Here is a 55,793-nt window from a genome sequence, read left to right on the forward strand (position 1 = left end):
AACAGGGTCCTGGAGTCGATGCGGACCCCGGTCGAACTCCGGGCTCCCGGCAGTTCGGCGGCGGCCTTGGTGAAGAACTCCGGCAGGGTGGCGTAGTCCGGGACGGTGATGGCGATGTCGCCGCCGGTCGCGGCCCGCGCGGCCCGCATCCGGCTGTGCTCCACGGTGTCGAGCACGGTGGCGCCGAAACCGGTCGTGGTGACGGCGATCAGCAGCGCGAGCACCGGCAACAGGGACCGCCGACGACGCCCCGAGCCGTCGCGGGCGGCACGGGCCAGGCCCAGGAACCCGATCAGGCCGCGGCCGCGCCTGGCGAGTGCGGCCAGCCGCCCGAGCACCACCGGCACGATCCGGGCCAGCAGCAGTCCGCCGGTCACGGCGAGCAGCAGCGGGGCGGCCGCCAGCAGCGGGTCCACGCTGGCCCCGGCGTGGCCGACGCCGCGTCGGCGGACCTCGGCCACGGCCGCGACGGTGACGGCCACGACGGTGAGTTCGAAGGTCACCCGGCGCAGGGTGCCGATCACCCGGCCCCGGCCGCGGGCCGCCCGCTGACGCGGCCACAGCAGGGCGACACGGGCCGGGAAGGCCAGCAGGGCGAGCAGCGTCGCGGCGAGGGCCGCCAGCACCGCGTACCCCCACCGGGGGGTGGGCAGCAGCAGCACGGCGAGCAGCGTCCCGAGCGCGGCGGCGGGCAGGACGGTCACCGCGCCCTCGCCGAGCAGGCGCAGCACCACCGCGCGGCGTGAACCACCGCGGGCGTACAGCAGCCGGATCTCGGTGGCGCGCCGGTCGGTGCCGAGGACCGCGGCCAGGAGCAGCACCACGGTGGCGACGCCCGCGACACCTGCCGGTCCGATCGCGCTCAGCGCCATCGCCGCGTGGTAGCGGGCGGCCGCCTGGGTGAGGACGTCGGGCAGGAAGGAGCTGATGTGCAGGTCCGCGCGCTTGGTCGCGGTGACCAGCGCCGTCGCGTCCCGTCCGGTCAGGAAGGGCTGGACGGCGGCGCGGATCCGGTCGAGCCGGTCGGCGCGCAGGGAGCCGGGGTCGACGGGCAGTCGCCAGAAGTCCTCGACGGTCTGGCCCCAACCGGTCAGCGCGGACAGGCTCGCGCCGTCGACGAAGCCGGTGGTCCGCCAGCGGTTGTCGCCGTGGGTGCCGAGGTCCAGGCAGGCCCGGTCCGGGCAGCCGAGGCCGTCCCAGAACGGGTCGAGCGGATCGTTGACGCGGTAGAAGCCGGTCACCACGGCGGTCCGCCGCCCGGTGGGTCCGCCGGTGCCGCTGTCGACGACATCGCCGAGCTTGATGCCGACGGTGTCGGCGGCCGTCCGACTCAGCACGATCGGCAGCGGGCCGGCGGCGGGCGCCTTGCCCGGCCACGTGCCGTCGGTGAGGGTCACGCGGTCGGCAAGGCCGTGCAGGTAGGCCAGGGAGAGCCCCGGGGCGGTCTCCTCGGAGAGCCGTGCGTACCCCGGGTTGTACATGTCGTTGAACGCGGTGCTGGTGCCGTGGGCCAGGCCCGCTGGGGAGAGCGGGAGCTCCCTGCCGACCCGCGTGACGAGCTCCCGTTGCACGGCGTCGAGGCTGTCGGCGGTGTCGGTCGGTCGGGCCCGGGAGACGGCGTGCAGGCTGGTCGGATAGATGCCCCGGTGGCTCACGTAGTTCCCGAGCGCCGCGTCCGCGTTCCGGTCCGCGATCCGGGGGAAGGCCGCCGCCAGGAAGACGGTGACGAGCACGAGGGCCGCCGTCAACAGGGCCGTCAGCGGGCTCGTGCGCAGCCTGGCGCGGACCCAGCGCGCGGGGCGGTGGGCGGGCCCCGGGGTGCCGGCTTCGGTGGTCACATCTCCTCCACGTGATGCGGCGGGGCGACCGCCTTTCTTCTTCCTACGGTGGAGTCCACCGGACACGTTCATCGCTTCGATCCGTGCGCAGTTCAGCTGCGGACGGACGAAGCCGAGGGGCACGTCGGCGTACGGATCACCGCCGACTGATCGCCGGACGACCGACGATGCTGTCAGATTCGACCGGGAGGCGGAAGGGATCTTCGCGAATCAATTCCGGTCCCGCCGGGATCCGTTGGACTTCTCTCCTCGGCCTACAGGTCGAGCGGACAGGCAGCGGTCTCGTCGGCCGCCCGGGTCAGGGGAGAAGCGGCCGGACGGCCAGCCATTCCTGGAGCTGGTCGCGACTGCGGCCAGGCCGTAGGTGTCCGATGATCAGGTCGAGGTGGCCGGTCAGATTCCTGAGGCGGCGCAGCTCACCGATCTGCTCGGCAGGCAGGGCCCGCCAGCGGGCGCCCAGGGCGCCGGCCTCCGCAGGACTCAGGGCGAGTTCGGCGAGGGTGTCGGCGGCAAGAGCGTCAGGGTCCCAGTCGGGGTCCTGGGCGTCGGGACCGAGGTGGTCGATGATCCACGCCCGGAGCATGAAGGCGTTCTGGGCCATGCGCGCCCGTTCCCGAGGGCCGTCTCCGTGCAGGCGCGCGTTGACCCGCAGGGACAGTTTCGCCCATTGCCTGCGCTCCGCCGGTCCGGCACCATCCTCGGAGCGGTACGCGCGCAGGGCGCTGATCTCCCGGACGCCCTCCAGCTCGCCACGATGCCGACCAGGACGCTCGGCGAACGCGGTGAGCTGGTCGAACGTCAACGTGCTGAGGTCTCCGGTCGGTTCACTTGCTGAGGCGCTGTCCACGGACACCAGCCTGCACCATGAACGACGGACCGCTCGGCCGGGCTCCCCGCCGGGCCCGGTACGCGCAGCTACCAGTCAGACAAGGGGCCCAAGAACCTGGCCGGCAGGACCGACGTGCCCTGATGAAGCAGCGGCAAATCCGGTGGACAGCGTCGGGATACTGCCGACATGGCCATCACCCAGCAACTCGCCCGAGTCCCGGCGGAGTACCTCGACGCCTGCCGTCGGTCCGCTGCCGAGTCGCCGGACGGGGACCATCAGTGGGATCCACCGTCCGTGGACTGTCTGGATCTGGACTGGGCACCTTCCATGCTGGAGCGTGCCTGCGAACTGACGCGGCTAGACGCCGTCCACCTGGAGGCGCTCAGGAGCGCGACCGACGGCGACAGCGGCATCGATCTGGGCTTCCTCAACGCGAACCAGCACGCGATTGCCTTCTTCAGCAACTCCACTCCGACGGCCCTCCACCCGGCCGACGTCGCCCGGGTGTCGACGCTGCTCGGGGAGATCGACATGCGAGCGATCCTCCGTTCGGTCGTGGACAGCGGTGCGGGCTCCACGCTCGGCGACGGGTTCATCGGTGATCCGACGGAGTACCTGCTGGCCCACTTCGGTGCGCTACGCGGGTTCTACGAGGAAGCGGCCCGGAGGCGCCTCCTTGTCGTGCTGTGGTGGGACTGAGGCCAGAAGGCTTCTTCGAGTCAACCGACAACAGGGAGCGAACTGGTCTGTGGCCTCATCTGCCTCCGTCGCGTGCGCACCTCACGATGAAGCAAGCGGTCAGGTCAGGATGATCGGATTGGTGAGTGCGGCGACGTTCCCGTCGGGATGGCGGACCTCGACCCGGACTGACGCCGAATCCTCCGCCGTCGTGTCCCACTGCACCACGCCCACCCCGTCAGCGGGGAGAGGTGCCCGGTGGACCTTTCCTCGATCGGTGTGGAAGCTGACGGTCCCCGCCGGAACACCTTGTACTGATGCCCGCACTTCCACCTGCCCGCCACGAGTCGCGAGTCGCTCTCCCACCCCGGCAACGCGACCACCGGCACGGGCGGTGAACGACACGTCCACGTCCGCCGATTCGGCGATCCAGCTGCGGCCGGCGCGGATTCCGGCCAGGATCGCCTCGGTGCTCAGCTCCTCGGCGAAGACCACCGTGTGGGGGATGCCGATCTGCCCTTCCAGGTGGGTGTCGCTGTTGCCCATCGCCGGCCGCCACGAACCCGAGTGGATGTCCGCCGCGAGGCTCCGCCCCCACTCTGCCAGGGCCGCCTCGTTGTCGGCGTTCCAGGGCCGGTCCGAGGTCCACAGCCCGTTCCACACCTCCACCACGTCGAAGCCCCGGAAGGCGAACATGAAGTCGCCGGACGGGTAGGGCGCATGCGGGTGTGCGGCCACGCACAGCCCTCCTGCTCGATGGACCTGGTCCAGGCACCTGTCGACCAGTCCGTCCCTGACCTGGTGGTTCCAGTCGACGACCTCGCCGGGATCGATGCCGAGCGCGAGCCAGTGCCCGGTCTTCGTGGTCACTTCCTCACCGAGGAGGATCAAGAAGTCGTCGGCGGCCAGCTGCCCCCATACACCAGGGGGCGCGGCCGAGTTGTGCTCCGTCGTCGCGATGAAGTCGAGCCCGGCGGCGCGGGCCCGGACGACCAACTCATCAGGGGTGAGTTCCCCGTCCGAGTGGACGGAGTGGACATGGCAGTCCCCGCGGTACCAGGCCGCCCCGCGTCCGACCGCCCGCGCCGGCGGGAAGCTCAAGCTCGACAAGGTTCCCCCCCCCAAAGTCCTGTCGAGCCAACGTGCAGACAGGGCAAGCGGTTCCGTCGCACCGCTGGGCACCATCTCAGCCGAAAGGTCAGACCAGGATCTGATTCTGAATCGATCAGTTGGTACTCCAGTTGTAGGTCGTGATCTTCATGGCTGTTGGGCGGCTTGTTGCTGGTAGTGGCTGGTGCGGGCGCATGCTCGGTGGCGGCGGCGCCATGTGGACCGTCGCAGGTGGTGGGAGAGGTCGCGGGCGGGCCGGGGCAGCAAGGTGGTGAACAGGCGCCGGATTTCGCTGCCGGTCAGCGGGGCGAGGCCGGTCATTGATCTCTGCGGGGCGCGAACCTGGAGACCGGCATGCGTTGTGCATCCGGCAAGATCAATAGAGGATGCATGCTGGACGGCAGATGGAGGGAACCGCCTTGCTCGCCGCCCGGGTGGGGAAGTCGTAGGCAGCGCAGTCCTGGGTCCCTGGCCGTGCCGGCGCGAGGCGGCTGACTGGAGTGGGAGAGTCCGGCGTGGTGATTGCGGAGGAAACGGAGTTCGACCCGGAGGAGATGTTCGGGCTCTACGTCTCGGTCGGGTGGGAGGGGTACACCTGCGACGTCGACAAGCTCTGTCGCGGCCTGGCCAACTCGCACCTGGTCATCACTGCCCGCGATGAGTCAGGCGTGCTCCTTGGCCTGGCCAGGACGGTCTCCGACGATGAAAGCATCTGCTACGTCCAGGACCTGCTGGTCAACCCGAGGTTCCACCGGCAGGGGATCGGCCGGGCGTTGCTCGAACACCTGATGGAGCGGTACGCGCACTGTCGCCTCTTCCTGTTGTCCACCGACCACGAGTCGACACCGGAGGGGAAGAAGAACCACGCTTTCTATCGGCAGATGGGCTTCCTCTCCTACGAGGAGAAGCAGATGGCGGGCTTCGGCCTGCCGAGGATCCGGGCGCCCCGAGGCCAAACCGAGACGTGACGCGCCAAGCCTCGCCCCTGCGCGGCTGAAGGTTGAGTGGGCCGAACCCGTCCACGCAGACCACCCGTCCGTCGGTGGGCGGCGCGTCGTAGAGCTCCAGGACCCGGTGCATCTTGGCGATGAAGGCCGAGTCCGTGGATGCCTTCCATGTGGTCGTCGTCTGCCAGGAGACCCTGCCCTCGCGCAGGCTCCGGCGCAGGGTCTCGAGTTCCCGGTCGACCAATCGAGCCGAGCCACTGGCCCCGTACTTCGAGGGTCACCGTTCCAGGTCTGTGGCCGGCGGGCCTACGGTTTCGGCCGAAGCGCCCGGTGTCGTGATCATCATGAGCTTCTGAGGTTCGGGCACGGCCGAGAAGCCGGCTCGCGCGTAGACGTCGTGGGCGTCCAGCGTGGATAGCATCAGCCGCTTCAGTCGGAGAGGCGCCAGCGTCGTGACGACCGACTCCGCCAGCCAGGTGCCGATGCCCCGCCCGCGCGCCTCGCGGGCAACGTAGACATCGCAGAGCCAGCCGAAGGTGGCGTAGTCGGTGACCACCCGGGCGAAGGCGAGTTGCTCAGCCGTGTCCGGGGTGTAGACGCCGAAGACGAGCGAGTGCTCGATCGAGCGTGCCACGGCATCTCGGCTCCGGCCCAGTGCCCAGAAGGCGTCGGTGGAGAGCCAGTGGTGCACACGGTCGAGGTCGATGCGCGCGGGGTCGGTATCGAGGGTGAGGCCGTCGGCCCTGGTCGTGATCACGGAATCCGATCGTAGGGCCCGGGCCCGAGGCGGGGCCTGGTTCTGCTCACGAGTTCTGACGGCAGATGTACACCACTTCGGGAGGCACCGCGCCCGAGCCGTGGTCGATGTTCACGAGAACGGGAGGCACTTCGTGGACCCTCCCGGCAGACGGCCAGAACCGGGCGTCGAATTGGCCGTGCGCCGACGTCAGCGGGCCCCATAGGGTGGTCTGATGTTCGATCGTTTGGAGATCGTGGTGCTGCCGCCGGGACCCCGGTTCGCCACCCAGGTGCGGTTCCGGGTCAACGGCGAGGACATGGTCGCAGAGGCGGTTCGCGAAGGCGGCCGCGGACCCTACGCAGCTGATGTGCTGCCAGCCGGCCGCCCCAGCCCTCTTCGGGCGACCGGCGAGGCGCGCCGCCTGGAACTGGGGGAACCGGAGTGCACCGGTGGCTGCTGCGGCTTCCTGACCGTGGTCGTGCAGCGGCTCGGGGAGATCGTGCAGTGGTCGGACTGGGAGATGCCGCGGGAGTCTCCGCTCGACCCTGATCCCTACCCTCTGCCGGAGCTCCATTTTGACGCGGGTCAGTACGACGCCGAATTGGCTCGCGCTGAGGCGGACCGTTCGTGGCAGGTGCGACCGTAGCCAGCACTGCGCGACCCCGCCCGGCGGCGGGCTCTTACCGGCCCCGTGTCCGGGTCGGCGGGGACCCTCCAGCAAGCCCAGGTGCTGTCGAAACTCGTGAACACCCCGGCCGGGCTGCGATCGCCTACCGCCTCCCGAACCAACGTCGAAGTGCTGCCCGTTCTCGTGAACAGAGCCAGGGGCCCGTATCGCCACGCTTCACCGCTTTTCAGGTCTGTGGCCAGCCGGTTGGGTAGAGGATCATCCGGCCGGTGGGGCGGACCTGGCGGTTGTCCTGATAGAGGCTGACCATGGTCTGCTCGGGGCTGCGCGGAGTCCGCCTTGTCGGCGGGCAGGCCGGCCAACAATGCGTACCAGCCGTCGACGGCGTCCTCGGCGTCCAGCACTTGGTGATCGAAGCGCCAGTGAAGGCCCGGGACACCGGTGGCGCTCTCCGTGATGTGCCGGCGCAGGCCCGGGACCACACGGCGGCGGGCGGCGATAAGGGCGGAAGCCCACTGGTCATCGAGGCCAAGGGCTGCTTCGTCCGCTGCCTGCAGCACCCGACCGACCACCTCGAAGGGCAGCTCTACCTGGACCGGCTGTCCAAACGCGACCGCAAGGACGCGCTCCGCCGGACCGCCGAACGCCGCGAGGCCGTCCTCGCCCGCCGAGCCGCCCGGCCGCCGCGCCGCCGGGCTCGACAGCTGAGCTGACCCGCTGCGGCGGTCCCGCGGGTGCCTGGTACCGGCAGTCCCAGGAAGGCCGGACGCATGGCTGACGGCATCGCTGCGCAGCATCCTGGAGGCATGACCACAACACTGATCACCGGAGCGAACAAGGGGCTCGGCTTCGAGACCGCCCGTCGACTCATCGCCGCAGGTCACACCGTGTACATCGGCAGCCGGGACCCCGAGCGCGGGCGTCGCGCCGCCGAACAGTTGGGCGCGCGGCTGGTTGTCATCGACATCACCGACGACGCCTCGGTCGCCGCGGCGGCGAGGACCGTCGAGGCCGACGGCGGCCTGGACGTGCTGGTCAACAACGCCGGCGTGGAGGAGCGGGACGAGGACAACGGCATCATCGGTGCCGCGGACGTCACTGCCGACCTGATGCGGAGCACGTTCGAAACCAACGTCTTCGGCACGGTACGCGTCACCCATGCGTTCCTCCCGCTGCTGCAGCGCTCCGCCGCCCCCGTCGTCGTCAACCTCAGCAGCGGCCTGGCCTCGCTCACCCGCGTCACCACCGCCGGCACCCCCGCCTACGCGTACCCCGGCGTCGCCTACCCGGCCTCCAAGGCCGCCGTCAACATGGTCACCGTGCAGTACGCCAAGGCGTTCCCGAACATGCGCATCAACGCCGTCGAGCCCGGCTTCACCAAGACGGACCTCAACGGCAACACCGGCATCCAGACCGTCGAACAGGGCGCCGAGATCATCGTTCGCATGGCAAGCCTCACCCCGGACGGCCCCACCGGCACCTACACCGACGCCGAGGGCCCGCTGCCCTGGTAACCGACCCGCCCATGGCGGCAGCCACGGGATGGCCACGGGCGACGCGGGCGGCGTCCACGTCTTCGTCTGCCGTGCGTGCCCCTGCTGGCCCACGATCCACCGGTACGACTGCTGAGCTCCCGCGAGTCGTGGGCGGTGCCGGCCCGCCGGCCCGCGTGTTCCTGCGGTTGCTGCGGGGTGTGGGCTGAACCCGCCGACCGGCAGGTAGGGATCGACCGTCGTCCACTGATCGTCGGTGAGTTGCCGACGCGTCACAGCTCACCCTCCTCCCTGTTCGGCTCTCGGAGGGGGCGGAGCCGCGGGACTGGTCACAACCTCACACAGGCCCTCGTTCCCGTAGGTCGTGGCGGTCGGTGAACCGACGAGGTCCGCCGTCCCGTTGAGGCGTGTACCTGACCGTCCTCCGATAGAGAGTTGGCTGCCATGACCTCCAAGCGTGTTGTCCGGTCCTCCGTACTGACAGCCGTCCTGGCGCTGAGCGCCGGCTTGGCCCTGGCTCCCGCGGCGCAGGCCGCCACCCCCTACGCCGGAACGACGCAGTCGGCCGGCCCGGCGGTGTCCGGCGGTTACGCGTCGCGCAGCACCCAGGTCACCCTGTCGAACCAGACCGGCAGCATGCTCTACCTCGGCTCGGCCACCTTGGCCCACGGGTGCTGGACCGCCGGCAGCCCGCTGCCCCCGAGCTACGTCCTGCCGAACGCGGCGCCCAGTTGGAGCACCGAGTCGTGCGGGTTCCTGACGGGCACCGAGGGGCAGATCGGCTTCGGCGTGGACACCTGGAGCGGGTCGATCCACTGGAGCAATCCCTATACCGGGTCGAACGTCAACGAGTGCACTGTCGGCGCGGGCCTCACCTGCCAGGTGATCGGCGGTAGGGGGGACAACGCCGCGGTCACCTTCGTGGTGCGGCGCGCCTGAGGCCCGACTCACCCGGTCGCGCGGAGGTCGCCGTCCTCGCCGTCGCTGCCCGTCATTCGTCTTGTCGTGAAAGAGACTTGATTGGACGTCAGGTTCACCGGGGCAGTCTGTGAGGACTGTCTCGGGCATCCCGCCGGTTCTGAAGGGGCGGTACGTGAGCCGGTGTCCGTTTCGTCATTGCGGTTGGGACGGGCGAGGAGCCGCCTGCCGTGCACGGTGAACCGGGCATGACGGTGGGGTGCGAAGACCTCCGTGTGTGGTGTGGAGCCTGGACATCTCCACCACCCTCCACCACACCGGAGGTCTTCGCCGTGATCAGGTCCGCCCACCGTCGACAGCGCTCATGGTCAGCGCACCTGGTCCGACCCCGACCGCACGTGGTCGGCGATCGCCACGTCGTCGTCCGCGTCGTACATCTCGTCGATCAGCGTGGCGAACGACCTCACGACGGCGTTGCGTCTGACCTTGCCGTTCGCGGTCCGCTCGCCGCGTTCGACCTCCAAGGGGCGCGGCAGAACGCGGAAGTCCTTCAGCTGTTCCGCCCGCGCGAGATCGGCGTTGACCCGGTCGACCTCCGTCCGCAGGCGTTCGGTGGCGGTCTCCGCCGACGGGGCGTCCGCGGTGGTGCTCGGCTCCAGCAGGACGGTGAGGTACTTGCGCGCCTCCCCGACGACGATCGCCTCGTTGATCAGCGCGCTCTCCTTCAACCGGGTTTCGATGGGTTGAGGACTGATCGTCTTGCCGCCCCGGGTGATGATCACGTCCTTCTTGCGGCCGATGAGCCGGATGTCGCCGTGGGGCGTGTACTCGACCAGGTCACCGGTGTGCAGCCAGCCGTCCCGGAGAACGGCCTCGGTCTCCTCCGGGTCGCGCCAGTACCCGGTGAAGAGAAGCGGTGCGCGGATCAGCATTTCGCCGTCGTCCGCGACTCTCACTTCGAAGCGCGGGTCCGCGAACTTCCTGCCGATGGTGCCCGGGCGGGGGAACGGCTGGTCGAAGTGCGCGACGGGGCACGCTCCGGTCTCGGTGAGACCGTAGTTCTCACGGAGGTCGAGCCCCCAGATCTGCCAGATCCCGAGGACGCTCGCGGGCATGGCCGCGGACGCGGTGTAGGCGAGGCGGATGCGGTCCATCCCGATGGTCGCCCGCAGCGGCAGGAAGACTCCGCGCAACGCGGCGGCGTACGCGATGCGCAGCGGTACCGAGGAGCGGCGGTGGGACCAGCGGTCGTCGGCCACCCTGCGGCCGACCCACATGGCGGCGTCGTAGACGTGGCGGCGCGATCGCGGCCAGGCCTGGGTCCGTGCGATGAGTTCACCGGCGGCCTTCTCGTAGAACCGCGGTGGCCAGAGCAGTGCCGTCGGCCGTACCGAGCGCAGCACGTGCCGGTAGTCCTCGATGGGGCAGTACGTGACCACCAGCCGGGTGAGCAACGGAGCGAAGAGCGATATCACCGCCGGCGCGACGTGGGCCAGCGGCAGGAATCCCACGACGTCGTGCTCGTGGCTCACGATCTCCGGGTAGAGGCCGACGACGGTCTGGATCGAGTGCTGCAGCGTCCGGTGCGAGTGCGTGACGCCTTTCGGCGCTCCGGTGGACCCCGACGTGTAGAAGAGCACTGCGGCGTCGTCGAGGGATCCGCCCGCGACCAACTCGCGTAGCGGGCCCAGGCCTTCGTCGGCGTGCCGTGCGTGCTGCGCTCCCTGCTCGCACAGCGTTTCCCAGGTCGTCCCGTTGACGGTCGCGGGCAGCGCCGGTGGCATGGCGTCGATGCCGGCGACGAGTCGCAGCGCCGGTGTGCGTGCGGCGACCGCCGCTACTTCGGCGAGCTCCGTCGCCGTCTCGCCGATGAAGGCGACCGCCTCGCTGTGCGCGAGGAGTTGTTCGATCTCGGCGGGAGAGTTGGTCGGGTAGACGCCGACCGCCACGCCGCCGAGGCTCTGCACCGCCAGCGCGGCGAAGGCCCATTCCGGGCGCGCACTGCTCATCACGGCGACGCGATCGCCGTGCCGTACACCGTGCGCGGCGAGGCCGAGCGCGAGGTCGCGCACACGGCCCGCGTACGACCGCCAGGTGATCGTCTGCACGGCCCCGTCGCGCCGGTGCCGCAGCGCGATGCGGTCGGGTGTCCTGCTCGCACGATCGAGCAGCAGTCCCGGAAGCGTCCGAGCCGGTTCGAAGGTCCTCAGGTCCATGACGCGGCTTCCTTCCCGGGTCCGGTCGGCCCGGGTCCGGTCGGCCCGGATCCGCTCGGCCCGGGTCCGACGGCGATCACGCGGCACGCTCCCCGAGGCGGAGGAAGCCACCTCGGTACCACGTCACCGGCTCACCGCCGCCCGTCCGGGCTTCGTGCACGCGACCGATGAGGATCACGTGGTCGCCACCCGGGACGACCTGGTGCAGTTCGCAGTGGAGGACCGCCGCCGCGTCGGGCAGCGACGGGTGGCGTTCCTCGTCGAATTCGAAGCCGGCGTGCGCGAACTTGTCCGCGCCCTTCGTCGCGAACCTCATCGCCAGTTCCGCCTGGGCGGGCGTCACGACGTTCACGACGAACCGTTCGGCGGCCATGAAGACGGGGAAGCAGTCCGCTCGCCGGTCCAGGCACACCAGCACGAGCGGCGGATCGAGCGACAGCGACGCGAAGGAACTCGCGGTGAACCCGTGCAGGGTGCCGGCCTCGCCGCGCGTCGTCACGATGGTCACGCCCGACGGGAAGCTGGCCAGCGCCGAACGGAAGACGGACCGGTCCACCTCCTCCACTCGATCAGTCATTCCAGGCCTCCCGGGCCGCTCGGGCCGCGGGGTCGTCGAAGACCCTGCGCGCGTCGGCGATCGTGGTTCGGAGCTGGGCTGCGGCGGCCCGGCCGGCACTGCCCGTGCGCAGGGCCCGCTTCAGCGCCGCGAACACGGCGGGCGGTTTCGCGGCCGCCGCACGAGCGCGTGCTGTCGCGACGGCGAGCAACTCGCCTTGCTCGACCACGTGGTCGACGATGCCGATGGCCTGCGCGTCGAGCGCGTCGACGGGCTCTCCCCCCAGCAGGAGGCGCCGGGCCGCGCGGTCGCCGAGGACCGTGCGCACCCGGGCGATCCCCTTCACGGCCGGGAGCAGTCCGTGGTCGATCTCGGGGAAGACGAAACGTGCCTGCGGCGACGCGTACACCACGTCGGCGAACAGCGCGATCTCGATGCCACCGCCGACGCACCAGCCGTTGACCGCGCACACCAGCGGCCGGGGGAAGTCCTCCAGGGCGCAGAGCAGCGCGTGGAAGGCCGTCATGCGCTCGACCATGGACTCGGCGTCGTAGGCGCCGGCCTCCTTGATGTCGCCTCCCGCGCAGAAGAAGCGCTCGCCCGCGCCCGTCAGGACCAGCGCGGGGGCGTTCGGGCCGGCGGCGAGGGTGTTCAGTGCCGTCGTCAGCTCGCGGACGGCGGCGTTGCTCAACGCGTTCGCGGGTGGGTGGTCCAGGGTCAGGACGGCCGCGCCGCCCCCTGTGTCGGACACGCGGACAACGCTGTGCGTCGTACTGTGCCGGGCTGTGGTCATGATCGTCTCCGGTCAGTTCGCCGATGTGCCGGCAGTGCGGGCGGAGGGGAAGTTCGCGGGGCGCTTCTCCCGGAAGGCCTGGCGCGCTTCGAGGTAGTCGGCGCCGGCGAAGTCGAGGATTTCGAGCGCACCGGACAGTTCGTGCTGGGGCAGCGCGTCGGTGAGCCACGTGTTGAGGGCGCGCTTGGTGAAACGCAGGGCCTGCTGGGGGCCTTGGGCGAGCTGGGTGGCGACCTCCAGGGCGCGCGGCAGCACCTGCTCGCGCGGGACCGCCAGACTCACGAGGCCGATCCGCTCGGCCTCCGTGCCGGTCAGCTTCTCGGACGTCAGCACGTAGTACTTCGTCTTGGCCATCCCGACGAGAAGTGGCCAGATCAGCGCGGCGTGGTCACCGGCGGTCACGCCGACCTTGGTGTGGCCCTCCATGAGCACCGCGTCCTCCGCGACGATGCTGATGTCGGCGAGCAGCGCGGTCGACAGACCGTAGCCGACCGCGGGGCCGTTGATCGCCGAGATGATCGGCTTCTCGATCCGCAGCATGGCCGACACCCGCTTGCGCTCGCTCTCCAGCATCGCCAGTGCCTGCTCGAGGGTCGGATCGGGCTCCCTGACGTCCATCCCCGTGCAGAAGGCCTTCCCGGCTCCGGTCACCACGACGACGCGGGTTTCGTCGTCGCGCTCGACGTCGGCCCAGATCCGGCTCATCTCCTCGAACATCGGCATCAGCAGCGCGTTGTACCGCTCGGGCCGGTTGATCGTGATCTGCAGGACGCCGTCGGCGGGGCGTTCGACGAGGACGTGGCCGGTGCCGTGGTCGTAGAGGTCGCTCATCGGACCGCCTCCACGGCGTTCTTGAGGTCGTGTCCGGCCTGGAACCGGCGGAGGGCCTCCTGGTGGGCGGGGCGCGCGGCGCGGATGTCGGCCAGCACGTCGTCGGCCGGGCGCACCACGTTGCGCGGGTGCTTGAAGCGCGGGATCACGTACTTGCCGAACAGCTCGATCGAGCGCATGAGCTGGTCGTGGGGAAGACTGTCCACGCGCAGCACGAGCGCCTCCACGCCCATGTCCGCGTACCGCTGGACGTGTGCGATGCAGCGCTCCGGATCGCCGACGATGAAGCCCTGCGAACGTTCGAACATGTACTCCTCGTCGTCGAAGTCGACGTCCTTGACCGCGCCCATGTAGGCGTAGTCCTTCGACAGCTTGGACAGCCGCTCGAAGGCGTCGGTCGCGAGCCTGACCATGTCGAACAGGGGCTCGGCCTGCTCGCGGGCCAGCGCCGTCGTCTCGGCGCAGTGCATGCCGCCGCTGATCAGGACCATCTTGCGCGGCGTGATCGGGTACGGGTGGGTGGTGGCGGCGAGCGTCTCGTCGTAGAGCTTCAGCATGTTCTCCACGAGGTCGAAGCCCAGGAAGAACCCGCCCATGATGGCGCCGATGCCCATCGCGGCGGCGGTCTCGACCGAGCTCGGGCTGCCCGCAGCGGCCGAGATCGGCGGATAGGGCCCCTGCAACGGCTTCGGGACCAGGCTGCGCGGCGGGATCTTGTAGTGCTCGCCCACGAACGAGAAGGGGTCGTCGAGGAACGCCCGGCGGATCAGCTCGATGCCTTCGCGCCACTGGGCCTTGTTCTCGGTCGGGTCGACTTCGAACGCCCGCAGCGCGAGCGTCGTGTTGCCGCGTCCAGTGCCGAGCTCGACGCGGCCGTTGGACAGGATGTCCTCGGTCGCGATGCGCTCCGCGACGCGCAGCGCGTGATTGATCCGCGTCGGCAGCAGCGTCACCAGGTGGATGAAGCGGATCCGGTTCGTGAGGGCCATCAGGTACGGATAGAGCACCTCCGGAGCGGAGATCGAGGCCGTGCCGATGGCGACGTGCTGCTCGGAGCTGCCGAAGGCGTCGAAGCCGACCCGCTCTGCGAGCAGCACCTCCTCGATCAGCTCTCGGTAGCGGTGCTGGTGGGTGAGTCCCGGCGGCGTGTCGCCCTCGGTCATGAGGATGAAGTCCATGTCGCCCCCTCCTTCGATGTTATTGGCCAGTAACGTAGTTCACGGGCATAGTGCGGTCAAGGGCGACTTTTTGGAGCACGTGAGTTATGGGCGATTAACATTGGGTCGAAGCTCGCCGACCGCCGGCCCGGACGTCATCGCGTTCGCGGATCCGACAGCGGTCCTCGACGCCTGGCGCGGTGCGCCCGGCTCGTCGCGGAACTCGCCGACCATGTCGGCGGCCACGCGGACGTCGCCGAACGTTCGATCATGCTCGCCATCCGGCCGGATCCCGCCCGCGGCGACCGCGCCACCGCGGGCTTCACCGGAGTCATGGACGACGAACCGCCGGCCCGGGCATTAACCGGTGGCATCAAAGCCATCGCACCCGGCGGAGTGCTCGGCGACCCGCGCGGAATGTCCTCCCACCTGGGACTTTCCCACCTGAGCGCGGTGGCTGGGCTGCTGGCCGCGTTCGCGACGGCTCGTTACCGGCCACTCGCCTAGACTGCACCCATGACGAGTTCATCCCCTCCTCGTGCCACGGCTCCGCGCGGCTCCCGCCGGCAGGAGCTCATCAAGGTCGCCGGCGAGCTGTTCCACGAGCGCGCCTTCGACGCGGTCACGACCGAGATGATCGGTGCGCGCGCCGGGGTGAGCGGTCCCGCGCTCTACCGGCACTTCCCGAGCAAGCAGGCGTTGCTGATCGCCGTACTCGAGGAGCCGCTGAACGATCTCCTGGCGAATGCGCGCAAGACGGTGACCGAGGAGCGAGATCCGCGCCAGGCGCTGGAGGCGATGATCGACTACCACGTCACCCGCAGTCTCCAGAACGTTCCTTCCACGCTCGTGTTCCTGAAGAACGAACACAACGTGCCCGAAGAGGAACGCCACCGCATGCGGCGACTGATGCGCCTCTACGCCGAGGAGTGGAGCGCCCTCGTGGAGCGGCTCCGCCCCGATCTCTCGGACGCCCAGAACCGCGTCCTGACGCACGCCGTCTTCTCGATGATCAACTCGATTCCGCAGTTCAACAGCGGCCTCGCCCCGGACAGCGTCGCCACGACGATCCGCACCGCCGCGATCAACGCGTTGCTGGTTCCGCCGGGCACGGTCTGAACTGCCCGCGGGTGCTGCCGGCTTGACCCCTGACGTCGGCCTGACCCTTGACTCCTGACTCCTGACCCCGGACCCCGGACCCCTGACCCCTGACGCCGGACCGATCCCGGACCCAGCCGAGGCCGGGTCAGGCCTCTCCGCTCCGGGGCGCCGAGAAGTGCCCTGTTGCCTGCGCCTCGTCGCATGCGTAAGCATGCCTTTCGTGCCCGGACAGTACCGGGGTGCGAAAGAGGAAAGGGCTCACTCATGTCCACATTCCTTCTGATACACGGCAGTTGGCACAGCGGAAGCTGCTGGGAGCGGGTGGTGCCGCTGCTGGAGGCGTCCGGGCACCGGGTGTTCGCGCCGTCCCTGACCGGCTGCGGGGACAAGGCACACCTGCTCGGACCGGAGGTGGGGCTCGACACCCACGTCGACGACGTGGTCGGGCTGGTCGCCGAGCAGGACCTCGACGACGTCGTCCTCGTCGGCCACAGCTACGCGGGGCTGGTGATCTCCTCCGTGGCCAACCGGATCCCGGAGCGCATCGCACACCTCGTCTACCTCGACGCCCTGGTCCCGCAGGACGGCGAGTCCGTGATCGACGTCCAACCCGTGGGGCGGCGGATGATCGAGCTCGCCGAGAAGTCCGAGAGCGGCTGGCGCGTCCCCCCGATGCCCGAACTGCCCGCACCCCTCGGCCTGTTCGGCGTCACGGACCCGGCGGACGTGGCCTGGCTGCGCGAGACGCTCACGGACCAGACGGTGCGCTGCCTGCAGCAGACCGTGCGACTGGACAACCCGGCCGCGGACGCGATCCCGCGCACCCACATCCACAACGTCGGGCCCACGCCACCGGGCGTCACCCGCCGCCCCGTCCCCCCGATCCAACCCAACGGCTCCGCCGCGCAGGTCTGGGAGCTGCCGACCGGCCACGACTGCATGATCACCATGCCGAGGGAACTGAGCCAGCTGCTCCTCAAGCTCGCCTAGCCGGCGCCCGAACGGTGATGCGTCCGCGACCCGCGGCAGGGCTGCCAGCGCGTCACGTTCCCGGGCGTGGGCGGAATGCCGTGGGCGGAATGGGGATCGGCTGGCGTCCCTGGGCCGAGCACCGCCTCAAGGGTGCTAACTTAGGCAAGCCTAACCAGGAAGCGCGACCACACAGCCCAGGGGGGCACCATGGCAGACCAACCGACCCGCCGGACACCGCAGGCCCGCGAAGCACAGGTGCTGCGCACCGAGCGGATCACGCCGCACATGGTGCGCCTGGTCCTCGGCGGTGCGGGGTTGGAGGACTTCGACGCCACCGAGTTCACCGACCACTACGTCAAGGTGCTCTTCGCGCCCGAGGGCGTGAGCTACCCGGAGCCCTTCGACATGGCGCGGATCCGCGAGGAGTTCCCGCCGGAGCAGCGGCCGATCACCCGGACGTACACCGTGCGGGCCTGGGACCCGGCCCTGCGCGAGCTGACCATCGACTTCGTGGTGCACGGTGACGAGGGCCTGGCCGGGCCGTGGGCGGCCCGCGCACAGCCCGGCGAGACGGTGCGCTTCCTGGGCCCCGGCGGCGGCTACGCCCCCGACGCGAGCGCCGACTGGCACCTGCTGGCGGGCGACGAGAGCGCGCTGCCCGCGATCGCCGCGGCGCTGGAACGGATGCCGGCCGACGCCGTCGTGCACGCCTTCGTCGAGGTCGCGGACGCCGCCGAGGAGCAGAAGATCGTCTCGCCCGCCAGGGCCGAGATCAACTGGCTGCACCGCGGCGCCCGCCCGGTGGGAGAGGCGCTGGTCGAGGCGGTGGGCGCGCTGGAGTTCCCCGCCGGCACGGCATCCGCGTTCGTGCACGGCGAGGCCGGCTTCGTGAAGGAACTGCGGCGCCTGCTGCGCCTGGAACGGGGCATCCCGCGCGAGCGGATGTCGGTCTCGGGCTACTGGCGGGCCGGTCAGAGCGACGAGGCCTGGCGGGCGGCCAAGCGCGAGTGGAACGCCCAGGTGGAGGCCGAGCAGGAGTCGGCCGGCTGATCCGCGCCGCCGGGTAGCCGCCCGCCACCGGCCTCTACCCCTCGCCCCCGCCTCCGTCGGCGCTGTACACGGAATCCTTGTCCTCACCCCGCATGCCTCCGGCCCGGTACCGGTTTCATGATCACTGAGGGAGAATTCCAGCAGGCCAATTCGGCGCAGCCGAAAGGGGGGTTGGGCGATGTCGAGGCTCTTCGGCGGGCGGGGCGGCGGCAGGGGAGACGAGGGCGGCGGGGGTACGCACTCCACCGTGGTCCTCGACCTCGACCACCCCCTGAACCTGCTGGCCAGACGGCTGTCGTCGCTCTCCCGCGCGGACGCCGACCGATCGCGTGCCACCCGCGCCGACGCCGTCCGCTACCCGTTGTCGGACTCCGCCCGGAACGTCCTCGACCGCATCGAAGCAGCCGCCGAACTGGTACCCGAACTCGCCCGGTGACCTCGCGATTCGCCCACGTCTACCGGCCAAGGCGGCATCCCCTCAGCGGGCCCGGCCGCCCCGCCCCGGGCGCCGCGGACAGGTCCCGGGGCCGGGGACGCCTGTGCTCAGCCCATCTCGGCGAGGTTCTTCTCGAACGCGGCGAGGTAGTTGGGCAGGTGGTGGTCCTTGATGCCGTCGGTCTCGGGGGCGAACATGTCCTGGCGGTAGCCCTTGGCCCGGTCCTTCAGCCCGGCGAGGAGCGGCATGGCCTCGTGGAGCTTCCCGTCGGCGTCGAAGTAGCGGAGCGCGTCGACGTGGCTGAAGGCCGGCTCGGGCGGGAGCTGGGGGACGATGTCGTTGTTGTTGACGAAGCGGTAGCAGCGGTCCCTGAAGGCCGCGTTGTAGGCGCCGGAGAGAAGGCGTTCACAGGTGCGGGGCTGGCCGAAGGTGTAGACGCCGTCGGGGAGTTGGCGAGGCGCCTCGAAGTACCAGCGGGCTCCGGCCAGCATGGCGAGGGCGCCGCCGAGGCTGTGGCCGGTGAACCAGACGCTCTGCCCGTCGGTGCGCAGTTCCTGGATGGCGTTGCGGATGTCGGGGTAGACGGACTGCAGGGCCTGGTGGAAGCCGTAGTGGACGAAGCCCTTGTCCGCCGGTCCGGGGACGGGCGGGGTGCTGACGTCGGTGAGCCAGTCGTAGATCTTCAGGACCTCGGTGCCCCGGAAGCCGGTGACGATCATGCGGTCGCTGGCCATGGTGTAGGCCTGGGTGTCCTCGATCAGGAACGGCATCTGGTGCGTCGACTCGAAGTGGCGTACCTCGTCGAAGCCCCATGCGTGGGCCTTGGCCTCGATGCCGGGGCGGTCCAGCTTGGCCAGTCCGGCGGCCTGGGCCATCCAGTAGGCGTGGGGGAGGGAGTAGCGGGTCGTCGAGTGGTCCAGGGCGGGGATGGCTATCGGTGTCCTCCGGAAACGGTCCAGCGCGTCGCCCAGCAACCTATTGCCGCACGTGAACGAAGAGGCGGTGGCGGCACGGGAGGCCACCTGGACGGACGCACCCGTCACGGAGCCCCGATCCGCCCCGAGCCGGGGCGACCTGCCCGAGCAGCCTGTGCGCCCCGGGCCACCTGCCGCTCGGCATCGTCCGGCAGGACGGCACCGCCGCCGCACTGCGCCGGCCGCTGACGGTTGACACCGAGTTCACGGCTCGGGCCACCGCCCCCGGTCCGTGACCGCGGCTGCTGCGACCAGCTGACCGATACGGTGTCGGCATGAGTCAGGGCATGGTGCGCGTGGATGGCGGTTGGCGAGTGCCCGCGTTCCGTGGGCTGGGCGTGGGAGAACTCGTCATCGATGACCGGCTGAGGCTCCGCGTCGGGTAGAACGAGATCATGCTGTGCTCGTGGGCGGAGCTCGTGGCTGACGAGCGCGCATACGGGCTTGCGGCATGGCCGCAGACGAACCTCGGCAAGGCGACCGAGCTGTTGCGTCAGGTCGTTGCCGAGGTCGACGTCTCCGATCAGGGAATTCTCCGCGTTCTCGGCCTCGGGGATCAATGGAACCGTGGTTGGTGCTGAGATTGATCAAGGTGTGCCAAGCCGTAGGGCTGCTGGTCGCCCGTGCTACCACGTCAACACCCTGCTGATCCAGCAGGTACTGGCCGAGTCGAAGTGGGCCGACCGCCGGGATCTGTCCCCGCTGTTCTGGACGCACGTGAACCCTGTACGGCACCTTCCGCCTGGACATGGACAAGCGCCTCGACCTGGGCTCCTCGGCAATGGTGCCGGGGCAGTGGCGGGCCGCAGCGCACAGCCGGACGTGGCCGAGGTCGGCAATCGACCTGTGACCTCAGCCCGGCAGAACGTCCTCAAGTTCCACCAGTTCCCGCGTGTTCAGCCTGAGTTCTACAGCCCTGGCGGAGTCGGTAATGGAGGCAGGGCGGCTGGCTCCCGGTACCGGGATCATCGCCGGGGAGTGGGCGAGCAGCCAGGCCAGGGCGATCTGCTGTGGGCTGACGCCGCGTTCGGCGGCGATGCGGTGGAAGGCGGTGCCGATGGAGGTGGGTCCGGAGGGGCCGTCGAGGGAACTGCGGGAGATTCCGCCGAGTGGGCTCCAGGGCAGGAAAGCGAGCCCCAGCTGTTCACTCAGCCGCAGCTCGGGCTCGCTGTCGCGGACGCCGGGCGAGTACTGGTTCTGCACGGAGGCGAGCCCGTCGCCGAGGATCTGATGTGCCTGGCGGATCTGGGCGGCGCTGACGTTGGAGATGCCGGCGGCGCGGATGGTGCCGGCATCGAGAAGCTCGCGCAGCGCGCCGACGGATTCCGCCCAGGGCACGGCCGGGTCTGGCTTGTGCAGCTGGTACAGGCCGATCGCGTCGACGCCCAGGCGCTTGGCGGAGGCTTCAGCGGCTTGCTTGAGGTGGGCGGGGGTGCCGGTGACGGTCCAACTGCCGTCGCCGGGGCGGCCGCGGCCGCCCTTGGTAGCCACCAGGATTTGGGAGGTGTCGCCACCGTAGCGGGACAGGGCGCGGGCGATCAGCAGCTCGTTGTGGCCCGCCTCGCCGGCGTGCCAGTGGTAGCTGTCGGCGGTGTCGACAAGGGTGACACCGGCGTCGAGGGCGGCGTGCACGGTGGCGATGGCCCGCGCCTCGTCCGGGCGGTGCTCGATGGACAGCGGCATGGCACCCAGGCCGATGGCGCTGACGGCAGTATGGGCGATGGTGCGGTACTGCATGGTGGCCCTGTTCTTCAGCTGGTGGACGGTTCGGTGGTGAGGGCTTGGGCGATGGCGCCGGGCAGCCAGTCGGTGATGCGGGAGAAGGAGAAGCCCAGCTTTTTCGCGCGGGCGTTACTCGTGGCGTAGTGGCGGTCGAAGGAGAACGGTGAAGCCTTCTCGCCTGCCGGGACGGTCCGGTAGACGGGCGTCCGGCCCACCTGCGTGGCGACGATCTCAGCGAGGCCATGTACATCGAGCGGGCCGTCGGAGCAGGCGTTGACCGCACCGGTGAAGTCGGCTGTGGCCGCCCACAGCAGCAGGTTGGCCAGCTCCTCGTAGTGGATGAAGACCGTGGGCAGCGCGTTCGCGTGCACAGTGATCTCTTCGCCCTGGGTGATGCGCTCGGTGTAGTACGCGAGCCGGCCGGTAAACTCCTGCGCGCCGCCGCCGAGCACATGGGCGCTACGGACAGCGGCGAAGGCGAAGCCGCCGGCGTGGGCGAAGACGGCCTCGGCCTGCCGCTTGCCCTCGGCGTAGTGCGCCTCCAGGAAGGCGTCGTCGTGCCAAGGAAGGCCCATGGCCACCTGCCAGGTGGCCGGGTCCACGCTCTCCTCCGACACGGGCGTCCCCGCAGGCACGGCCGGTAGGGCGGCGGTCGCGGGGTCGTAGACCTCGATCGTGGAGGTCATGAGGTAACGACGGGTGCGGCCGGCAAAGGCCCGGGCGGCGATGTCGGCCTGCACCGGGGTGTAGCAGACCTGGTCCACCACGACATCGAAGGCGCGGTCGTCGAGCTCGGCGGTCAGGGCTGCCTCGTCGTTGCGGTCGACGACCAGGTGATCGACGCCGGCAGGCGGCGGAGTGGAGCCGCGGTTGATCACGGTGACCTGGTGGCCCGCCGCCCGTAGGCGCTCCACCAGGAGCTTTCCGAAGTACCGGCTTCCGCCGATGACGCAGATCTTTTGCATGTCCCCATCCTGGAGACCTATCGTCATTAGCAGAAGGCCTAGCTTACTTGGTTCATGTTAAGGAAAACTGTTGATTGATGTGCAGCGGCTCCAGGTCCTGCTGACGGTGGCGGAGCACGGCAGCTTCAACCGGGCGGCCGCGGCTCTCCGCCTCACCCCCTCGGCCGTCTCCCAGCAGGTAGCTGCCCTGGAACGCAGCCTCGGTGCCCAGGTCGTCGCGCGCAGTACCCGAGGCGTCACCCTCACCCGGGTCGGCCAGATCATGGTCGGCGCCGCCGAATCCGTCGCCGCGGAGCTCGAACATGCTCAACAGCAGATCACCGAGCTCAGCACTGGCCGCACCCAGCTCACCGTCGCCACTTTCACCAGCGGCGGCCAGTTCCTGCTGCCCGCCGCCCTCACCCAGCTCATGGCAGCCCATCCCCGCACCGTGCTCCATGTCAGGGAGGGCGAACCTGAGGACACCCTTCCTCTCGTCCGGCAGGGCGCCGTGGACCTCGCCCTCGCCTACCACTTCGATGGCCCGCTCCCCGTCGGACCAGGCCCGGGCTCCAGCCTGGAGTGGATGCCGCTCCTGGAAGACCCCCTGTACGTCGTCCTGCCGCCAGGGCACCGACTCGCCGACCGCGACGCGCTCGACCTCGCCGATCTGGCAGCCGAACCCTGGGTGCTCGGCTGCCTGAAAACCGAGGCATACCTGCGCCGCTACGCTGAGCAAGCCGGCTTCGATCCGGAAATCCACGGGACCACCACCGACTACTTCTTCGCCCGCTCCCTCGTTGCCGCAGGCATGGGAATCTCCCTGATCCCCTCCATCGCGCTCGCCCCCGAACTCCCGGGCCTAAGCGCCGTCCCGATCAAGTCGCCGGGCCCAATCCGGCACATCGGCGTCGCTACAATCAGCGGCCGTAACCGGCCCTGCATCACGACGCTCATCCGTTCCCTTCGGGAGCAGGCGATGCGGCACAACGGGCATTGATCCGCCACGGACCCGCCGAATGCCGACGGGGTGGCGTTTCATGGGTGAACACGTCCAGCGCGTCGTCGATCGCGACGGCCTCCAGGTGCCGCACCACCGAGGTCAGCAGTGCGGTACGGCGCGGCTGCGGGGTGCGCTCCAGGATCGGCGCCTTCGACCCCAGCCCGACCCCAGCCCGACCCGGGCCAGCGTCGCCAGCCGCTTCGGCGGTACCAGGTCCACCCTCACCCGCCCCAGCCGCAGCGCCGAGATCTCCTCCACCCGCTCCAGCGCCTTGGCCATGCTGGTGCCGGTCGTCCTGGTCGGCGGCCGGCGCAATCGCTCCAGCTCGGAGAACCGGGCACCCTCCGGCACCGCGAGGAGTGCCACCAGGTCGCCGGGCAGCGAGCCGTCCGCGCGCCGGGCGGCCCGGGCCGCCGTGGCGTACAGCCGCTTCTCCGCAACCGAGCGCACCATGGCGACCTGCTTGGCCAGCACCGACACCCCGGGCAGCAGCACGCGGTTGCGCCGCAGCCACCTCACCGCCTGGTTGAACAGCGCCACCGGTCCCTCGGCGTGCGTCCAGGCCCGCCCGTGCAGGAAGGTGCGGAACTTCCGGCCCTACTGCGGGTCCTCGAACTGGTGGTAGCCGTAGGCGTCCCGGATCTCCCAGGCGTGCTCGTACGCGGTCTTCGACCGCTCGGCGTACCGCTTCACCACCGAGGAGTCCTCGATCCCCAGCTGCCCGGCCAGGTGGTCGACCACCGACCACGGCACGTCCAGCGGATCGTCCACCAGGAACCGGCCGACGTACCGGACGGTGCACATCTGGACCCGCGAAGCCGAGCTGGTGGTGCGGCGCGCGCCGCAGCGCGATCAGGTCCCGGTCGACGTCGTCCAGGAAGAAGAACCGCTCCAGCTCCGGGCGGGTCGGCTCCTCCACGAACCGTCCGTACGCCTCGGCCTGCTCATCGGTTAAGAACTCAACCGGCACGGGCGGAGGGTAGCCGGGCTGACACAAGATCAGCTAGCCGTCACCCGAACGCCTGTGCAGAAGATCCCTCCCGTGATATCGGCCCCGGAGCCTTGGTCAATCTCAGCGCCAACCACGGTTCCATTGATCCCCGAGGCCGGTTCTGTTCGCGGGCGGCTGGCGTTTGCTGGTGCCGGCCGATGACGAACGGTCGGCGTGGACCGTGACGGCCCTCGGCCATGGGTTTCTCACCGCCAAGCCCGGAGGAGGGGTGGCGGTGAGCGGCTCCATTTCTGGCATCAGCTCATAGTCCGGCCTCGTGCAACGATCTGGGCTTCGATCTCGGCGGCCGGCGCGGCCACGTCGCGTACGTGTGTGTCGAACGTGGTCGCGCACTCGTCCGTCATTTGCGAGAGTGCGTCGAGCTTCTCCTGAGTCACGCGGGAGATTCTGGTCGGGGCACGCGGTGTCGACGAGATGGATGTCCAGTGGCGCTGGGCCGTGCCACGATTCCCTGGTGAGAGTCCCTGATGCTTCTTTCCGTGGACGGCTGCTTGTCGAGGCGCTGACCGTGCTGGCGGCCGATCCCTCGGCTCAGCTGACCTGGGTGGACGAGCGCGGTGTCCTGACGGATGAGGTCGCCCTGGACTTCGACCATGCCTTCCGCATGGCCGAGGGCCTGGTCGAGGACGGGGATCTCAGCGGTGAGGTACTACGAGACCTTCGAGCGATCGATGCGATCTTCGCCGGGATGAGCGGCCGGGAGAACTCGGACCGGTGGAACAGGGAGGCTCTGACGGTCGATCCAGGGTGGATCGAAGCCCGGAAACTGGCCCGTCAGATCCTCATCGGGATGCGGGGCGAGTGGTGCCTGCCGATGCCGGAGATTCTTGTCGTGCGATAGCGGGCCCGGATCCCCCGTGGCCGGGGCGGGCCCCAGCGCCCGCGCGGGCGCCCCGCGGCACCAGTGAAGTCGCCGAAGGGCAATTCCGTAACAGCCTGTCTTCACCTTGAATACTCAGAGTGACTGCTATATGTGGGGATATGACGTATGAACAGCACTCAGCCCCTCCTGGACAGCGCCCGCGGCGCGTCCGGACGGCCCGGCTCGCCGCAGGGGCCCTGGCCCTGATCGTGGGCGCCGGAATGCCCTTGTGCCTGGAAATCGGAGCCGAGTCCCTGCCTCGGGCCGGCGGCTCGCCCCTGGTCAGCGAGACGTTCACCCAGGCGGCCGCCCCGGAGTTCACCGGCGTGGGGTCGGCCTGTCTCACCGGCGCGTTGGCTGCCGCCGCGCCCGGCCCCGGGGACCATCCGCTGGGCGGCTGCCCTGGCGGCGTGGGCCCGGTGCCGCCCCCCGACGGCGCGCCGCACGGCTATCTGCGGCTGACGGACGCGTCCAACGACCAGGCCGGCGCGGTCCTCTACAACCACGCGCTGCCCGCCAACCAGGGCCTCGATGTCACCTTCGACCAGTGGCAGTACGGGAGCACGACCCCGGCCAACCCCGCTGACGGCATCTCGTTCTTCCTGGTGAACGGCGACGGCGCACTGACCCACCCCGGCGCCTTCGGCGGCAGCCTCGGGTACGCGCAGAAGCTTCCCGACGACGACCCCACCGCCACCTTCCTGCCCGGCGTGGACCGCGGCTACCTGGGCGTGGGGCTCGATGTCCTCGGGAACTACTTCGGCGACTGGGAGCACCGCGGCAACGGCTGCCCCACCCGCTCGCCCGCCGGGACGGCGTTCCGCATCCCCGGCCCCGGGGCCAACATGGTCACGGTGCGCGGCCCGGGCGACGGGACCGAGGGCTACTGCTTCCTGACTGCCACCACCAGCAACTTCAGCACCACCGCGCCCTGGCCGTCGACGCTCCCGGGCACCCTGCAAGGGCCGCTCACCACGCTGCCCCCGGGGGCCACCCCCGTCCAGGCCGAGACCGCGCTCGAACCCTCGCGCCGCCGGGTCCACGTCGAGCTCACCCCGACGCCCGACCCGGTGCTCACCGTGTCGGTCGACTTCAACGACGGCACCGGCTCCCACCAGGTGCTCAGCACGCCCGCTCCGCAACCGGTGCCCGCCACCTACAAGTTCGGGTTCGCGGCCTCCACCGGCCTGTTCACCGACGTGCACCTCATCCGCAACGTGGTGGTGAGCAGCAACCAGCCGCTGCCGCAGTTGAACCTCGTCAAGCAGGTCCGGCAGCCGCTGCCCGGTGACCTGGTGGCCGGGACACGAGTACCGTACGACTTCGTCGTCACCAACTCCGGTGCCACGGACATCACCGGCCTCGCCGTCAGCGACCCGAAGGTCGGCCCGGTGTCGTGTCCCACGACGACGCTGGCGAGCGGTCATACGGTCACCTGCACCGCCACCTACACCGTCACCGCCGCCGACGTGACCCACGGTTCCATCGACAACACGGCCACCGCGAAAGGCACTTCGGGCGGTCAGTCGGTCTCCTCGCCGCCGTCCTCGCAGAGCGTGCCGATCGAGCGGCCGCCCGGCCTCGCCATCGAGAAGCAGGTGCAGACGCCGGGCCCCTACGCGGTCGGGCAGACGGTCACCTTCCGCTACATCGTCCAGAACACCGGGGGCGCCGAGCTGACCGGCGTCCACGTGACCGACGACCACGTCACCGACATCACCTGCGCCTCGACCACGCTCGCCCCGGCGGAGAGCCCGGGCGACCGCACCACCTGCCACGGCACGTACACGATCACCGAGAATGACGCTACGGCCGGTTCCGTCACCAACACCGCCACCGCCACCGGTACGGCGAACGAGCGGCCGGTCACGTCCCCGCAAACCCAGCTGACGCTGCCGATCGGGGAGCCGCACCTCACCCTGAAGAAGCGGGTCCTCTCGCACGGCCCCTACGCCGTCGGCGACACGGTGGAGTACTCCTACACGGTCACCAACACCGGCAGCACCGACCTGCACGGCGTGCTCGTCAACGACGACCGCATCGCCAGCGTCAGCTGCGAGGCGACCACGCTGACGCCCGGCGCCAGCACCACCTGCCACGGCACCTACACGATCACCCTGGCCGACATCGAAGCCTGCAAGGCCACCCACCACCGCGGCGGTGCCGAGAAGGGCTGCGACATCACCAACGTGGCGTTCGCGGCGGCCACCGACCCGCACGGGAACCCGATCGTCAGCGAACCCGCCAAGGCCACCATCACCGTGGGGGAGAAGAAGGACTCCTACTGCCACAAGCACCCCGGCCACGGTCATTGCCGCAAGGGCCTCACCGAGCCCGCGACCGACCAGGAAGACGACTGACGGTACCTCGCCACCTCCGGCCTTCGCGTCCCCGTCCCGCACCACGTTCACACGCTGTTTCATCTAGGGTCCGGGCCGGTCGGCGTTCCACCCTTCCGGTAGGCCCTCGTCGCAGAAGACGCGGACGAAGTCCTGCTCGCGCACGATGATGAGCTGCCAGCAGGACGGGCAGCGGCGGAACACCACCTCGTGCGTGAAGCCGGACGGGCGAACGACCCCGGCCTGGTCCAGGGCGCCGGCGACGGCCGGCCACAAGCTGACGTCCGGGCAGTAGCCAGTCGACTGGTTGCCCACCTCGTCGACCGTCCACCGCCCGGACCCCTCTCGGAAACCGGCCTCACCGGCGCCCAGGACCACGTCTCCACCGGCAAACACGCCCACGTGCTCACCGCGGCGCGGTACGAGTCGCAGGGCCCCGGCCTCGGCCTGATCGACAACGAAGGCGAAGGGTTCGGACACCACGTTCCCCGGTTCCGCCACGTCGGTGTGTTCTCCGGGTGTTCGGAGATCTGCCGCTGACGTCGTCGATCCCGACGCGGCCCAGCCTGAGCTGGGTTCTCCCCATGGCAGACATAGACCCGCTGGTACCTGTCCTTGCCGGGATGGTCGTCGACAGCGTCTGGTTCCTCGACAGCTGCGACGACGAAGTGGAGCCCGTGCCCAGCCGGCGGGAGTTCTTGGAGGCGTTCCCGTTCACCTGCGGCTTGGTCGAGGAAGAGTCCTGCGCAGTCGAGACCTCTCCTGGCGCGCTGGTGGCATGAAAGGCTTCCAGGATCGAGAGCCGATCGATTCGCTCGTTGCTGCGGACTCTCCCTCATGGAGCGTCAGGGCCGCTGCAGGGCGTCGGCTGGCGGCAGTACCTCAGATCGAGGACGCCGCCGAAGTCCTCCACCGCCTGGCCGGGCAGGTCGGAGCGGGCTCTGACTCAACCTCCGTGATCAGTGACGCTGGGCATCCAGTGAGTAACTGAGATCACTTCTTGTCGTGCCGAGTGCGGACCGTGGCGCGTCGGCGGGTCGTGAAGATGGTGCCGCCGCCGACCAGGAGCAGTGCGGCGGCAATGCCGGCTATCAGCGGGGCCGGGCTGCTGACACCGGTGGCGGCGAGTCCTGAGCCCGTGGCGTGGTCCGTGGGTGTGCTATCCGGAGCTGCGGGTTGGGTCGAAGTCGGGCTCGCGGAGGCGGTGGGGCCCGCGGTGGCCGGATGGCTCGGGCTCGCGGAGGCGGTGGGGGCGGTGGTCGGGCTCGGGCTCGCGGAGGCGCTGGTGGTCGCGGTTGGGCTCGGGCTCGGCTTCGGAGGCTGGCTCGCCGAGGCGCTCGCTGTGGCGGAGGGCGACGGCGATGCGGTGGGCGCGGTCCAACTGGCCTTGGCGTGGGCGGTGGCGCTGACGGTCGTGCTGCCGGCGATGATCAGGGACTGGCTGCCCGGACTGGTGGAGGCCCGGCCCACCGGGACCTTGAGCGAGGTGGTCGCAGTGATGGTCGTGCTACCCGGTCGGGCGTCGGCCGGGGCTTTGACGTAGAGCGAGTCGCCGCCGGCGGCGGGGCTGGTGAGTTTGCCGTCGCTGTCGGAGACGACGGTGCCGGCCCGGTCGGTCAGAGCGACACCGGCCGCGACGGCTGCGGTGTCGAGGACGGCGGCGACGTCGCCGCTGGCCGAGGTGATCTTGATCGGGCCGAGCACCGTTCCGCTCTCGCCGGCGACCTCCGCCTGGCCGAGGGTGAGCGAGGGGCTCGGTTCCTTGACGTCCTCGGCGTGGGACACCAGGTACTCGGTGAGCTTGGCTGCGCCCGGGGGAACCGGAGTTGCCGCGACGTGGTCCGAGAAGTGCCAGATGGCGGCCTGGGTGGCGGAGGCCGCATCGTCGTCGGAGAGTTCGCTGTGGACGAGCTCACCGAGATCCTGCTTGGAGATCTTCGGGTACGCGTGCTGGAGGACCCAGTTGACCTTCCCCGCGTCGCCGTTGTTCTTCAACGTGGGTGTGTCGGACCAGTTGACCTCCTGGTACAACGCGTCTTGTACGACGGGGGTCGGGAGATCGATGCAGTAGGTGAGAAGGCTGCCGCCGTCATCGGTCAGCAGCTCGAACACGCCGCCCCTCTGGCGCTTGTCGTAGCCCTGGACCTTGATGAGGCCGCCGTGCAGCACCCCGTCGTACAGGGTGCCGCTCACACCGTCGCCGGCGAGGACGTTGTCCGCCGTGGCCGCAGGTGCCGTCGCGAGCCCGCTGCCCGTCACCACGGCCGTCGCGAGCACCACGGTTGCCGCGCGCAGCCCGCCCTGCCGGTGTGTCCGGCTCGACCGGAGGTTCCGCGGGGCGCGGACGGTCGCATGCTTCAGGTTCACTTGTTCCTTCTTTCATTCGTATGAGCGTCAGGGACTGACTGGCCCTGATCCGTCCGGCCTGACCACGCCGATCCATTCCCACCCTTCGCCGTACGGCTGCGCGCCGGTAGGGGCCGGCTGCCGATCACGGCATAGATTCGACCTATGGCTCACGGTCGTGAGCCAGGGGCCGCCCGGCGGGCTTACCGGGTGCCAGTGGCTGCGGGCGGCATACCCCCGTGCAGGAGTGCGCAGATCGCCAGTACGAAGCCTGTGGCGGGGGCGGCTCGTCCAGCGTGGCCGGCCTCACCGCTACCCGGCCGTCGGCCCCGTCCTCGACCACGCCCCTGGCCGGAACCGCCACCAGCAGTTGACGCGGGCCTCCCGCGGGGGTGCGGGCTCGACGTGGGATGCCGTCAGCTCAGATGACGGGCAGACGAGTCAGCAGCGACGGAGCGGTGAGGACGAGAAGGACGGCGATTGCGGTGAACGGGCCGGTGAGGGCGGCAGCCAGAAGCCGTCGGTGAGGCGGTCGGCCTGCCTGGAGCAGGGCGGTGGCCGCGCAGGCCAGCACCAGGGCGACGGGAAAGGGCTGCCGGTTCCACCACAGGGCGGGTGTGGCCAGGAAGGCCGCGTTCGCCGCAGCATGGGCGGCCGCGACGCGGAACGGGGTGTTCGCGAGACTGCCGATCGTCGCTGCCACGGCCCCGCTGGCGGCGGCCAGCGCGGTCAGCCAGGCCAGGGCCGTGAGGCTCTGGGTGATCTGGCCGGACAGGGCACCCGGGACGAGGAAGCACCCTGAGGCGGTTGCCAAGTGCGCCGCGCCGTGGCCCGCGGCGTCGATCGCGCCGCGGCCCCGGCCTGCGAGGGCGGCGAGCAGTGCCCACAGCGGGTACCAGGGTGAGGCCGGGCGGGCAAGTGGTCCCAGATGGGCCAGGAGCAGGGAACAAATGCCGAGCAGGGCAAAGTGCCACAGCTTCAGACCCTCCCCCGTCCGGGAGGAACCGGGGGCCACGCCGGAAGTGTGGGCCATGGTCAGATCATCCGGAGAAAGTCCGCACGGTCGTTGGCCTGGTCGCCGACGTACCCCATGGCCTGCCGGGGCTTCTCGGTCCACAACCGGTAGAACTTCGGGGCGACGATGTAGTCGCCGACCTCGATCGTGTAGGTGGAGTTGTTGACCCAGGAGGAGACCTGGTCGCGGAAGTTCCAGCCCCCGAGGCCTGTGACGCCGCCGCCGTCGCTCCCGCCACAACTGCTCGTGCCCACGTCGCCATAACAGCACCTCACATCTCGAAATTTGTATACGCCCTGACAAAGTCGGGCCCGGAACCGGTCGACACTGAACCCAGGCACGACGAAGACCTGAGAACTCGTCAAGGAGGTCCCAGGGACCGGGCCTTTCCACGTCGCAGCCCCCACCCGATGACCCGGAGAATCCAAAGCCAGCCCCGGAGAAGGTCGACTATGCCCACCCGGATTTCCGAGGGTGGAGTGGGTCGCCAGAGAAAACCTATCCGTCGTTCGAGTCGGAAGGGTTCGCCCTCCGGGGGCACTTCCTGCAACGTCCGATCGATCTCCCGCAGGTTCCTGCAGCCGCGGGCCGGGCCCGCGAGCCTCGGCACTGTCCTGAAGGTCACGAACGAAACCGGATCGCTGGAGCCGATTCTGGCGCGGGCGGGGGCCACGGTCTCGACTGTCCGGTGTCTCGGCGGCACTGCCGGGCCCACGCTGGGCAGATCGTGCCGGCCGTCGACGTCTCGCTGTTGGTTCGATCAGACGCCGTTTGTGCACCAGCCCGACTGTTCCGTCATGCGACGTCCAGGGACCAGCGAGACGGACGGGTCCGAGTCAACACCGGGCTGCCTGCTGCGTCATGGGCGGGACGGTCCAGCGTCCCGAGACACTGAATGGTGGCCCGTTGTCGCTTGCGCTCCGGTTGACCTTCGTGACGGGAAAGCGGGGGACAGACCCGCCGAATGTGATCGGGATCGGTGCTGAGGCAAGGTCAGAACCACTGTCGTTCACGGGCGGCCAGTGCGGCCCGGAAGCGGTTCGGTGCTTCCAGCCGGTGCATGAGTGCGGCAACGTGGCGGCGGTAGGTCCTCAGGGACATGCCGAGTTCCCGGGCGCCCGTGGCGTCCTTGTCGACCCGTGCCATGGCGTCGAGGACACGGCGCTCGGTCGCACTTGGCAGATCGTCCTCGAGCCAGTGGGAACGTGACCAGCGGCATTCGAAGAGCGTCACCAGGTTCGACACCAGGCCGGGTGCGCGGACGAGCAGGGCGCCTCGGGTGATGTCCGCCGGGTCCATCGCCACGAGGGCGGTTCGCCGGTCGAAGATCACCATCCGATCGAGTGGCTCGGTGGTGCCCCGCACCTGGGCCCCCCGCTCCGACAGTTCCGCCGCGAAGCGGCCGACTTCCGGGGTTCCGAGGGCGCTGGTGTGCACGATGGTTCGCATTCGCAGCCGGCGCGCGTACGTCAGATCGCGACGCCGGACATCGTCGAGGGCCGCGGCGAGGATCGGTCCCGGGTACGTGGTCAGCCGCTCCTCTCTGGCGAAGAAGGACAGCTCGTCCACGCAGGCGACGACCTGGGCGAGGCCCGTGAGGTACTGGAGCCGGGTGACCGGCTCGGACTGCCTGTTCAACTGGTCGTGCAGCAGGCTCTCCGTCAGGTGGTGCGACGAGGCGATCTGCCGGATCTCGCCCTGGAGGCCCTTGATCCGCATCCGCGAGAGCCGTTCGACGACGGATACCGGGTCCGCGCCACTGAACGTCCGCTGGTCGGCGCTGTTCACCAGGCCGAGGTCCCGAAGTCTGGCGAGCAGAGCCTCGGCCTCCTTCGGGTCGATCCCGCAACCTATGGCGATCTCGGCGATTCCGAGCCCTGGCGACCGCAGCGTCGCCCGGTACACCGCCTCCTCGCTCGCGCTCACACCGAGGACCGCGAGTGTGTTGTCGTGCATCGTGTCCATCCTGATTTTTTGGAAGCCGTCCGAAGGGAAACAGGTGTCCCGGACCTGAAGCCGGGACCACTGCCGAACGAGGATCGTCCAACGGGCCGAGTACGCCTTCCAGGGGCCTTCGCCCATGGTCGACAGGACCAATGTCCCAGCCCCACCTGGCGAGATCAGAAGGCCGCGGAACCGGTCGCGCGACCTCGGCCGGCCACCGATCCGAAGCCAAGGCGATCAACGGTGGCCCCGGGGTCGGAGGCGAGGCCGTCCGGGACGCCGTCGCCCTGGACGCCGTCGCCCTCGACCATGACGCACTGTCCGAACAGGGTTCTCCTTCCGCCTGTGCGGTGGGCAGCGCGGATCCGCGCCGGCCATGGTGCTCGGCCGCGCTGCGCACGGTGTGCGTGGTCATCGGCGGCGTATGTGCGGAGTCGGCGAGGCCGATGTCCGGCCCTGGCCGAAGGGCTCGGGTTCGAGGCCGATGGCCATAGAAGCGCTCTATGGCTGCATAGAACACGGCGGCTACCGCAGGCCGATGAGTCGACTGATGCTGGTGGTGTGCCTGGTTCGCATACATCTGGTCATCGGCCGGGGAGGCGAACGACGTGGGTGCGTCAGCGAGCATCGGGGCCGAGCGGAAGGAACATGACGGATGGACGGTGGACATACCCCGGGGGCCGGCGGCGGGCGAGACCTGGAAGGCGAGGTGCGGGTGCCCGAGCGGTCGCCGACGCCGGCGCCCGTCCCCCCGCCGCGAGGCGCTTCGCCGACCGTCCCCGGGGGGCCGTGCGTCATGTCCGACAGGTCCCGGCGCGGTCTCCTGCAGCACTACGCGGTCCTGTCCCGGACGGAGGGCGGGGTCGGGGCGGCGACCGTCCGAGCCGCCATCCTCCAAGCCTGGTCCCAGTTGCCACGTGGAGAGACGCCGGAGCGTCTCGCACCTGCTGCCCCGCCCGCCAGCCACACCCGCACCGGACTTGTGGAAAGCAGCTCGTCGCCCCGTCCTGGGCCTGAGGATCCCCGCGCCGAGAACCGGCGCACGTGCCCGTCCGATCCCTCGCCGAGCCCCGGCCGGGAGACCGGGACGGGGCGCGCATCCGCATCACCCACCGTCATATCCACCCTGCTGTAACGAGGTTGCCATGAGCCGTACTCCCGTCACCGTCACCGTCACCGTCACCGTCACCGGCGCCGCCGGCCAGATCGGCTACGCACTGCTCTTCCGTATCGCCGCCGGTCACCTGCTCGGCCCGGATGTGCCGGTCAACCTGCGTCTCCTCGAGATCACCCCGGCGCTGAAGGCCGCCGAAGGCACCGCCATGGAGCTCGACGACTGCGCCTTCCCGCTGCTGCGGAACATCACCGTCACGGACGACCCCAAGATCGCCTTCGACGGCGCCAACACCGCGATCCTCGTCGGCTCGCGGCCGCGGACGAAGGGCATGGAGCGCGCCGACCTACTGGAGACGAACGGCGGGATCTTCCGGCCGCAGGGCAAGGCCATCAACGACCACGCCGCCGCCGACATCAAGGTCCTCGTCGTCGGCAACCCGGCCAACACCAACGCCCTGATCGCCCAGGCCGCCGCCCCGGACATACCGGCCGAGCGCTTCACCTCCATGATGCGCCTCGACCACAACCGCGCCGTCTCGCAACTGGCCGAGAAGACCGGCGCACAGGTCTGCGACATCAAGCGCCTGACCGTCTGGGGCAACCACTCCGCCACCCAGTACCCGGACATCTTCCACGCCACGATCGCCGGGAAGAACGCCGCCGAGGTCGTGACCGACCGGCATTGGCTGGCCGAGGACTTCATCCCGACCGTCGCCAAACGCGGTACCGCGATCATCGAGGCCCGCGGCGCCTCGTCGGCCGCCTCCGCCGCCAACGCCGCCATCGACCAGGTGCACACCTGGGTCAACGGCACCCCCGAGGGCGACTGGACGTCGATGGGCGTCCTGTCGGACGGCTCCTACGGCATCCCCAGGGGCCTGTTCTGCTCCGTCCCGGTCACCGTCAAGAACAGCACCTACGAGGTCGTCCAGGGACTGGAGATCAACGAGTTCTCCCGCGCCCGCATCAACTACTCCGCTGCGGAACTCGCGGCAGAGCGTTGGCTCGTGCGCGGCCTCGGCCTCGTCTGAGACACGTCACCGCGATCCACGGGATCGGACCCGCGAGCACGCCCTTGGCACTCGCGCCTGGCCGAGCCACCCACCACGCGGCAGGAGCGCAGGAGGCCCGTGCGTGCGCCCGTCGTGCCCGGTCGCCTGCAACGGGACCCGGCCCCGCCGAGGACCGCAGCCCGCAACCCGGCCGGCATCCGACCTGCACCGACGCCCAAAACCATTGCAGAACAACGCAGTTCGAGACCGACTCCCCATCGAGGCCTGCCGCGGCGGGTGACTCCCATCGCGGCCATCGGGAGTCACCGGAGCGTCCGGCCGTGGCGTCCCACTCGGAGGCCACCACCATCACGTGCTGTCACTGGACCTGAGGTCTGCCATGAATGAACTCCGCACGCTTGCCCGCTACTCCACGCTCGGCGCAGCCGCTGTCGTCGCGGTGCTCGCCACAACCCTGGCTCTCGCCCGGTCGCTCTGGTGGTGGGTGCTCGCCGCGCCGGCACCGGGGATTAGCGTACTCGGGGCATGGGACGTCCTTCAGCGCTGGCACGCGATCCTCCGTAACTACCCCCTGCTCGGTCACGCCCGTTTCCTGCTGGTAAGGCTGACCGGAACACCACACCAACTGCTCCGACTCGAGCCGCATCGATAAATCCAAGATCAGGGGTCAAGGACCGATGAGATTGAATCCGACAGAGGGAAACCCAAACGACATTTCGTCGGTGAGGGTGCTGACGAAATGCCGGGCCGTACCGTGGGCAGGCTTTCTGTCGAGGATCGGGCTGGCCGCGGTCTGGTTCATCGCGGGGTGGGCCAAGATCCAGGACCCGGGCACGGCGGCCTACGCGGTGCGTGCATACCGTCTTCTGCCCGATTCCTTGGTAAGCCCGGTCGGATACGGGATCCCTGCGCTCGAATTGTGTCTGGCCGCCCTGTTGCTGACGGGCTTGAAGATCCGCTTTGCCGCGGTCTTGTCCGCTGTGCTCCTGGTGGGTTTCCTGATCGCGATCGTTCAGGCCTGGGCCCGCGGTATGAGCATCGACTGCGGCTGCTTCGGCGGCGGCGGCGAAGTCGATCCGGGAGACACCCGATTCGCCGTGGAGATCCTGCGCGATCTTTGCTTCCTGGCGATGAGCGCGTGGCTGATCTGGCGCCCAAGGAACCCGTTCTCCCTTGACTCGTACCTTCGCTGACCCGTAGAGCACCTTATTCCGGCTGTGGCCGCCGTGCCACCCCCGAATACCAGATTGGTTTTTCTGTGAGCAAGCCCCGCAGGACCCCCGCCGTCTCCGACCGAGCCCGGGAGCGTATACAGCGCCAGCGCGCAGCCGAGCGGGCCCGCCGAAACAGGAACAGGGCCATCACCGGCGCCCTCGCCACCGTCGTGGCCGCTGCCGTCGGCGTCACCATCGCCGTGCAGTCCGGCAAGGCGAAGGACGCCCGCCCCATCGTTCCCCCGGCCGGCGCCATCGGTGACCGGCAACTGGTCATCCCCGTGGGAGATCCCGACGCCCCGGTCACCCTCACCGTCTACGAGGACTTCCGCTGCCCGGCCTGCGCCCAGGTCGAGGGGATACTCGGTGACACCATCAACAGACTGGAGGACGAGGGAAAACTCCGCATCGACTACCACATCCTGTCCCTGGTCGACAGCATTGCCCGTGGAAAAGGTTCCAAGAACGCGGCCAACGCGGTCGCCGCCGCCCAGAACGCGGGCAAGTTCCGTGAATACCATGACGTCCTCTTCGCCAACCACCCGAAGAGCGAAACCAAGGACACGTTTGGCGACAAGAAAACCCTCCTCGCTCTCGCCGACAAGGTCAAGGACCTCAAGACGCCCTCGTTCATCGCAGCGGTGAACGAGGGCACCCACGACACCTGGGTCAAGAAGGTCCAGCACACCTTCGACCAACAGACGAAGATCCAGGGGACGCCTGCGATCTTCTTCGAGGGCAGGGACCTCCTCAAGGACACCGGGCACCCCCTGACAGCCGAGCGGCTGACTCGGATTGTCAACGATGCTGCGGCGGGCCGGTCCGGAACGCCGTAATGCCAGGCCTTGACCTCGATTCGTCAGTGGGGATCACTGACGAGGTGTGAGACCGATCCACCTGGTTTGTCCTCTCGGGCGAGAGGGCGGGCCGCCGTGTGTCGCTGCGGTTGCGTCCGGAGTCCCCATTCGACACGTGGCTACGCCGCTCGCCGGATCGACAGGGTGTCCAGCAAACGGCTCTGTCCCGTATCGGTGGTGCCGAAGGGCGAATGGCGATGGGCGTCGTTGGCGTGGTGCCCTGGTCATTCGGCCGGGGGCATCCACGTCCGGGCGAGTTCCGCGACCCAGGTGACGGCCGCGTCAGGGGTCGGCGGGGGCGCTCCGACGACGACGACCTCGGTGATGCCGGCTGCGGCGAGTTCTGGAAGGTGCTCCGGGTGGCCGTCACTCAGTGCGACGGCGATGGTGAGTTCACCGGGAGTGCGGCCGCGTCGGGCGCACTCGTCGACGAGGACGGCGACGCGTTCGGGGACGTCGGCGACGGGGAGGTTGAAGCCGTACCAGCCGTCGCCGAGTGTGGCCGCGCGGCGCAGGGCGGTGTTGCTGTTGCCGCCGACCACGACCGGGAGTTGGGCGCCGCGCAGCGGCTTTGGGTTGACCCGGATCGCGTCGAAGCGGGTGAACTCCCCGGTGAAGGAGGCGGGGTCCTTGGCCCAGAGGGTGCGCATCGCGGTGAGGTACTCGTCGGTGCGGCGTCCGCGTCCGGTGAAGGGGACGCCGAGGGCGGCGAACTCCTCGGCTGACCAGCCCGTTCCGATGCCGAGGCTGAACCGTCCGGCGGAAAGCCTGTCGAGGGTGGCGGCCTGCTTGGCGACCACCACCGGGTTGTGCTCGGGCAGCAGGAGCACGCCGGTGGCGAGCTCGATCCGGCTGGTGACTGCCGCGGCGAAGCTCAGGGCGAGCAGCGGGTCCAGCCAGTCCGCGTCCGCGGGCACGGCGATCTGGCCGTCCGCGGAGTAGGGGTAACGGGACGCGGGCGTGTCCACGAGCACCACATGCTCACCGCACCACAGCCTGGCGAAGCCATGCGCCTCCGCTGCGGTGGCGACGGCCGCGATCACTTCAGGGCGGGCACCGTTACCGATGCCGAGCGCGTGCAGTCCTACCCGCATTCCCTACCTCCTGGGGCCACCCTAAGCACCAGGCGCGGACGCACGGTGGCATGGCGCGCCGCGGGCGTAGGGACAAGGCGTGCCGCGTAGGTGAGCAAGGCCACCGCACCCGGCCAACCCCCTGGTTTTCCGGTCAGGTGCACGGTTCTATGGGCGCAGGGTTACGGACGTGCTGGTGGATGGACGGCGGGTCGTCGTCTCGCTGAGGCTGCGGCGCCTGGCGTGCCCGGTGCTCGGCCGCCGGCAGCACGCGCCCCACGAGCAGGTACCCGGCGTGGCCGAGCACTACCAGCGCTCGCACCAGCCGCCTGGCCAGCCAACTCGTCATGGTGGTGAGGGAGTTGGCGGAGTCGATGGGCGTCCGCCTCTCGCGCGTGCTGGCCTGCGCGATCTCTCGCTCGACCGCCCTGCGTATGTACGCCGGGGTCAAGGTCGGGCGGCCGTCCTCCAGGCGGCAGCACGGCGAAGGGCGCTGGGAACAGCGCGGCCCGGGCCCCTCGCCGGGAGTGATCGTCAGGTCGCCGACTTGCTCGGGCCGGCCGAAGCGGGAGAGCGGACAGGGTTCACCGGTCATGACGAACCTGATCCCCCTGCCCGGCGGCCGGCACCACCGCGGCATCCACTGGGAGCCGGGCCGGGGGAGCGGAGTACCGGGTGGGGGCGGAGCGGGAGCCTGGTCCTCGTTCTGGTGAGTGATGCCCGGCGACGGGTGTGCTTCGTAGTCTCGGGGGCGTGACCGGGCGGCTCACCCGTGGGACGGGCCGCTGTCACCCTCGCCGCGTGGGGCGGTAAGGAGCACGAGTGGGCCCGGTGGGTCCGGTAGGAGGCAGCAATGGTGGACAACGCAGGGGCGGGCCTGTCCCGGCGGCGGGTGCTGACGGCTGGGGCGCTGGCCGGTGCGACGGTCCTGGGTACCGGCCTGACGGGGGGAAGGGCGTCGGCCGCGACCGCTCCGGCGATCTTCTACTCGCCGCACCAGGATGATGAGGCGCTGGGTCTGGCCGGGTCGATCCTGGAGCACAAGGCGGCCGGCCGGCCGGTGTACCTGGTGCTGGTGACACGGGGTGAGAACGACTCGCTGGCGTCGCTGATGAACACCGATCCCTGCCCGCTGACCACACGCGACGACCGGCATCCGTGCGCGGCCCACGGCCACCACGGGCTGAACTGGCCGACTGGCGAAGCCAGTGACAGCGTGATCGTGCCAGCTCGGACCGCCGAGTTCATGGCCTCGGCGGCCACCCTCGGAGTCGACAAGGTGATCAACCTCAAGGTCCCCGACTCCGTGTGGGGGAACGAGCCCGACGCCTTCGCCAAGTTCACCAGCACGGTCAAGTCGAAGATCGCGTCCATCGCGGTGCAGTACCCGGGTGCCTCGCACAAGTTCACCGCGGGCTGGCTGGAGGTCACCAAGACCCACAAGGCGATCACCGACGCGGCCGTGCAGCTGGCGCGCGCGGGCAAGCTGACCGACGTGCGCTTCAACTTCGTCTACGCCTACGACCATCCGCTCTCCTCCCGCGCCGACGGCGCCGCCTACGTGCTGAACATCCCCGCGGACCATATGGGAACCAAGCGCGACGCCATCTACTGCTACAACAGGTGGAGCCCGTCCAAGAACCTCTACGCGCTCGGCTACCACAGCGTCCCGGAGAAGATGGAGAGCGCGCACAACGACCCGCACGAGTACGTCTTCGCCCTCCCCAACTCCTCCTACAAGTACGGAGAGATCGACAGGCCGCGTACGGACTGGTCCTGACGGACGCGACGCAGCGATGGCCCCGAGCGCCCCGACACAGGGATCGGGGCGCTCGGGGCGTGTCGGCCGGGGCGGTCAGGTGGTGTGGCGGGCAACTCGGCGGCGTGCCCTTGCCCTTCGTACGGTTGCCACGGTGCAACCGACGACGCAGGCGCTCAGGAGCCCGAAGAGGGCGCCTCCCAGGATGTTCCCGTCGGGCATGGGCACGGCGACGGAGAAGAGCCACCAGACCAGTGCCACGGCCAGGGCGACCCGGTCGTTCCTCAGCAATAGGAGGAAGGACCGGTCGGGATACCTGCGTACGGCCACGGCCTCCGAGAAGCACAGGGCCGAGATGATGATGATCGACAGGAACACGGACACCGGCGCATCCTCTCCACTGCTCGGGGCTCAGGTTTTCGGAACTCGATTGCGACCGACGGTCACGGCCACTCCGCCATCGACGGGGCGGATGAGGTCGTAGCCGCCGGTTTCATTGGCGACGACCTCGGTGCCTGCCGGAAGGCTGAGCTCGTAGCGCTGCTCGGCGGGGGCCTTGATGTCCTTCAGGGTGGCGATGGCGCGGCGCCGTCGTCGGTGAGCTGGACGGCTCCGCTGATCACGCGTGTGGTCCACTTCATTGTTCAAATTCCTTCGGTGGTCGAGGAAAGTTCTCGTACGGATAATGGCCAACTGGCGGTGGGGGAAGTTCACGTCGAGCCTGTCGGCCGCCCGGCGTTGTGCTCGTCCCAAATGCGCCGATACTCTATATGTGTACGATGTGGCTCCGGCGAATAAGAAGAGACGCCGCGTCGGTCGATGTCCCGGGGTCTGTCCGTTCCTTCCGCGAGCTCCCGTGAATAGCCTATTCACTGACGAACCAACAATGCCACTGTTTTCATTGACACTTGCTGCAATTCCCGCGGCAGGATCCTGCCGCGGACGCGTTTCACGTAACGGCGGGCGCCAGGCGGAGTCAGTGTCGTTGCTCAATGGCGCCCCCGACGGCGCCCGGTCGCGCCGCAGCCGCTGCGCCGCCGTCCGGCTCGGCGATGTCCTGGCCGGCTTCGAAGCCCTACTCGCCGCTCCTGATGCCACACCCCGGGCCCTGGTCGGTTCTGTTCAGGAGTTCCGGTTCTGGCCGCATGGCCGAGTTCATTCGGCAACTCAAGACTCTGACGCCGGATACAGATTCAGCGGTTCGCGACGAGGCCCAACGGCGGCTCTCACTCCTACAACAGGACAACTGACGTGCGGTGGTCCATCACCACTGACGCAAACCGCCGTTGGCTCACCTTCGGTGCCACGCGGTCCAGGTTCCCTGGCATAGGCCAGGGGGCGTTCAAATGTGCGCAACTGAGGAGCTGACTGGTCGGTCGACTGGTTGCTGACCTTGTCGATCGTCCACCGCCCGGACCCCTCGCGGAAACCGATCTCACCGGCGTCCAGGACCATGTCGCCACCGGCGGACGAGCCACGTGCTCACCGCGGCGCGGGGCCCCGGCCCCGGCCTGATCGACAACGAAGGTGAAGGCCTCGGACAACTCCTCCGCTGTCCGAACCGAGGCCCACTCGTCGAAGTCGGCCGGCGAACGTATGACCTGACGGTCTCTGCCCGGTCGGACGAGAGCCTCAGGTCGGCCGGTCCGACATCGCGACCGCTCCACCCGCGCATGGTCATGCTCGCCAACCTGGACTCGCACCGAGGCGAGGACCTGGGGAGCTACGGGCTATGGCGCTGTTGTGATCCTGGTGGTGGAGGTCCTCGGCCGGTTGTCCCAGGGAGGCGGGGCGGTGCGGGCCCAGCTGTGGCGCCTGTGCGCACACCCTGGGGCTGGCCCGTCCCCGGCCCCCAAGCGGGCGGCGGACCGGTTCTACCACGGTGGTTCGGAGATCAGCCGTGATGAACACGTTCCCCGGTTCCACCACGGCGGTGTGTTCTCCGGGTGTTCGGAGATCTGTCGCTGACGTCGTCGTCGACCGCGACGCGGCCCAGTCTGAGCTAGGTTCTCCCCATGGCAGACATAGACCCGCTGGTACCTGTCCTTGCCGGGATGGTCGTCGACAGCGTCTGGTTCCTCGACAACTGCGGCGACGACGAAGTGGATCCCGACTCCGCGGTGAGGATGTTGGAGAGCGCGGCCTCGGTGCTGAAGGGCCTGCCGTCCGAACAGCTCGACAGGTTCCTGGTGGTGCTCAGGAGTCTGGCCGAAGTGGAGCCCGAGCCCTGCCGGCGGGAGTTCTTGGAGGCGTTCCCGTTCACCTGCGGCTTGGTGGAGGAAGAGTCCTGCGCAGTCGAGACCTCTCCTGGCACGCTGGTGGCAGGAAAGGTTTCCAGGATCGAGAGCCGATCGATTCGCTCGTTGCCGCGGACTCTCCCTCATGGAGCGGCAGGGCCGCTGCAGGGCGTCGGCTGGCGGCAGTACCTCAGATCGAGGACGTCGCCGAAGTCCTCCACCGCCTTTTGCTCGACGCTCAAGCCACCACAGTGACCTCCGAGACAGCCGTGGCCCTGTTGGCACGTGAGGACCTACCGGGTCTACGCGCCGTGCTCGCCGCCCGAGCCGACGCGACCGACCAGGGAACCGCTGACCAGCTCAGCGCGGAACTTGACTGTGACCCGCGCTGGATGACCGGCAACGGCCTGGCCGAACTCATCCGGCAACTCAAGACGCTGACGTCGGACGCAGATTCAGGGGTTCGCGACGAGGCCCAACGGCGACTCTCACTCCTACGACAGGACAGCTGACCTGCGGTGGTTCAGCTCCACTGGCGCAGAGCGCCGTCGGTCCACCTTCGGTGACGCGCGGTCCAGGTTCCCTGGTGCAGGTCAGGGGGCGTTCAAATGTACGCAGCTGAGGAGCGAAGGTCGTACGTCGACACTGGGCCTGATGACGGCGCCGACGCCACCTCACCGTGTGCGCACTCACTGGCTTTCCCGACTCCGCGCTCCGGTCCGGACCGGAGCCGGTGTGGATCGTGTCCGTGTCGATGGCGTGGTGGAGCACGGCGTCGGCGGGTTCGGTGGTGCCGATTTCTGTGAGGCCCGTCGTCCCCGTCGTCCCCGCCGGGACCGGAAATTCTTCGGTGCGCTCCCCTGCGGGTAACCCGGTTCAGGCCTCCTGGACAGGAGAATTTCCTGTCCCGCATGTCGGAGCTCCCGGCGTGCCTGTGGGCTGCTGCTGCGCCCTGCCGGGCTGTTGGTGTTCAGTCAGCGGGCCGGTCGTGGCGGGACACGCCCCTCCACGGCCGGCCCGCTGACGGCCTGAACCGGGCGGTCAGGGTTGCCTGCGGGTTTCCGAGGGCGCGCCGGCCCGGCGGGCTGTTCGCAGGCGCTGGTGGCGACGGCGGTCCCGCCACCATTCCAGCCGGTCGTGTGAGGCCTGGGGGAGAACGGCGTTGAGTACGGCCCAGGCCCCGGCTGGCACGGCAAGGAGCAGGATCGCCCACCAAGGGGTGTGGTTGTGGAGCAGGAGGACCGGTGAGATGACACCGGCGGTCCTGGCCAGGGGCAGGGTTCGGTTGCGTTTGTCCACCTGAAGCCTCTCTCCTCAACGCCGGCGGGGGCTGCTCGTCCCGCGTGTGACAGCGTTCCTTCACCGAGTCGGGGCGGTGCCGTGTTGGCCAGTTGCGTGCCCTGTGTGGAGAGGTCTCTTCCGTCGGGGTGGAGAGGGGCGGAAGGGGTCGTCGGTTGCTCAAACTCTACGACGAAGGGGTTGTCGATACTGAGGGACTACTCGGTGAGGTCGCTGGCGAGGAACTCGCCAGCCCGCCGCCAGTCGTCCCGGCGGTGCCCGCCGCTCTGGGGTGGCTGTGTCCCGGGGCGCAGCATCGGCTGGGTTGACCACCTGTTAGCGTGCGCGGATGGAAGATCTGGGAGCTGTGGTCTGGCCGCCTGAGCCGGTCAGGACCGGGAGGCTCGTGCTCCGTGAGTCCGAGGTCCGGGACCGTGCGGCGTTCATCGAGCTGCTCGCCTCGTCGGAGGTGTATGCCTACCTCGGCGGTCCCCGGCCGCGTGACGAGCTCGAGCGCGAGATGCCCGGGGCGCCCGAGCGGTGGCCCGGGAGTTTCGTCGTCGAGCTCGACGGGTCGATGATCGGCCAGATCCTGCTGAGGAGGGCGACGGGGCACCGCCGTCCGGCCGCCGCGGGGAAGGTCGATCTCGGCTACCTGTTCCTGCCGCGGGCGTGGGGATTCGGGTACGCCGCCGAGGCGTGCGCGGCGGCACTCGGCTGGCTCGCCGGTGCGCTTCCCGGTGAGCCGGTGGTGCTCACCACCCAGAGCGCCAACGTGGGCTCGATGCGTCTGGCGGCGAAGCTCGGGTTCACCGAGGTGGAGCGGTTCGAGGCCTGGGGCGCCGAGCAGTGGCTCGGCATGCGCTCCCCGGTCACGCCGTCCAACTGAGTCTGCGACGCAACCGCCGGGTACCCCCTCCCACCTGCGCGCGGGAGGCACCTGTCGTTCTCTCGTGGCGAAGAGGGGCGCTTCTCGCGCGTCCAGGCGGGCGTGGGCCCGGCGCGCGCGTGTCGGTAGTGGTCGTCGCGATGGATGCGCCGTCCGCGAACTGGCGCGGAGCAGCACGGGCCCCTGTCCCGGTACTCCAGCGGGCTCGGCATCCGAGCGCAATCCCGGTCCTTTGGAGGGACCGTCAAGTACCCTGCCAGGCAGCGTTCTCGACCGGCTGTTCTGTCGGTGGCGGCGGCTAAGGTCCGTATGCCTGTCCGCCGTCCGAAAGAGATGCCCCGATGGTCCGTGTCACACCGCCGCGCCGAGTGGATATCGCCGCGGCCTTCCCGGAACTGGTGCCGTTGGCGCGGCAGACGGCGCGCCTGCATCCGCGGTTGGGCGAGCCGACCGTCCACGACAGTTCGGTCGGGGGCCCGTTGCTGTGGCCGGTCAGTGAGCCGTGGCCGGTGTGCGAGGGCCCGCATCCGGAGGAGGACGAGGGCGATCTGCCGGTGTCGATGGCCGATATCCGGCGGCGCCGGGAGCTCTATGCGACCCATCCCGACGACCGGGAGAAGGCGGCCCTGGACGCGACGTCCGCGGGGCATCCGTGGACCCGGAAGCCGAACGCCCTGCTGCCGGTGGCCCAGCTCTATGCGCGCGACATCCCCTCGCTGCCGTGCCCCGAGGGCGCGGACCTGCTGCAGGTGCTGTGGTGCCCGCTGAACCACGATCCGTCGTGGATGCCTGCGGCCAGGGTGGTGTGGCGTTCTTCCCCACAGGTCGACGCGCTGCTGACCGATCCGCCGCTGCCGGCTGACGTGGAGAATTACGGCAACTACGTGCCCGAGCCGTGCGTGCTGCACCCGGAGGTGGTGACGGAGTACCCGGCGCCGCTGGAGCTGGAGGCCGACCTCGCGGACCGGATCGAGGACTGGTGCGAGCGGGAGTTCACCGGCACCGATCCGAGGTACCGGTACGCCGAGGAGTTCCGGGCCTACTACCAGTACGAGCTGTCGGTCGCCCCTGGGTGGAAGGTCGGCGGCTGGGGGCCGTGGAGCTTCCGCGATCCGTCGGTGATTCGGTGCACCGCTTGCGAATCCGCCATGGTGCCGCTGCTGACGATCAGTTCCGGCGTTCTGGACGGCAGCGGCTGGGACCCGGTCGAGGACCGCGACGCGGACGGCGACATCGGCGTCCAGATCGGGCGGAGCTACAATATGCAGCTCTATTACTGCCCGCTCTCCTTCGAGCATCCGTGCGGGGAAGTCATGCAGTAACGGCCTTGGGTGAAGTCGGGGTCGGGGCGTGGCTGTTGGCGGTTCGACCGGTGGGTGAGCAGCGAACGGCGTCGCGGGCGAGGACGAGTTCGGTGCTCGTCCGGCAGCGGCGACGGCGGGCCGGGCGTCGTGCGGAGCGGTCGGGGACCAGGCGTCACAACTCATCCAGCGCGTGCGGCCCTTCCACCGGCACGGTCTCACCAGCACCGGGACCGTTCTTCCCAGGGCCGCTAATCCGCCTCGCGGTCCCAGGGCGGCAGTTCGCTGGTCGCAGGCTGTCCGAGGTGGTCGCGCAGTTCGTGTCTGCCCAGGTCCGTGAGGGCGAGGGCACGGGTGGTTCCGATCCGGGTCAGCCACCCGGCGGCCAGGGCGTGCCCGCAGATGGCGGCGCCGACGGCCCCGCCCAGGTGCGGGCGTCGTTCGGTCCAGTCCAGGCAGGCGCGTACCAGTGGTCTGCGGGAGGCGTCGGGCAGTGCGATGCCCAGGTCGTGGAGCCAGGCCGCCCCTTCGGCGGTGAGTGACGGATCGGCTCCCCACTCCAACAGGCCGCGGGCGGCCATCGAGTCGGTGACGGCCAGGCCCAGTTCTCCGGCCAGGTGGTCGTAGCAGAGCCGCGCGCGGGCCAGGGCCCGCTGCCGCCCTGAGCCTGACAGCGAACGCGGCCTGGGGGTGTGGCGCGGCGCGAGTGCGGCGAGGCTCTCGATCAGGGCCATCACGCGCGGGTCGGCCATCCGCAGGTACCGGTGGCGTCCGTGGCGTTCCTCGACGAGGAGTCCGCCACGCACGAGCACGTTCAGGTGCTCGGTCGCGGACGAGGCCGCGACACCGGCATGGCGGGCCAGTTCCGTGGCCGTCCAGGCCCGGCCGTCCAGCAGGGCCAGGCAGAAGTCCGCTCTGGTGCCGTCGGCCAGCACTCTGGCCACGGCGGCCAGGTCGACGCCCACGTCCCGGCCTTCGCGCTGATGGTCCATGTCCCCGATTGTCGCCGATCTCGCTTCGGGCTCGACCGAAGCGTCCACGCCCTAACGTCCCGTACCGGCCGAGGCCACCGCGCCCCGCGCCCTGCGCCCGCACACCGTCCGCCAACCGCCCTGGGAGCCTCATGCCCGCCACCGACAGCACACCATCGAACCTTCGGCCCGGCATCGGCCTCACGGTCACCGACGCCCCGAAGCCCACCGACGTATCGCTCATCTCCGACGCCCTGGACCGGTTCAACACCGACTCGACAGCCGTCGACGACCGCCGCCCGCTGGCCGTCCTGGTACGTGACGGCGTGACCTCCCAGGTGATCGGTGGCCTGACCGGTCGCACCTCACTCGGGCTGTTCTTCCTCGACCTGTTCTTCCTGCCGGCCGAGTTGCGCCATGGCGGCCTGGGCAGTGAGATCCTGCGCCGGGCCGAAAGCGAGGCCCGCGCACGCGGCTGCCGCACGGCGGTGCTGTACACGATCAGCTTCCAGGCTCCCGGCTTCTACGCGAAGCACGGCTGGCGACGCCTGGGCGAGGTCCCGTGCGACCCGCCGGGCACCAGCAGGGTCTTCATGACCAAGGATCTCGACCCGCCGACAGCCCCCTGAATCCGCAGCGCCGCAGCGCCGCAGCGCCGCGGTGCCGCGGCCCGCCCGGCCCGCCCGGCCCGCCCGGCGCGGCCGGTTCTGACCGGGCCTCAGGGCCGCAGGTGTGCAGGCCGGTTACGGGGAAGCTTCCGAAACGGGAACCGTTTCCAAAAACCCCGCCATCGATCGGTCAAGGTCTGTCGGAACGCGGCCGTAGCGACCGCCCGCTGCGCCAGGGTGGGCGCCATGAGACTCCTGAAACCCCGTCCTGCCCCGCGCGCGGGCCGGACGCCGTTCCGCGCGCTGCCGCTGATCGCGCTGGTCGTGGCCGGCGCGGTGATATCCCTCGGCACGGTCGTCCCGGCCGCGGCCGCGACCGCCCGGGTCGACCTGAACGTCCTCGTCGTCACCGACGGCAACCCGTGGGTCGAGGGCATCCACAAGCAACTGGTCTCCGAGGGCGTGCCGACCACCGTGGTCGACCTCACCAGCAGCAACCGTGCCACTCTCACGGCGTCCTTCCTCGCCGACGCCCTGGCCGACGGCACACCGCACGGCCACTTCGAGGCCGTCGTCCTGCCCAACGACGCGCCGAGCCAGCTCTCCACCGCCGAACTCTCCGCCCTCACCGGCTACGAGCAGGCGTACCACGTGCGACAGGTCGACTCCTACGTGTGGCCGGGCGCCAACACCGGTCTGAACCCGCCCGCGTGGACCGGTTCGCTCGACGCGACCACCGCCACCGCGTCCTCCTCCGCCCGGACCGACGCCTTCCGCTACCTCAACGGCCCGGTGCCGTTCGAGGGCACCGCGGGCGGCAGCGGCTCGTACGGCGCGCTGGCCACGCCGGTGCCCGACAACCCGGCCACCGGCTCGCACTTCGAACCGTTCCTCACCGAGACGGTGCCCGGCACCTCGACGCAGGGCGTGCTCGTGGGCGTCTACACCAGCGGCGGCCGCCAGCAGTTGGTCCTCACCTTCGCGTACAACTACAACCAGCAGCAGTTCCGGCTGCTCGCGCACGGGATCGTCGACTGGGTGACGCGGGGCGTCCACCTGGGCTACTGGCGCAACTACTTCTCGGCACACATCGACGACCTGTTCAACGCCAACTCCCGGTGGAGCCAGAGCGGCAAGTGCACCCCGGGCGAAGGCGACTGCGCCGCCGGCGTGCCGGACACCACGCCCATCCGGATGGCCGCCTCCGACGTCACCGACACGGTGAACTGGCAGCAGCAGAACGGCTACACCCTGGACTTCCTGTTCAACGCCGGCCCGGGTGTCGAGTACCAGGAGGAGCAGGGCGGCGACGACCCGCTGAGCGACGCGCTGCTGGCGAACAAGAACAGCTTCCGGTGGGTCAACCACACCTACGACCACCCGTTCCTGGGCTGCGTGCAGGACTTCTCGGTGATCCCCTGGCGGTGCGAGACCGACGCCTCGGGTGCCATCGAGTACGTCGACCAGCCCACCATCAGCTCCCAGATCACCCAGAACATCCAGTTCGCCCAGGCCAACGGCCTCCCGTTCCGGCCGAACGAGCTGGTCGCGGGCGAGCACTCCGGCACCGTGATGCTGCCGCAGCAGCCCGCCGACAACCCGAACTTCCTGGCCGCGCTGAGCGCCAACAACATCCAGTGGCTCGGCGTCGACGCCTCCCGCGAGAGCGGGCAGCGTCAGATCGCCTCCGCGCTCGGCACCCCGCGCCACCCGGTCAACGTGTTCTACAACGTCTCCACCCAGGCCGACGAGGTGAGCGAGTACAACTGGCTCTACACCTCCAAGGCGAACGGCGGCAGCGGCAACTGCGAGGCCAACCCGGCCACCACGACCTGCATCGCACCGCTGGACCCGAACACCGCCTGGTCGAACTACGTCCTGCCGCTGCAGGTCAGGATCACCCTCGGGTACGTGCTCTCCAACGACCCGCGGCCCTTCTTCATGCACCAGTCCAACCTGACCGACGACAAGCTGGCCCTGCAGACCCTCACCGGCATCCTGTCCACCTACCGCACCTGGTTCACCGCGGACACCCCGGTGGTCAACCAGACCCTCACCGACTCCGGCACGGTCCTCCAGCAGCAGGCCGCCTGGCAGCAGGCCCAGAACACGGGCTCGGCCACCGGCTACATCCAGGGCGGCGTGGTCACCCTCCAGGGCACCTCCGGCACCGCCGTGCCGGTCACCGTGCCCGCCGGCACCACCGTCACCGGCGGCGCCACCTTCGGCGCCGCGTACGGTGGCGAGCAGTCCGCGAACACCACGCTCGGCGCGACGGCGACCGCACTGACGCTGCCCACGAACGTGTTCGGTACGGTGGCCGACTCGACCCCCACCGGCCAGGGCGCGGAGCTCGCCTCCTACGCCAAGGGCTCCCCGCACGACGTGCGCCGCAACGGCGACGCCATCGTCATCACCGACCCGACCGGCACCCACGTCCTGCCCAAGCTCGCCGGCGCGCCGGAGGAGCAGCTGCACATCGGCGACCACCACCACAACCCGTACAACGCCGTCCCGAAGGCACCGGCCAAGAAGTAGCCCGCACCCCGTAGCCCGATTCCGTAACGCGGCGGGCCGCACGAGCGCTCCCCGGCCCGTGCGGCCCGCCGCCCGCCGTCGGCCCGGCTACGCGGTGCCGACGGTGAGCCGGGTGATGGTCCCGACCACCTCGGTGTCGGTCGCGTCGAGCAGCGAGGCCCGGACGGCCGCCGTGTCGCCCGCGGCGTACCGGCTCTGGTTCAAAGTCGTGACCGGGACGGTCACTTGGACATTCGCGCCCGTGCAGTTCGGGGTGAACCGGGCGTAGCCAAGGGCGCCGGACGTACGGTCATCGGCGGTCACGGTCGCGGACGCGACGAAGCCGCCGGCGTCGCAGGAGTACGCGATGGTGACGTTCACCGTCGCCGAGGTGCCACCGGAAACGGTCGCGCCGTCGACCCGCACCCCGGTCCCGGCGTACGCCGGGGCCGCTGCGAGGACTGCTCCCGCGAGCAGTGCGGGTACGCCGAGCAGAGTCACGATCCTGCCGTTCATGATGCCCCTCCCCATGTCGATCACTGGTGCCACACCGTCGACGACGGTATGGGCCGGACGGCGGTCGATCCCGGATTCCTTCCCCGGGGTGATACGCCGGGGCCTGCACCGCCGGCAACGTCACCGCCGTGACCTGCAAAACCGACCTGACCATACATCATCAATACTAACTGGCAAGGAACTTGGCTCAGATCCCGGAGGCGCTCCACCTGGCCTCTGCGGCGGCTCTGGCCCCGTCCTCCGCGCGCGCGGCCTGGAGGTCTTGCCGCGGTACCGGGCCTCGTTGACGAAGACGAAGCGCGCCCGGCGCCCGCCAGGTAGCCCGGCGGCCTCGCAATCCGGCCTGGCTCCAGCCCCACCCCGTCTCGTCGCCCTGCGACGGCGAGGACCGCAGGCCACCGCCGCCCCGATGTACCTGGTCTGTCCACAGGTGACAGGGAGTTCAGGTGCCGTGATGGGCGATGTGTCCGGGCAGGGGGCCGTAGGCGGTGCAGTAGCCGCAGTCGCAGCTGGTGAGGGAGTTGACCTGGCAGTGAGCGGTGGGCCAGGCCCAGGAGGTGCAGGGCCCGGGGTCGACGGCGGCGCTGGAGATCGAGCCGATGCGCGAGAGTGGCGGCGGCCAGGCCCCGGCGGCCCCGGGCGGGGACACCGTGCGGCGTGAAAACAACAGGCTGGCGCCTGGCGTGGCGCCCTGGTCATTCGGCCGGGGGCATCCACGTCCGGGCGAGTTCCGCGACCCAGGTGACGGCCGCGTCAGGGGTCGGCGGGGGCGCTCCGACGACGACGACCTCGGTGATGCCGGCTGCGGCGAGTTCTGGAAGATGCTCCGGGTGGCCGTCACTCAGTGCGACGGCGATGGTGAGTTCACCGGGAGCGCGGCCGCGTCGGGCGCACTCGTCGACGAGGACGGCGACGCGTTCGGGGACGTCGGCGACGGGGATGTTGAAGCCGTACCAGCCGTCGCCGAGTGTGGCCGCGCGGCGCAGGGCGGTGTTGCTGTTGCCGCCGACCACGACCGGGAGTTGGGCGCCGCGCAGCGGCTTTGGGTTGACCCGGATCGCGTCGAAGCGGGTGAACTCCCCGGTGAAGGAGGCGGGGTCCTTGGCCCAAAGGGTGCGCATCGCGGTGAGGTACTCGTCGGTGCGGCGTCCGCGTCCGGTGAAGGGGACGCCGAGGGCGGCGAACTCCTCGGCTGACCAGCCCGTTCCGATGCCGAGGCTGAACCGTCCGGCGGAAAGCCTGTCGAGGGTGGCGGCCTGCTTGGCGACCACCACCGGGTTGTGCTCGGGCAGCAGGAGCACGCCGGTGGCGAGCTCGATCCGGCTGGTGACTGCCGCGGCGAAGCTCAGGGCGAGCAGCGGGTCCAGCCAGTCCGCGTCCGCGGGCACGGCGATCTGGCCGTCCGCGGAGTAGGGGTAACGGGATGCGGGCGTGTCCACGAGCACCACATGCTCACCGCACCACAGCCTGGCGAAGCCATGCGCCTCCGCTGCGGTGGCGACGGCCGCGATCACTTCAGGGCGGGCACCGTTACCGATGCCGAGCGCGTGCAGTCCTACCCGCATTCCCTACCTCCCGGGGCCACCCTAAGCACCAGGCGCGGACGCACGGTGGCATGGCGCGCCGCGGGCGTAGGGACAAGGCGTGCCGCGTAGGTGAGCAAGGCCACCGCACCTCCCGGGCTGCGCTGCCGGCCTCGGGCGGGGATGCCGGACGGCGTGAAAACATGTGGGGTTGGTGCCCGGCCGGTGAGCCTGCGGCAATAGCCGAATCGCCCGGCTACGGTTCGATTCCTCTGAGCCAGGCGGCCACATTGAGGGACTGCTGGAGGGCTGGTCCAAAGAACGTAGGGTTGGCCTCCGCCAAGGCACGGCGGATCGTGACGGCTTCCCGGATGACGGCCAGGCCCTCCTCCCGCCGGCCCATCCCGCCCAGCGGGATGGAGAGGTTGTTGAGGGCTGTGGCTAGGTCAGGCAGGTAGGCGTTCGGATTGGCCTTGGCCAGGGTGCGGTAGTAGCCGGTGGCTTCCTGGATGGCGGCCAGACACTCTGCCCACCGGCCCACCTCACCCAGTCGCATGGAGAGGTTGTTGAGGGACATGGCGAGGTCGGGCAGGTATGCCTCCGTGTTGGCCTCGGCTAGGGCGTGGTAGTGGCCGGTGGCTTCCTGGATGGCGGTCAGGCCCTCCTCCCGCCGGCCCACCTCGCCCAGCCGGTTGGAGAGGTTGTTGAGGGACATGGCCAGATCGGGAAGGTAGGCGTTCGGGTTGGCCTCGGCCAGGGCACGGCGGATCGTGACGGCTTCCTGGATGGCGGACAGGCCCTCCTCTCGCCGGCCCATGTCGCCCAGCCGGTTGGAGAGGTTGTTGAGGGCTGTGGCGAGGTCGGGCAGGTGGGCGTTCGGGTTGGCCTTGGCCAGGGTGCGGTGGTGGCCGGTGGCTTCCTGGATGGCGGCCAGAGCCTCTGCCCGCTGGCCCATGTCGCCCAGCCGGTTGGAGAGGTTGTTGAGGGCTGTGGCGAGGTCGGGCAGGTAGGCGTTCGGGTTGGCCTTGGCCAGGGTGCGGTAGTGGCCGATGGCTTCCTGGATGACGGTCAGGCCCTCCTCCCACTGGCCCATGTCGCCCAGCCGGTTGGAGAGGTTGTTGAGGGCTGTGGCGAGGTCGGGCAGGTGGGCGTTCGGGTTGGCCTCGGTCAAGGCACGGCGGATCGTGACGGCTTCCCGGATGACGGCCAGGCCCTCCTCCCGCCGGCCCACCTCGCCCAGCGAGATGGAGAGGTTGTTGAGGGCCCTGGCGAGGTCGGGCAGGTATGCCTCCGGGTTGGCCTCGGCCAGGGCGTGGTAGTGGCCGGTGGCTTCCTGGATGGCGGCCAGAGCCTCTGCCCGCCGGCCCATGTCGCCCAGCCGCATGGAGAGGTTGTTGAGGGCTGTGGCGAGGTCGGGCACGTAGGCGTCCGGGTTGGCCTCGGCCAAGGCACGACGGATCGTGACGGCCTCCTGACTGGCTGCCAGAGCCTCTGCCTGCCGGCCCACCTCGCCCAGCCGGTTGGAGAGGTTGTTGAGGGCTGTGGCGAGGTCGGGCAGGTGGGCGTTCGGGTTGGCCTCGGCCAGGGCGTGGTAGTGGCCGGTGGCTTCCTGGATGGCGGTCAGGCCCTCCTCCCACTGGCCCACCTCGCCCAGCCGGTTGGAGAGGTTGTTGAGGGCCCTGGCGAGGTCGGGCAGGTGGGCGTTCGGGTTGGCCTCGGCCAGGGTGCGGTAGTGGTCGGTGGCTTCCTGGATGGCGGCCAGAGCCTCTGCCCGCCGGCCCATGTCGCCCAGCCGGTTGGAGAGGTTGTTGAGGGCCCTGGCGAGGTCGGGCAGGTGGGCGTCCGGGTTGGCTTCGGCCAGGGCGTGGTAGTGGTCGGTGGCTTCCTGGATGACGGTCAGGCCCTCCTCCCGCCGGCCCATGTCGCCCAACCGGATGGAGAGGTTGTTGAGGGACATGGCGAGGTCGGGCAGGTAGCCGTCCGGGTTGGCCTCCGCCAAGGCACGGTAGCGGCCGGTGATGGTGAGAACGAGGCGGGTTGCGGTGGTGGCGAGGCGACGGCTGGCGTGGGGGAACCGGTCGTAGATCGTGGTGAGGGTGTCGAGGGGGGTGTCGGGGCGGGTGGTGACGGCATCAAGGGCATCGATGAGCGGCTGTGGGTGGTCCGTGCGGGTGGCGGTGGCGACGATGTGCTGCGCGAGCTGGTCGTGGCGGCGGACGCACAGGTCGGTGAGCTGCGTGTCGAGTCGGAGGGCGGGATGGGCGGCGGCGCGGGAGTAGACGGTGAGGAGTTGTCCGGTCTGGGTGTCGTCGGCGCCGTCGAGGAGGTGGTCGGCCAGGCGGGGGTCGGTTTCGAGGGTGCGGCCGGTGTGGCGTTCGGCGAGGCGGTCGGGTTGCAGCGCGCCCCAGGGCGGGCTGCTGGTCGAGCTGCCGCCGGTGGTGGGTGGATAGAGGGCGGCGAGCCAGGCGGTGACTTGGTCACGGCGGTCGCGGGACTGGTCGGCGAGCACGGGCAGGCGCCGCCACAGAAGGTCGGCGTGTTCGCGGTCGGCGGCGCCGGCGAGGTGGGCGGCGGCGAGCGCGGTCTCCAGGGTGCTCCTGCTGAGGGCGGGGGTGAGGCCGCGGGCGGTGGCGCTGCTGCGCCAGTAGCGGGCTTCGTGGCCGAGCAGCCGGTCCTCGACGTCCTGCACGTCCTCGTCCCCGGTGCGGTCTGCGGGTTCGGTCCGTGCGGTGTCGAGGAGGTCGGCGAGGGCGGTCATGTGGAGGGTGAGCGCGTTGCCGTAGGTGTCGTCCCGGGCCAACTGCAGTGGCGGCACCAAGGCTGCGGCGGCCGCAGTCCAGTCATGTCCGGCCATGTCCGGAACGGTCGGCAGTGCGGTGGCGAGGGCGTGGGCGGCGTCGCGGTAGTGGCCGGTCCGCCGGTCCGGGTCGTCCTCCAGGGGCGTGAGGCGGCGCGTGCGGGCGGTGGCGAGGAGTTCCTCGGCCTGCCGGCTTTCCACCTGGGCCTGCTGCCACCAGTCCCCTGCGGTGCGGGCCAGGAGCAGGAGCTTGAACGGGCTGGTGCCGGGGTGTTCCGCGGCGGCTTCGACGAGGGCGCCGAGCTGTTCGGGGCGGGTCTCGGCGTAGTCGAGGACGACCAGCAGGGGCCTGGTCGCCCGCCGCAGTTCCAGCAACTGGTCCCTGCGGGCGCCGGCCCGCGGCCACAGCACCGTCCAGCCCTGGACTGTGAGTTGCCGGTTGAGGTGGTGGGCGAGGCGGGTTTTGCCTTGGCCGCCGGGGCCGTGCAGCAGCCATGACCCGAACCCGTCCTGTCGGCACCAGGCCTGCAGTTGGGCGAGCAGGTCGTCGCGGCCGTGGAAGGGGACGGTCTGTCGTCCGGCCTCCAGAAGGGCGGCCGGTGTCACCGGGGGGCGTCGGGCCGGGAACTGGGCGGGGTCGGTGATGTCCTGGAACTCGACCGCCTCCAGCCCGGTGGCCACGCCGCCGCCATGGGTGGTGAGGGCGGTGCGGAAGGCGGGGTCGTGGTGGAGGACGTAGGCGGGGACGACGTTGAGCCGGCCGTGGTCCGAGTTCGCCCGGTCGGCGGTGACGACACCGGTCAGGTAGCGGTCGCAGAACACCGCCGCCCCCGACAGACCGCCCCACGGCGACGTCCCGTCACCCGGCCAGCCGGCGCCGGAGGTACGGAGGTCCATGACGTACTGGTTGCCGACGAAGCCGCTGCCCGGGTTTATCTCCCCGTGCAGTTGCACGGCCTCGATGGCGCGGCCGGGGCGCTGGGCCTCGTCGGGGACGCCCCACGTCTCGCACGCGGTACCGGGGCGGGTCGTGTCCGGCCGCCCCCACCGGACGGGAACGGTGGGGGGCTGCCACTGCGGGGAGTCGTCCACGAGCACGAGCGCCGCGTCGTCACGCCCACCCGGAGTGCCGGCCCACACCACGGTCCCGGCAGCGGTGCCGCTGCCGGCCGGGTGGAAGACCGTCACCCCGGTGCCCAACGGCCCGGTGACGTGTGCGGCCGTCAGGACCAGCCGGCCGCCGACCGCGTACCCCGACCCGTGGCCGTTCGGTCCGTTCACCCCGGCAAGCCGTACCCGCTCCACCCACGCCCCCTACAAGCAGCCCCGCCCGCCGCCCATGGCTGCGACCGGACGACGGGGCGCCGGCCAAGATCCCGGTTCTCAGTCGTTGATGCGCCCGGTGGTGTCGCCGGGCCCGGCCGGGCGCTCCTGCGCGGAGCTGACCAGGAGGTCGCCTCCGTTCGGGCGCTTGGGGGTGAGGGTGAAGGAGACCCGGTGGGTACGGCCGCGGGAAAGCCCGGCCTCGGTCTCCGCCCCTACCGCGAACAGCTTGAAGCCGGCCTTCGCCTTGGCGTCCGCGCGCAGCTCGACCTCGAACTCCATCTCCACCGGTCCCACCGCGAACACCACTCCGGGATCGTCCCCGGCCCGGGCCGCCGCCTTCAGCAG

General features: G+C 70.1%; 53 protein-coding genes and 1 pseudogene (2 of these 54 only partly in view). 26 read left to right on the plus strand and 28 right to left on the minus strand.

Annotation, left to right across the window (positions count from 1 at the left end; translation table 11 throughout):
* Nucleotides 1-1,838: the 5' portion of a hypothetical protein gene (locus ACFVTF_RS05200; RefSeq protein WP_387809192.1), read on the minus strand. It extends 979 nt beyond the left edge of the window; 1,838 of the gene's 2,817 nt are visible here — the first part of the coding sequence; the start codon lies at nucleotides 1,836-1,838; its stop codon lies off the left edge, out of view.
* Nucleotides 1,839-2,136: 298 nt separating this feature from the next.
* Nucleotides 2,137-2,685 (minus strand): hypothetical protein, encoded by a 549-nt coding sequence (locus ACFVTF_RS05205; protein WP_387809194.1) that lies wholly within the window; start codon nucleotides 2,683-2,685, stop codon nucleotides 2,137-2,139.
* A 168-nt stretch (nucleotides 2,686-2,853) separates the two neighbouring features.
* Here ACFVTF_RS05205 and ACFVTF_RS05210 point away from each other — a divergent pair, with 168 nt between their 5' ends.
* A complete protein-coding gene (locus ACFVTF_RS05210; protein ID WP_387809197.1) occupies nucleotides 2,854-3,366 on the plus strand; it encodes a DUF1877 domain-containing protein in 513 nt (170 codons plus the stop codon).
* Between the two features lie 99 nt (nucleotides 3,367-3,465).
* On the opposite strand, the gene ACFVTF_RS05215 is transcribed toward ACFVTF_RS05210, so the two are convergent.
* Nucleotides 3,466-4,530 (minus strand): CehA/McbA family metallohydrolase, encoded by a 1,065-nt coding sequence (locus ACFVTF_RS05215; protein ID WP_387809200.1) that lies wholly within the window; start codon nucleotides 4,528-4,530, stop codon nucleotides 3,466-3,468.
* Nucleotides 4,531-4,970: 440 nt separating this feature from the next.
* Between ACFVTF_RS05215 and ACFVTF_RS05220 the strand changes: the two genes are divergently transcribed.
* Nucleotides 4,971-5,423 (plus strand): GNAT family N-acetyltransferase, encoded by a 453-nt coding sequence (locus tag ACFVTF_RS05220; protein ID WP_387809203.1) that lies wholly within the window; start codon nucleotides 4,971-4,973, stop codon nucleotides 5,421-5,423.
* A gap of 256 nt (nucleotides 5,424-5,679) precedes the next feature.
* Here ACFVTF_RS05220 and ACFVTF_RS05225 read toward each other — a convergent pair whose 3' ends face one another.
* Nucleotides 5,680-6,159 carry a GNAT family N-acetyltransferase gene (locus ACFVTF_RS05225; RefSeq protein WP_387809206.1) on the minus strand — a complete coding sequence of 160 codons (480 nt, stop codon included), beginning with the start codon at nucleotides 6,157-6,159 and terminating at the stop codon, nucleotides 5,680-5,682.
* 214 nt (nucleotides 6,160-6,373) lie between these two features.
* On the opposite strand from ACFVTF_RS05225, the gene ACFVTF_RS05230 reads away from it, so the two are divergent.
* From ACFVTF_RS05230 to ACFVTF_RS05245, 4 genes are all read left to right on the plus strand, one after another.
* Entirely contained in the window at nucleotides 6,374-6,787 is a 414-nt protein-coding gene (locus tag ACFVTF_RS05230) for a hypothetical protein (protein ID WP_387809209.1), read from the plus strand.
* Between the two features lie 440 nt (nucleotides 6,788-7,227).
* Nucleotides 7,228-7,482 carry a peptide deformylase gene (locus ACFVTF_RS05235; RefSeq protein WP_387809212.1) on the plus strand — a complete coding sequence of 85 codons (255 nt, stop codon included), beginning with the start codon at nucleotides 7,228-7,230 and terminating at the stop codon, nucleotides 7,480-7,482.
* Between the two features lie 93 nt (nucleotides 7,483-7,575).
* Nucleotides 7,576-8,283, plus strand: coding sequence for an SDR family NAD(P)-dependent oxidoreductase (locus ACFVTF_RS05240; RefSeq protein WP_387809215.1), 708 nt, complete (start codon nucleotides 7,576-7,578; stop codon nucleotides 8,281-8,283).
* Nucleotides 8,284-8,706: 423 nt separating this feature from the next.
* Nucleotides 8,707-9,201: a hypothetical protein gene (locus tag ACFVTF_RS05245; RefSeq protein ID WP_387809218.1), complete on the plus strand. Its 495-nt coding sequence runs from the start codon at nucleotides 8,707-8,709 to the stop codon at nucleotides 9,199-9,201.
* 347 nt (nucleotides 9,202-9,548) lie between these two features.
* Here the strand turns inward: ACFVTF_RS05245 and ACFVTF_RS05250 are convergent, their stop codons facing one another.
* The 5 genes from ACFVTF_RS05250 to ACFVTF_RS05270 all read right to left on the minus strand — a co-directional run bounded on the left by ACFVTF_RS05250 (nucleotide 9,549) and on the right by ACFVTF_RS05270 (nucleotide 14,754).
* A complete protein-coding gene (locus ACFVTF_RS05250) occupies nucleotides 9,549-11,396 on the minus strand; it encodes an AMP-dependent synthetase/ligase (protein ID WP_387809221.1) in 1,848 nt (615 codons plus the stop codon).
* Nucleotides 11,397-11,472: 76 nt separating this feature from the next.
* Nucleotides 11,473-11,961, minus strand: coding sequence for a flavin reductase family protein (locus ACFVTF_RS05255; RefSeq protein ID WP_387809223.1), 489 nt, complete (start codon nucleotides 11,959-11,961; stop codon nucleotides 11,473-11,475).
* Between the two features lie 4 nt (nucleotides 11,962-11,965).
* Complete coding sequence (locus ACFVTF_RS05260; RefSeq protein WP_387809226.1) at nucleotides 11,966-12,703, minus strand: enoyl-CoA hydratase/isomerase family protein; 738 nt, start codon at nucleotides 12,701-12,703, stop codon at nucleotides 11,966-11,968.
* A 54-nt stretch (nucleotides 12,704-12,757) separates the two neighbouring features.
* Nucleotides 12,758-13,576: an enoyl-CoA hydratase/isomerase family protein gene (locus ACFVTF_RS05265; RefSeq protein WP_387809229.1), complete on the minus strand. Its 819-nt coding sequence runs from the start codon at nucleotides 13,574-13,576 to the stop codon at nucleotides 12,758-12,760.
* On the minus strand, nucleotides 13,573-14,754 hold the full coding sequence (locus ACFVTF_RS05270; protein ID WP_387809232.1) for an LLM class flavin-dependent oxidoreductase: 1,182 nt from the start codon (nucleotides 14,752-14,754) through the stop codon (nucleotides 13,573-13,575). Before ACFVTF_RS05270 ends, ACFVTF_RS05265 begins: the two co-directional genes overlap by 4 nt.
* Nucleotides 14,755-14,925: 171 nt before the next feature.
* On the opposite strand from ACFVTF_RS05270, the gene ACFVTF_RS05275 reads away from it, so the two are divergent.
* From ACFVTF_RS05275 to ACFVTF_RS05295, 5 genes are all read left to right on the plus strand, one after another.
* A complete protein-coding gene (locus ACFVTF_RS05275; RefSeq protein ID WP_387809595.1) occupies nucleotides 14,926-15,240 on the plus strand; it encodes a creatininase family protein in 315 nt (104 codons plus the stop codon).
* A 9-nt stretch (nucleotides 15,241-15,249) separates the two neighbouring features.
* The gene (locus ACFVTF_RS05280; protein ID WP_387809235.1) at nucleotides 15,250-15,852 is read left to right on the plus strand and encodes a TetR/AcrR family transcriptional regulator; all 603 of its coding nucleotides are present in this window, start codon (nucleotides 15,250-15,252) and stop codon (nucleotides 15,850-15,852) included.
* A gap of 246 nt (nucleotides 15,853-16,098) precedes the next feature.
* Nucleotides 16,099-16,824, plus strand: a complete 726-nt coding sequence (locus ACFVTF_RS05285; protein WP_387809238.1) for an alpha/beta fold hydrolase — start codon at nucleotides 16,099-16,101, stop codon at nucleotides 16,822-16,824.
* A gap of 189 nt (nucleotides 16,825-17,013) precedes the next feature.
* Entirely contained in the window at nucleotides 17,014-17,856 is an 843-nt protein-coding gene (locus tag ACFVTF_RS05290; protein ID WP_387809241.1) for a siderophore-interacting protein, read from the plus strand.
* A 178-nt stretch (nucleotides 17,857-18,034) separates the two neighbouring features.
* Nucleotides 18,035-18,292, plus strand: a complete 258-nt coding sequence (locus tag ACFVTF_RS05295; RefSeq protein WP_387809243.1) for a hypothetical protein — start codon at nucleotides 18,035-18,037, stop codon at nucleotides 18,290-18,292.
* Between the two features lie 107 nt (nucleotides 18,293-18,399).
* Here the strand turns inward: ACFVTF_RS05295 and ACFVTF_RS05300 are convergent, their stop codons facing one another.
* Nucleotides 18,400-19,167: a lipase family protein gene (locus ACFVTF_RS05300; protein ID WP_387809598.1), complete on the minus strand. Its 768-nt coding sequence runs from the start codon at nucleotides 19,165-19,167 to the stop codon at nucleotides 18,400-18,402.
* Between the two features lie 518 nt (nucleotides 19,168-19,685).
* Between ACFVTF_RS05300 and ACFVTF_RS05305 the strand changes: the two genes are divergently transcribed.
* Nucleotides 19,686-19,847 (plus strand): hypothetical protein, encoded by a 162-nt coding sequence (locus ACFVTF_RS05305; RefSeq protein WP_387809246.1) that lies wholly within the window; start codon nucleotides 19,686-19,688, stop codon nucleotides 19,845-19,847.
* 271 nt (nucleotides 19,848-20,118) lie between these two features.
* On the opposite strand, the gene ACFVTF_RS05310 is transcribed toward ACFVTF_RS05305, so the two are convergent.
* Complete coding sequence (locus tag ACFVTF_RS05310; protein WP_387809248.1) at nucleotides 20,119-21,003, minus strand: aldo/keto reductase; 885 nt, start codon at nucleotides 21,001-21,003, stop codon at nucleotides 20,119-20,121.
* 14 nt (nucleotides 21,004-21,017) lie between these two features.
* Nucleotides 21,018-21,953 (minus strand): NAD-dependent epimerase/dehydratase family protein, encoded by a 936-nt coding sequence (locus ACFVTF_RS05315; protein ID WP_387809251.1) that lies wholly within the window; start codon nucleotides 21,951-21,953, stop codon nucleotides 21,018-21,020.
* 70 nt (nucleotides 21,954-22,023) lie between these two features.
* Here ACFVTF_RS05315 and ACFVTF_RS05320 point away from each other — a divergent pair, with 70 nt between their 5' ends.
* Nucleotides 22,024-22,932, plus strand: coding sequence for a LysR family transcriptional regulator (locus ACFVTF_RS05320; protein WP_387809254.1), 909 nt, complete (start codon nucleotides 22,024-22,026; stop codon nucleotides 22,930-22,932).
* A gap of 46 nt (nucleotides 22,933-22,978) precedes the next feature.
* On the opposite strand, the pseudogene ACFVTF_RS05325 reads toward ACFVTF_RS05320, so the two are convergent.
* Nucleotides 22,979-23,905: pseudogene (locus ACFVTF_RS05325) on the minus strand (DUF4158 domain-containing protein); the annotation flags it as partial.
* A 142-nt stretch (nucleotides 23,906-24,047) separates the two neighbouring features.
* On the opposite strand from ACFVTF_RS05325, the gene ACFVTF_RS05330 reads away from it, so the two are divergent.
* Nucleotides 24,048-24,194, plus strand: a complete 147-nt coding sequence (locus tag ACFVTF_RS05330; RefSeq protein WP_387809601.1) for a DUF6188 family protein — start codon at nucleotides 24,048-24,050, stop codon at nucleotides 24,192-24,194.
* On the opposite strand, the gene ACFVTF_RS05335 is transcribed toward ACFVTF_RS05330, so the two are convergent.
* Nucleotides 24,184-24,324, minus strand: coding sequence for a hypothetical protein (locus tag ACFVTF_RS05335; protein WP_387809257.1), 141 nt, complete (start codon nucleotides 24,322-24,324; stop codon nucleotides 24,184-24,186). The genes ACFVTF_RS05330 and ACFVTF_RS05335 overlap by 11 nt on opposite strands.
* Before the next feature lie 77 nt (nucleotides 24,325-24,401).
* On the opposite strand from ACFVTF_RS05335, the gene ACFVTF_RS05340 reads away from it, so the two are divergent.
* Nucleotides 24,402-24,788, plus strand: a complete 387-nt coding sequence (locus ACFVTF_RS05340) for a hypothetical protein (RefSeq protein ID WP_387809260.1) — start codon at nucleotides 24,402-24,404, stop codon at nucleotides 24,786-24,788.
* Between the two features lie 248 nt (nucleotides 24,789-25,036).
* Nucleotides 25,037-27,169 (plus strand): hypothetical protein, encoded by a 2,133-nt coding sequence (locus ACFVTF_RS05345; RefSeq protein WP_387809263.1) that lies wholly within the window; start codon nucleotides 25,037-25,039, stop codon nucleotides 27,167-27,169.
* A gap of 63 nt (nucleotides 27,170-27,232) precedes the next feature.
* Here ACFVTF_RS05345 and ACFVTF_RS05350 read toward each other — a convergent pair whose 3' ends face one another.
* A complete protein-coding gene (locus ACFVTF_RS05350) occupies nucleotides 27,233-27,631 on the minus strand; it encodes a hypothetical protein (RefSeq protein ID WP_387809265.1) in 399 nt (132 codons plus the stop codon).
* Nucleotides 27,632-27,732: 101 nt separating this feature from the next.
* On the opposite strand from ACFVTF_RS05350, the gene ACFVTF_RS05355 reads away from it, so the two are divergent.
* The gene (locus tag ACFVTF_RS05355) at nucleotides 27,733-27,930 is read left to right on the plus strand and encodes a hypothetical protein (RefSeq protein WP_387809268.1); all 198 of its coding nucleotides are present in this window, start codon (nucleotides 27,733-27,735) and stop codon (nucleotides 27,928-27,930) included.
* Between the two features lie 211 nt (nucleotides 27,931-28,141).
* On the opposite strand, the gene ACFVTF_RS05360 is transcribed toward ACFVTF_RS05355, so the two are convergent.
* From ACFVTF_RS05360 to ACFVTF_RS05375, 4 genes are all read right to left on the minus strand, one after another.
* A complete protein-coding gene (locus ACFVTF_RS05360; RefSeq protein ID WP_387809271.1) occupies nucleotides 28,142-29,515 on the minus strand; it encodes a Cys-Gln thioester bond-forming surface protein in 1,374 nt (457 codons plus the stop codon).
* 400 nt (nucleotides 29,516-29,915) lie between these two features.
* Nucleotides 29,916-30,527: a hypothetical protein gene (locus tag ACFVTF_RS05365; RefSeq protein ID WP_387809274.1), complete on the minus strand. Its 612-nt coding sequence runs from the start codon at nucleotides 30,525-30,527 to the stop codon at nucleotides 29,916-29,918.
* Nucleotides 30,528-30,529: 2 nt separating this feature from the next.
* Nucleotides 30,530-30,763: a hypothetical protein gene (locus ACFVTF_RS05370; RefSeq protein ID WP_387809277.1), complete on the minus strand. Its 234-nt coding sequence runs from the start codon at nucleotides 30,761-30,763 to the stop codon at nucleotides 30,530-30,532.
* Nucleotides 30,764-31,502: 739 nt separating this feature from the next.
* On the minus strand, nucleotides 31,503-32,474 hold the full coding sequence (locus ACFVTF_RS05375; protein WP_387809280.1) for a helix-turn-helix transcriptional regulator: 972 nt from the start codon (nucleotides 32,472-32,474) through the stop codon (nucleotides 31,503-31,505).
* 1,124 nt (nucleotides 32,475-33,598) lie between these two features.
* On the opposite strand from ACFVTF_RS05375, the gene ACFVTF_RS05380 reads away from it, so the two are divergent.
* The 3 genes from ACFVTF_RS05380 to ACFVTF_RS05390 all read left to right on the plus strand — a co-directional run bounded on the left by ACFVTF_RS05380 (nucleotide 33,599) and on the right by ACFVTF_RS05390 (nucleotide 36,632).
* A complete protein-coding gene (locus ACFVTF_RS05380; RefSeq protein WP_387809282.1) occupies nucleotides 33,599-34,600 on the plus strand; it encodes a malate dehydrogenase in 1,002 nt (333 codons plus the stop codon).
* 704 nt (nucleotides 34,601-35,304) lie between these two features.
* On the plus strand, nucleotides 35,305-35,775 hold the full coding sequence (locus tag ACFVTF_RS05385; protein ID WP_387809285.1) for a MauE/DoxX family redox-associated membrane protein: 471 nt from the start codon (nucleotides 35,305-35,307) through the stop codon (nucleotides 35,773-35,775).
* A gap of 65 nt (nucleotides 35,776-35,840) precedes the next feature.
* The gene (locus ACFVTF_RS05390; protein WP_387809288.1) at nucleotides 35,841-36,632 is read left to right on the plus strand and encodes a DsbA family protein; all 792 of its coding nucleotides are present in this window, start codon (nucleotides 35,841-35,843) and stop codon (nucleotides 36,630-36,632) included.
* A 245-nt stretch (nucleotides 36,633-36,877) separates the two neighbouring features.
* Here the strand turns inward: ACFVTF_RS05390 and ACFVTF_RS05395 are convergent, their stop codons facing one another.
* Entirely contained in the window at nucleotides 36,878-37,747 is an 870-nt protein-coding gene (locus ACFVTF_RS05395) for an LLM class F420-dependent oxidoreductase (protein ID WP_387809291.1), read from the minus strand.
* 832 nt (nucleotides 37,748-38,579) lie between these two features.
* Here ACFVTF_RS05395 and ACFVTF_RS05400 point away from each other — a divergent pair.
* A complete protein-coding gene (locus ACFVTF_RS05400) occupies nucleotides 38,580-39,506 on the plus strand; it encodes a PIG-L deacetylase family protein (RefSeq protein WP_387809294.1) in 927 nt (308 codons plus the stop codon).
* Nucleotides 39,507-39,581: 75 nt separating this feature from the next.
* Here ACFVTF_RS05400 and ACFVTF_RS05405 read toward each other — a convergent pair whose 3' ends face one another.
* A complete protein-coding gene (locus ACFVTF_RS05405) occupies nucleotides 39,582-39,869 on the minus strand; it encodes a hypothetical protein (protein WP_387809297.1) in 288 nt (95 codons plus the stop codon).
* A gap of 27 nt (nucleotides 39,870-39,896) precedes the next feature.
* Nucleotides 39,897-40,199 (minus strand): hypothetical protein, encoded by a 303-nt coding sequence (locus tag ACFVTF_RS05410; RefSeq protein ID WP_387809300.1) that lies wholly within the window; start codon nucleotides 40,197-40,199, stop codon nucleotides 39,897-39,899.
* Between the two features lie 1,301 nt (nucleotides 40,200-41,500).
* Here ACFVTF_RS05410 and ACFVTF_RS05415 point away from each other — a divergent pair.
* From ACFVTF_RS05415 to ACFVTF_RS05425, 3 genes are all read left to right on the plus strand, one after another.
* The gene (locus ACFVTF_RS05415) at nucleotides 41,501-41,977 is read left to right on the plus strand and encodes a hypothetical protein (RefSeq protein ID WP_387809303.1); all 477 of its coding nucleotides are present in this window, start codon (nucleotides 41,501-41,503) and stop codon (nucleotides 41,975-41,977) included.
* 1,372 nt (nucleotides 41,978-43,349) lie between these two features.
* Nucleotides 43,350-43,889, plus strand: a complete 540-nt coding sequence (locus ACFVTF_RS05420; protein ID WP_387809306.1) for a GNAT family N-acetyltransferase — start codon at nucleotides 43,350-43,352, stop codon at nucleotides 43,887-43,889.
* A gap of 341 nt (nucleotides 43,890-44,230) precedes the next feature.
* Nucleotides 44,231-45,211: a hypothetical protein gene (locus ACFVTF_RS05425; protein ID WP_387809309.1), complete on the plus strand. Its 981-nt coding sequence runs from the start codon at nucleotides 44,231-44,233 to the stop codon at nucleotides 45,209-45,211.
* Nucleotides 45,212-45,441: 230 nt separating this feature from the next.
* Here ACFVTF_RS05425 and ACFVTF_RS05430 read toward each other — a convergent pair whose 3' ends face one another.
* Nucleotides 45,442-46,182 carry an ArsR/SmtB family transcription factor gene (locus ACFVTF_RS05430; RefSeq protein ID WP_387809311.1) on the minus strand — a complete coding sequence of 247 codons (741 nt, stop codon included), beginning with the start codon at nucleotides 46,180-46,182 and terminating at the stop codon, nucleotides 45,442-45,444.
* Between the two features lie 131 nt (nucleotides 46,183-46,313).
* Here ACFVTF_RS05430 and ACFVTF_RS05435 point away from each other — a divergent pair, with 131 nt between their 5' ends.
* Nucleotides 46,314-46,790, plus strand: a complete 477-nt coding sequence (locus tag ACFVTF_RS05435) for a GNAT family N-acetyltransferase (RefSeq protein WP_387809314.1) — start codon at nucleotides 46,314-46,316, stop codon at nucleotides 46,788-46,790.
* Nucleotides 46,791-47,015: 225 nt separating this feature from the next.
* A complete protein-coding gene (locus ACFVTF_RS05440) occupies nucleotides 47,016-49,307 on the plus strand; it encodes a hypothetical protein (RefSeq protein ID WP_387809317.1) in 2,292 nt (763 codons plus the stop codon).
* Nucleotides 49,308-49,394: 87 nt separating this feature from the next.
* Here ACFVTF_RS05440 and ACFVTF_RS05445 read toward each other — a convergent pair whose 3' ends face one another.
* From ACFVTF_RS05445 to ACFVTF_RS05465, 5 genes are all read right to left on the minus strand, one after another.
* Complete coding sequence (locus ACFVTF_RS05445) at nucleotides 49,395-49,802, minus strand: hypothetical protein (RefSeq protein WP_387809319.1); 408 nt, start codon at nucleotides 49,800-49,802, stop codon at nucleotides 49,395-49,397.
* A gap of 442 nt (nucleotides 49,803-50,244) precedes the next feature.
* Nucleotides 50,245-50,451: a hypothetical protein gene (locus ACFVTF_RS05450; protein WP_387809321.1), complete on the minus strand. Its 207-nt coding sequence runs from the start codon at nucleotides 50,449-50,451 to the stop codon at nucleotides 50,245-50,247.
* 46 nt (nucleotides 50,452-50,497) lie between these two features.
* Nucleotides 50,498-51,367: an LLM class F420-dependent oxidoreductase gene (locus ACFVTF_RS05455; RefSeq protein WP_387809324.1), complete on the minus strand. Its 870-nt coding sequence runs from the start codon at nucleotides 51,365-51,367 to the stop codon at nucleotides 50,498-50,500.
* Nucleotides 51,368-51,581: 214 nt separating this feature from the next.
* Nucleotides 51,582-55,403: a tetratricopeptide repeat protein gene (locus ACFVTF_RS05460; protein ID WP_387809327.1), complete on the minus strand. Its 3,822-nt coding sequence runs from the start codon at nucleotides 55,401-55,403 to the stop codon at nucleotides 51,582-51,584.
* Nucleotides 55,404-55,505: 102 nt separating this feature from the next.
* A protein-coding gene (locus ACFVTF_RS05465; RefSeq protein ID WP_331743037.1) for a trypco2 family protein crosses the window boundary here: on the minus strand, nucleotides 55,506-55,793 show its 3' portion. It continues 45 nt past the right edge of the window; only the last 288 of its 333 coding nucleotides appear in the window; its start codon lies off the right edge, out of view; its stop codon occupies nucleotides 55,506-55,508.

It is taken from the genome of Kitasatospora sp. NPDC057940 (genome assembly GCF_042887425.1).
Taxonomy (GTDB): domain Bacteria; phylum Actinomycetota; class Actinomycetes; order Streptomycetales; family Streptomycetaceae; genus Kitasatospora.

What these genes read in the sequence shown, in the direction of transcription:
- ACFVTF_RS05285 (WP_387809238.1), top strand. Translation starts at nt 16,099, where the DNA reads ATGTCCACATTCCTTCTGATACACGGCAGTTGGCACAGCGGAAGCTGC.
- ACFVTF_RS05230 (WP_387809209.1), top strand. Translation starts at nt 6,374, where the DNA reads ATGTTCGATCGTTTGGAGATCGTGGTGCTGCCGCCGGGACCCCGGTTC.
- ACFVTF_RS05365 (WP_387809274.1), bottom strand. Translation starts at nt 30,527, where the DNA reads ATGGCCCACACTTCCGGCGTGGCCCCCGGTTCCTCCCGGACGGGGGAG.
- ACFVTF_RS05250 (WP_387809221.1), bottom strand. Translation starts at nt 11,396, where the DNA reads ATGGACCTGAGGACCTTCGAACCGGCTCGGACGCTTCCGGGACTGCTG.
- ACFVTF_RS05425 (WP_387809309.1), top strand. Translation starts at nt 44,231, where the DNA reads ATGGTCCGTGTCACACCGCCGCGCCGAGTGGATATCGCCGCGGCCTTC.
- ACFVTF_RS05280 (WP_387809235.1), top strand. Translation starts at nt 15,250, where the DNA reads ATGACGAGTTCATCCCCTCCTCGTGCCACGGCTCCGCGCGGCTCCCGC.
- ACFVTF_RS05245 (WP_387809218.1), top strand. Translation starts at nt 8,707, where the DNA reads ATGACCTCCAAGCGTGTTGTCCGGTCCTCCGTACTGACAGCCGTCCTG.
- ACFVTF_RS05435 (WP_387809314.1), top strand. Translation starts at nt 46,314, where the DNA reads ATGCCCGCCACCGACAGCACACCATCGAACCTTCGGCCCGGCATCGGC.
- ACFVTF_RS05265 (WP_387809229.1), bottom strand. Translation starts at nt 13,576, where the DNA reads ATGAGCGACCTCTACGACCACGGCACCGGCCACGTCCTCGTCGAACGC.
- ACFVTF_RS05355 (WP_387809268.1), top strand. Translation starts at nt 27,733, where the DNA reads ATGGCAGACATAGACCCGCTGGTACCTGTCCTTGCCGGGATGGTCGTC.
- ACFVTF_RS05375 (WP_387809280.1), bottom strand. Translation starts at nt 32,474, where the DNA reads ATGGACACGATGCACGACAACACACTCGCGGTCCTCGGTGTGAGCGCG.
- ACFVTF_RS05210 (WP_387809197.1), top strand. Translation starts at nt 2,854, where the DNA reads ATGGCCATCACCCAGCAACTCGCCCGAGTCCCGGCGGAGTACCTCGAC.
- ACFVTF_RS05420 (WP_387809306.1), top strand. Translation starts at nt 43,350, where the DNA reads ATGGAAGATCTGGGAGCTGTGGTCTGGCCGCCTGAGCCGGTCAGGACC.
- ACFVTF_RS05455 (WP_387809324.1), bottom strand. Translation starts at nt 51,367, where the DNA reads ATGCGGGTAGGACTGCACGCGCTCGGCATCGGTAACGGTGCCCGCCCT.
- ACFVTF_RS05440 (WP_387809317.1), top strand. Translation starts at nt 47,016, where the DNA reads ATGAGACTCCTGAAACCCCGTCCTGCCCCGCGCGCGGGCCGGACGCCG.
- ACFVTF_RS05215 (WP_387809200.1), bottom strand. Translation starts at nt 4,530, where the DNA reads ATGGTGCCCAGCGGTGCGACGGAACCGCTTGCCCTGTCTGCACGTTGG.
- ACFVTF_RS05445 (WP_387809319.1), bottom strand. Translation starts at nt 49,802, where the DNA reads ATGAACGGCAGGATCGTGACTCTGCTCGGCGTACCCGCACTGCTCGCG.
- ACFVTF_RS05310 (WP_387809248.1), bottom strand. Translation starts at nt 21,003, where the DNA reads ATGCAGTACCGCACCATCGCCCATACTGCCGTCAGCGCCATCGGCCTG.
- ACFVTF_RS05380 (WP_387809282.1), top strand. Translation starts at nt 33,599, where the DNA reads ATGAGCCGTACTCCCGTCACCGTCACCGTCACCGTCACCGTCACCGGC.
- ACFVTF_RS05395 (WP_387809291.1), bottom strand. Translation starts at nt 37,747, where the DNA reads ATGCGGGTAGGACTGCACGCGCTCGGCATCGGTAACGGTGCCCGCCCT.
- ACFVTF_RS05290 (WP_387809241.1), top strand. Translation starts at nt 17,014, where the DNA reads ATGGCAGACCAACCGACCCGCCGGACACCGCAGGCCCGCGAAGCACAG.
- ACFVTF_RS05270 (WP_387809232.1), bottom strand. Translation starts at nt 14,754, where the DNA reads ATGGACTTCATCCTCATGACCGAGGGCGACACGCCGCCGGGACTCACC.
- ACFVTF_RS05430 (WP_387809311.1), bottom strand. Translation starts at nt 46,182, where the DNA reads ATGGACCATCAGCGCGAAGGCCGGGACGTGGGCGTCGACCTGGCCGCC.
- ACFVTF_RS05400 (WP_387809294.1), top strand. Translation starts at nt 38,580, where the DNA reads ATGGTGGACAACGCAGGGGCGGGCCTGTCCCGGCGGCGGGTGCTGACG.
- ACFVTF_RS05315 (WP_387809251.1), bottom strand. Translation starts at nt 21,953, where the DNA reads ATGCAAAAGATCTGCGTCATCGGCGGAAGCCGGTACTTCGGAAAGCTC.
- ACFVTF_RS05240 (WP_387809215.1), top strand. Translation starts at nt 7,576, where the DNA reads ATGACCACAACACTGATCACCGGAGCGAACAAGGGGCTCGGCTTCGAG.
- ACFVTF_RS05300 (WP_387809598.1), bottom strand. Translation starts at nt 19,167, where the DNA reads ATGGCCCAGGCCGCCGGACTGGCCAAGCTGGACCGCCCCGGCATCGAG.
- ACFVTF_RS05415 (WP_387809303.1), top strand. Translation starts at nt 41,501, where the DNA reads ATGGCAGACATAGACCCGCTGGTACCTGTCCTTGCCGGGATGGTCGTC.
- ACFVTF_RS05295 (WP_387809243.1), top strand. Translation starts at nt 18,035, where the DNA reads ATGTCGAGGCTCTTCGGCGGGCGGGGCGGCGGCAGGGGAGACGAGGGC.